Origin of the sequence: Gulosibacter sp. 10, from assembly GCF_900163695.1 — a bacterium.
In the GTDB taxonomy this organism is placed as follows: domain Bacteria; phylum Actinomycetota; class Actinomycetes; order Actinomycetales; family Microbacteriaceae; genus Gulosibacter.
On the sequence record NZ_FUIC01000007.1, the window covers coordinates 56,652 to 114,322 of the forward strand.

The following is a 57,671-nucleotide window of genomic DNA, read 5'->3' on the forward strand; positions in this document are numbered from 1 at the left end:
CCGGCGCCCCGTCGGCGCCGAGCGGGCCGCCCGCCCCGCCGGCGCCGCAGCCCGACGCCGAGCCGACCCGGCCCAGGCGCTCGAGCATCCAGGTGATGCTGCTCGTCACCGGCGTCGCCTTCGTGAGCGTCGCCGCCGCGGTCTTCCTCACGGTCGCCTTCGTCCTGTTCGACCTCACCGTCAAGGCGATCATCACGGCCGGGGTCACCGCCTCCGTGCTCGCCGGCGCGAGTCTGCTCCGTCGACGGGGGCTCGCCGTGACCGCGGAGGGATTCGCCGTGCTCGGCGTGGTCCTCCTGCTGCTGGACGCGTGGGCGATCCGGGCGCTCGACTTCTTCGGCGCCGAGGGCGCGCCGGTCTCCGGGTACTGGGGCGCGGCGCTGATCCTCCTGAGCGCCGTCCTGCTCGGCTGGGGCCGCCTCTCGCGCCTTAGGGCGCCGACGATCGCCGCCGCGTTCTCGGGCGTGCCCGGGGTGCTGCTGCTGGGCGTGTGGCTGCTCGGGCTCGTCGTCGGAGAGGTCTCCGCGCTCCTGCCCGCGGCCTGCGGCGCCATCGCCGCCTCGCTGCTGGCCGTCCGGCTCCACCGCCGGGAAGGAGGGCCGGATCCGCTCGAGACCGGCATCGTGCTCGGGCTCGGCCAGCTCGCGTCGCTGCCCCTGATCCTCGCGCCGGGGCAGCAGCCTCCCTACGGCGCCGCGCACTGGGCCATCGCGACGATCGCCGCGCTCCTCGGCTCCCTCGCGCTGCTGGGCCACGCGGAGTGGTTCCGGCGCGGCGGCGCCCAGCGGATCCGCCCGCTGCGCATCTCGGCCGCGGTCCTCGCCACGCTGTCGTGGGCCGGTGGCATCGGCTCGGCCTGGTGGCTGCTCGAGCGGACCGCCGCGCTCGACCGGCTGCCAGCCGCGTTCCTGCTCGCTCCCCTGCTCGCGCTCCCGGCCCTGCTGTGGGACCTGCGCTTCCTCCGCACCGGCGCCCGGGATCGGCCGCTCCGGCTCGCCGGGCTCATCACCGCGGGGCTCGTGGCCCTCCCCGCCGCCGGCCTCGTCCTCTTCGTCTTCGGATTCAACGCCCTCGCCGGCGGGCTGGACGCGCAGGCGCACCGCCCCGCCTTCCTGGCGCTCGGCGCGAGCGCGCTCCCGCTGCTCGCGCTTTCGGCGCTGCTCTACCGGTCCCTCGCCCCCGCCGTGTTCCCCCGCAGGACGCTGGGGCTCGGCATCGGCGCGCTGATCGCCGTCACGGCCCTCGTGCTCGGCCTGCCCGAGCTCGCCTCCCGCATCGGGCTCGCGCTGCTCGTCGTCCTGTTCACCGCGGCGGCTGTCGTGCTGGGCCGCGGCCGCGATTCGCTGCGCGCGGCCCTGCTCGTCGGCACGATCGTCGCTGCGGCGGTGCTCTGGCTCTCGTGCGTGGACGCGGCGGACCTGGCCACGCCCGCGGCCGGCCTGGGGTTCCTCGCACTGCTCGCGTTCCGGATGCTGCGGGGCGAGCTGCCGGGCGTGGTCGCGACCGCGGCCGCCGGCGCGTTCGGCGGCATCGCCCTCGCCCACGCCCTGTCCGAGGCGGCGCATCCGGTGGTCGCCGTGCTCGGCGCCATCGCCCCGGCGGTGCTGCTGCTCGCCGTCGCACTGCTGCGCCGCGTGCGGATCCGCCCGGCGGAGCGCATCGCGTTCGCGGCGCTGGCGCTCGGCTACGCCGTGATCGCCGCCGCGCTCCGCACGACCCGCCCTGTCGGAGCGCCCTTCGAGCTCGGCGCGGATGCGATCGCGCTCGCGCTCTCCGTGGCCGGGACGGTCGTCCTCGTGCTCGGCGTGCGCAGTGCCGACCCGGACGCCCCCGCGCACGAGACGGCGACGCACCGGATCGCGCTCGTGACGGCCCTCCCCCTCGCGATGCTCGCACTGCACCCCGTGCTCCGGCTGTTCGGCGATTCCTCGGAGTGGCGGCTCGGCGCTCCCCTGGGAGCCTGGCTGCACGTCGGGGCCGCGCTCCTCGCCGCGGGGCTCCTCGCGGGGCTGAGGCTGCGCCGAGGGGCCGGCGCCCGGACGCTGCCGGCGGATGTGCTCGCGGTGCTCCTGGCCGCGCTCGAACTGCCCCGCATCGCGATGCTCCCCTCCTCGCCGGTCGACTGGGTCTCCTTCGCGCCGACGGCCGTCGCCTGCGCCGTCCCGCTGCTCGCCGCCGTCGAGCGGCGCCCGCGAACGGGACTCCGCGCGATCCTGCCCTGGATCGCCCCGCTGCTGTTCGCAGCCACCGGACCGGTGATCGTGACGCGAGCCGTCGCGGACCCCTGGCCCGTCCTCGTCGCGGCTCCCCTCGCAGTCGCGCTGCTCGCCGCCGCCGCGGTCTTCATCCGCTCGGGGCTGCCGGCCCGCATCGACCACGGCGGCTGGTATGCGGCCGGTCTGCTGCTCGGCGGCGGCTTCATCCCCTACGTCGCGCTGCTGGCGACGCGCCCGACGGTCGCCGACTGGTGGTTCTCGGCACTCGCCGCGGTCCTCGGATTCCTCGTACTGACCGCGCTCGGCGGGCTCCGAACGGGCCCGCTGCGCACGCCGGTTCGCGTGCTCTTCGTCACGGCGCTCGCGCCCGCCGCCGTCCTCGCAGCCGTCATCGCGATCGATGCGGCCCTGTACGCCGCCGCCGAGTCCGGCGGGCTCGGCGTCACGACGGCGTCCTCCGCGATCGCCGGGGGCACGGGACTCGCCATCGCGCTCTCGGCGGTCCTGGCGTTCCGCGGCCTCCACGACGGACGACCCGCCGACGACGGGCTCGTCCCCGCCGAGCTCTCGCGCGCCGCGCTGGCCGTGGCATGCGGCGGCATCCTGCTGGTCCTCCTCATGGCCGCGGCCCTGCCCTCTCGGGCGATCGACCTCGCGCTGCTGCTCGCGACAGCCGGTCTGGCCGCGACTGCTCCGCGCTGGCCGGGCCGCACGCCCTCGGCACCGTCCCCGGCTCGGCTCGGGATCCCGTTCTTCGCGCTCGCGGTGTTCCTCGCAGCCGGCGTCGCGGGGCTCGCCGGCGATCCCGTCGCGGCGGCTCCGGTCGCCGCGGGCGCCGTCTTCGCCGCGCTCCTGGGCGGCGGCGCACTCGCGATGATCGCGGTCCGCCCGACGAGCCCTCGCGACCGCGGGCTGCTCTTCGCCGGCATCACGCTCGCGCTCTGGGCGGCGCTGATGAGCGCGCCCGTGCCATGGCTGTACTGGCCGGTGACGGCCTCCTCGACACTCGCCGTGGGCGCGGCGCTGCTGGTCGCGGTCCTCCGCGCACGGCTCACGCGGATCGGCGCGCTGCCCGCGGCGGTGGCCGCACCCCTGCCGTTCGTCGCCGCGCTCTTCGCCGACGACGCCTCGAGCCGCCCGTTCGCGATCGCCGGCCTGGCGATCGGCCTCGCGCTCGTCGCGGTCGCCTTCGCGGTGAGCAGGACCGGTTCCCGCCGGTTCGCCGCGGCGGCCCGCGGCGCCGGTGCGACCCTCGCGCTCGCCTGGTCGGCGAACCTGTTCTGGCCCGACCACGTCGACGAGCGGATCCTGGCGATCGCGCTGCCCGGCACGGTGCTGCTCGCCCTGTTGGCCTGGTTCGTCGCCCTCGACGAGCGGCGGGACGGCTCGCCGACCACGCGCTTCGAGGTCTCCGCCTACGCCGCCTGCGCGCCCGTGTGGCCGGCCGTGATCGCGCTCATCGGCGGCACGGGGCTGCACGCCGATGCCTTCGGCATCCTCGCGCTCGCCCTGGCGGCCGTCGCGACGGTGCTCGCCGTGACGAGCGCCTTCCTCTGCCCGCCCGGCACGCTCGCCCGCTCGGCCGTCGACGCGGCGACCATCGGCAGCGGCGCCGCCGCGCTGCTCGCGGCACTCGCGGCGCTGCTCTTCGGCAGCTCGCTGCCCGCCGATGCGTTCTTCCTCGCCTTCGGCCTCGCGGCGACCGTGATCGGGCTCCTGCAGCTGCGGGCGCGCCCCGCGCTGCGCAGCCTCCCCGCGCTCGGTCCCGGCCTCGGACTCCTGCTGCTGCCCCTGTGGCTGATCGAGCTCGGCGATCCGACGGCGGCGAGGATCGGCGTCTACACGCTCCTGGCCGTGGGCGCGCTGCTGCTCGGCGCGCTGGGAAAGCTGCAGGCGCCGCTGGTGCTCGGCTCGGCCGCGGTGGTGGCGCACATCATCGTCGCGCTCAACTGGATGGTGCCGAACCTGTCGGTGCCGTGGTGGCTCTGGCTCGGCTCGGCCGGTGCGCTGCTCATCTTCGTCGCCGCCACCTACGAGGCCCGGCTGCGCAACGCGAAGTCGCTGGTGCGCTCCTTCCGCGCGCTGCGCTGAGCGCGCCCCGACGCCGAGCGCCCGCGAAGCGGTGAGGCGCTCCGCGGGCGCTCGCCCCGAACGGCGGGGTCAGCCGTTGGTGGCACCGAGCTCCTCGTCGAGCTCGTCCCGGGTGACCGGCCGCGTACCGGCGAACCGGGAGTCGTTCCGCAGCTCCTTGACCAGCGATATCCCCAGCAGCGCCACGATCACCGTGAACGGCACCGCCGAGAGGATCGCCGCCTGCTGCAGTGCCTCCAAGCCTCCGACGATGAGGAGCAGGATCGCGCACAGCCCGGTCAGGACGCCCCAGATGCCGAGCACCGGCTTGGTCGGCAGCATCGTGCCTCGGAGCGACAGCGAGCTCAGCACGAAGGTGTTCGAATCGGCGCCGCTCACGAAATACAGCACGACCATGATGACCGCGAGCGCCGAGGTGAGTTCCGTCAGCGGCAATTGCTCGAGCACGGCGAAGAACCCGACCGTCGTATCCTCGAGCGTCGCGGCGCCGATCGCCGTCCCGCCGAACAGATCCGAGTGGATTCCCGTGCCGCCGAAGATGGTGAACCAAATGGCGAACACCAGCGTCGGAACTCCGAGCACCGCCGCGACGAACTCGCGAATCGTCCGTCCCTTCGAGATCCGGGCGAGGAAGATGCCGACGAACGCACCCCAGCTCAGCCACCAGGCCATCATGAAGTACGTCCACCATTGCATCCACTGGAGGTCATCCGGGGTCCCGGGCGTCATGAGCGCGACGACGGGAAACTCGCCGACGAATTGGCCGAAGGAGCGGAAGAAGAGGTTCACGATGAAGCTGGTCGGACCGAAGATGAGTGCGAAGAGCCCGAGGACAAGCGCGCCGATGATCGTGATCTGACTCGTCCATTTGATGCCCCTTCCCACGCCTGAAAGTGCGGAGAGCGTGAACACCACCGTGACTCCCGCGATGATCACGATCTGCACGAACAGGTCGTTGGGGATCCCCGTCAGCCGGTTCACGCCCTGGGCGATCTGCGAGGCGCCAAGGCCCAGCGATGTCGTGGTGCCGAACAGCGTGGCGAGAATCGTGAAGATGTCGACGGCCTTGCCTGCCCAGCCGTCCATGCTCTTCCCGAGGACGGGGCGGAGCATGGGTGAGACGAGCCCGGAATTATGCCGACGGTGCGTCGAATAGGCGATCGCGAGGCCGAAGATGCCGAACAGTGCCCAGGCATTGGGCCCCCAGTCGAAATAGGAGAACTGCATGGCGCGGACCGCCGCGTCCATCGTTCCCGGCTCGGCGAGGCCATGGGGCGGCGACATGAAATGGCTCAGCGGCTCGGCCGCCCCATAGCTGATGAGGCCGATGCCCATGACCGCGCCCAGCACCATGGCGATCCACGCCCAGGTGGAGAACTCCGGGCGGTCCTTGTCCTGCCCGAGCCGAATCCGCCCGAACCTGCTGAAGCCCAGATAGAGCATGAGCACGATGCAGGCGGTAGTGACCAGAAGATAGGACCAGCCGATATTCTCCGCCGCCCATGTCGAGGCGGTGTTCATCGTCGCCCCGAGATGCTCCGGCGCGATGGCGGCCCAGGCCACGAATCCCGCGATCAGGCCGACGGAAATCCAGAACACCGGCCCCGGTCGCTTCTTGCGCCGCTCGGCCTCGACGACCATGATCGACGAGGTCGCGAAATCGGGGTCGCTGCCCTGGGTGCCGAGCGCGGGGATGGGCTCCTCGCCGGGACTCCGGCGTCGGGGGTTCTTCCTGCCGTTCATAGTGTTCACACGTCCTTGTGTCGAAGAGAGATGGAGGGCGGATCCGCCCTCCTAATCGGTGGGAAGCTCCGTCAGCTCGGCGCCGTCGAAGAAGCGTCCGGCCTTGTAGACCATCGGCTCCGCGTCGGAGACCTCTGCGTGCGTGACCTTGGCGATGAACACCGTGTGCGTCTTCGCCTGGAAGCGCTCCTTGATCTCGGCCTCGATCGACGCCGCGGATCCGTCGATCAGCGGGCTGCCGGCCGGGCCCTCGTGCCAGTCGAGTCCGGCGAACTTGTCCGCGCCCTTCGAGGCGAACACGCCCACCGTTCCGCGCTGCCCGTTGCTCATGATGTTGATCCCCAGATGGGTCGACTTGAACAGCGACGGGTAGGTGCTCGTCGTCTTCTGCACGCAGATCGACACCAGCGGGGGATCCAGTGAGACCGAGGAATAGGAATTCGCAGCCAGCCCGCGGGGTCTGCCGTCCTCGTCGAGGGTGGTTACCACCGTCACGCCGGTGATGAACTGCCGGTTGAACCCCTTGAGCGCGTCGATGCTCGGGACCCCGCTCAGGTCGTCCACAACGGATTCGTCCACCTCGAAGGCGGAGCGGAGCGAGGGCACGCCGAGATCCGCGAGCAATTCGCTCTGGTCCCACGTGACCTCCTCGGAGACGATCCTGCCGTCGCGGATGTGCATGAGGTTCGACCCGCGGGTCTCCACGCGGCGACCGCTCGCCGGCACGCCCTGCAAGTCGTTCGTGAACGTTCCGGTGGTCCGCCAGAAGAGCGCCAGACTCCCGTGCTCCTCGTCCACCAGTACTCGATCGATGATCGTCCGCAGATCCGGGAAGGCCTCGCGGACGTCGAGAATCTCCTGTTTGAGCTCGGCGGCGCCGAATACCCTTCTCGAGCTCCTGCTCTCCCGACGATAGTCATCGTGCAGGATCGCGTCGAATGCGTCGACCTCTCCACTGTCCCAGGCGGCTTCCCATGCGGCAATAACAGCTTCCTTGATGTGTTGCATGCATGAAACCGTAACACCGCTCCCCCGACTGTCAATACCCGAAGTAGAAGATCCGCATGATTCCAATGATTTACTGAGAGGCCTTGCCAAGCGGGCCGCGATAGGGCTAGATTTGATGCATACAAGAGCTCTCGCAGTAGAGTTGTTGTATGCATGATTCACCTACGAGGAAACCGCCGCTCGCCATGTCCAGGACGGTTTTCCAGAACTCGGAGACGACGTTGTTGACCCGGATGCGCCAGCTCATCATCGACGGCACCGTCGAGCCCGGCGCGCCGTTCTCGGAAGTGCAGCTCGCCGAGGAATTCGATGTGAGCCGCACGCCGATCCGCGAGGCCCTCAAGCAGCTCGAGCGCGAAGGGCTGGTGGAGATCCGCCCTCGGGTGGGCACCTTCGTCCGCAAGCCCTCGCTTCGCGAGATCACCGAGCTCTTCCAGCTCAAGGAGGTGCTCGAGGGGCTGGCCGCGAGTCAGCTCGCCGCGAGGGGCGAGGTCTCCGAGCTGCGCCAGCTGGAGGCCAACGTCCGTGCGGAGAAGGAGGCCGTCGCCGATGGCGATCGGCAGGCCTACGCGCAGCTCGTCCACGAGTTCCACACGACGCTCGTGGTCGGCGCCGACAACCAGAAGCTCTGGGATCAGTACACCCTGCTCATGAACCAGCTCGCCTACCAGCGCATCGTGGCGCAGACCCTGCAGCTGCCGGGCCGTCTCGCGCACTCGCTGAGCGAGCACGAGCGCGTCGTCCAGGCGATCAGGACGAAGAACCCGCTCGTCGCCGAGCTGGAGATGCGCCGCCACGTCTCGGCCTCGAGTCAATCCGCCGCGGTCGCCCAGTTCCACGAGCTCGTAGAAGACGCCGACGATACGGATCGCGCGCACACCGCCTGAAGCCCGAAGAACCAGGAGAACCCGATGACCCCGCACCCCGAGCAGCCGACCGCGGCGAGAGCCGGCCTCTACGACCGCTCGACCCTGCACGACTACGCCGATGTGGCGGCGGCAGCCGGCGTCCGCAGCGTCCGCACGCATGTGGAGGAGCTGCGCGATGCGACCGGCCGTCCCATCCGCCGAGCCGCCGCGACGGCCGTCATCCGGAACCCATGGATCGGCACCGGCACGGAGCACGACCTCGCGGATGCGACGGAGCGCGTCGCTCCCCTCCTCGCGAAGCTGCTCACGGACCGCCTGCTGGCCCGTCTTGGGGGCGCCTCCGAGGTCATCGCGTTCGGCAAGGCCGCGATCGTGGGGATCGACGGCGAGATCGAGCACGCGGGGGCGCTCATCCACACCCCCTACTTCGGGAACCTCGTCCGGGAGGCGCTCGGCGGGACCTCGATCCTCTGCTTCGCGGACGGTCGGGCGACGCCCGGAGCGCTGCTCCGCGTCCCCATGTGGCACAAGACCGCAGCCGCCACCCGCGACTACTACCAGACCCTCGAGGTCCCGCTCGGCGATGCGCCGCACGCCGGGGAGATCGCCGTCGTCGCGGCGGCCTCGACCGGGCCTCGACCGTTCGCCCGAATCGGCGACCGGGCCACCGACCGACCCATCACTTCCGAGATTCTCAAGGAGATCGCACTGTGAACTACCGCAAACTCGTCACCATCGTCGAAGAGACCGCCGAGGAAGGAGGCCGTCCGGTCGAACCGGCCGCCCGCGTCGCGGTCGTGGCCGCCGTCGTCGCGAACCCATGGGCGGGGAAGGGATTCGTCGAAGACCTCGGACCCGGCATCGAATCGATCGCCTCGGATCTCGGAGCGCTGCTCGCGCCCCGCGTGATCGAAGCGCTCGGATCGCCGCTCGAGGCGTTCGGCAAGGCCGCGATCGTTGGGCTGAACGGCGAGATCGAACACGGATCCGGGATCATCCACACGCTGAAGTTCGGCAACCACTTCCGCGAGGCCGCGAACGCGACCACGCTCCTGCCCGCGGTCGAGAAGCGCGGCCCTGCGGGCATCGTGTTCGACATCCCCATGAAGCACTACACCGATGCCACCACCCGCTCCCACCACCAGACCGTCGAGGTCCGGGTGCCGGATGCGCCGCACCCGGACGAGATGCTCATCGCCCTCGCCGCGTCGGCGCAGGGCCGCCCCCAGCAGCGCCTCGCGGCGTTCTCGAGCGAGCAGTAGAGGCGCGCCGTGACCGCGCCCCTCGTCCTGCTCCACGGCGTCGGGCTGGACCGCACCATGTGGGAGCCGTTCGTCGAGCAGATCGGCACGAGCTGCATCGCGCTCGATCTGCCCGGCCACGGCTCCCGGCCGCCGCTCCGGCGGCCCCAGACGCTGCGGACCCTCGCGGAGGATGTACTGGCGCGGCTGCCCGAAGGCCGCGTCCGTCTCGTGGGCTTCTCGCTCGGCGCGCTGATCGGACAGCACCTCGCCCGATTCGCGCCGGAGCGCATCGCGTCGCTCGTCTGCGTGAGCTCGGTATGCCGACGGACGCCGGAGGAAGCGGCCCGGGTCGAGGAGCGGCTCCGCCTCGCCGAGGCCGACTTCCCCGGCAGCGCCGAGGCATCCATCGAGCGCTGGTACCCGGCGGGCACCTCCGTACCGCGAGACGTCGTCGACGCCACCCGGGCCACGCTGCTGTCCTGCGATGTCGAGTCGTACCTCCACGCCTACACGGTCTTCGCGCGCGGAGACCGTGAGATCGGCCCCGAGCTCGAGGGCATCCGGATCCCCGTCCTCGCGATCACCGGCGAGCGCGACCCCGGCTCGACGCCCGAGATGTCGCGCCGGCTCGGCGCCGCGATCCCGGACTGCGAGGTGCGGATCGTGCCCGGGGCGCGGCACATGCTGCCGGTCGAGGACACCGCCGCCCTCGTCGCGGCCATCGACGAATTCACCACCCGTACAGCGCAGAAGGGAAACGCGCATGACCGAACGTCTTGACCATTTCATCGGCGGCGAATACGTCGCACCCGCCGAGGGGGCGTACTTCGCGAGCACGAATCCGGCCACCCTCGATACCCTCTACGAGGCCGCGCGAGGCACCGAGCCGGATGTGCGCCGAGCGGTCGCAGCCGCCCGCAGCGCATTCGAGTCGCCGAGCTGGGCGGGTCTGACGGCCACCCGCCGCGGCCATCTGCTCCGCCGCCTCGGCGACGTGATCGGCGAGCACGCGGACGAGCTCGCCATGCTCGAATCGCTCGACAACGGCAAGCTGCTCCGCGAGATGCGCGGCCAGATGCGAGCGCTGCCCGAGTACTACTACTATTACGCGGGCCTCGCCGACAAGGTGCAGGGCTCGCAGATCCCGGCCGCCTCGCTCGATATCCTCAACTACACCCAGCGGGAACCGCTCGGCGTCGTCGGGACGATCACGCCCTGGAACTCGCCACTGACGCTCACCACCTCGAAGATCGCTCCGGCGCTGGCCGCCGGCAACACCGTCGTGATCAAGCCGAGCGAGTACACCTCCCGCACGATCCTGCGGCTGGCCGAGCTGGCGGACGAGGCGGGCTTCCCGGCCGGCGTGGTGAACGTCGTCACCGGCTTCGGCGCCGAGGCCGGAGCCCCGCTCGTCTCGCATCCCGACCTGGCGAAGATCTCGTTCACGGGCTCCACCGCCACGGGATCGCGGATCGCCGCCGAGGCGGCCTCGCGATTCATCGGATGCACGCTCGAGCTCGGCGGGAAGAGCCCGAACATCGTCTTCGAGGACGCGAACGTCGAGAACGCGGCGATGGGCGTGATCGCCGGCATCTACGCCGCCGGCGGTCAGACCTGCATCGCCGGCAGCCGCGTCTTCGCGCATCGTGCCGTCTACGACGAGCTCCTCGAGCGCGTCACCGAGCGCGCCGGATCCATCCGGATCGGCGACCCGCTCGTCGAGACCACGGAGCTCGGCCCCCTCGCGTTCGAGGATCAGCTCGAGAAGGTCGACTCGTACGTCCGGCTCGGCGCCTCCGAGGGCGCCACGGTCCATGCCGGCGGGGCCCGCCCCGAGGGCATCGATCTCCCGGGCTACTATTACGCGCCGACCGTCCTGACGGACGTGCACAACGACATGCGCGTCGTGCGGGAAGAGATCTTCGGCCCGGTCGCGGCCATCATGCCCTTCGAGCACGAGGACGAGCTCGTGGGCCTCGCCAACGACACGGAATACGGTCTGGCGGCCGGCATCTGGACGCAGAACCTCGCCCGCGCGCATCGCCTCGCACGGCGCATCGATGCGGGAACGATCTGGGTGAACACCTACCGGGCCATGTCCCCGATGTCGCCCAGGCAGGGCTTCAAGCACTCGGGCGTCGGCATCGAGCACGGCATCGAGTCGATCTACGAGTACACGCGCCTGAAGAGCGTCTGGATCAACACCGACGAGGGGCCCGTCGCGGACCCCTTCGTGATGCGGGGCTGAGCGCGATGCCGCTCATCGACGTCTCCATCGCACGAGGGCGGAGCCCGGAGCAGCTGAGGGCGTTCATCGACGCCCTGCACCGGGCCGCCGTCGACACCGTGGATGCCGCGCCGGAGAACATCACCGTGATCGTGCGCGAGGTCGAGCACGAGCTCTGGGCGCGCACCAACCGAACCATCGCCGAACGAAGCGTCGACGCAGACGCGCCGAAATCATCCTAAGGAGACCACATGCGATTCTCACTGTTCATCCACATGGAGCGCTACGACGACTCCATCCCCCACGAGCAGCATTGGCGGGACCTCGTCGAACTGGCCCGGCTCGCGGAGTCGGGCGGGTTCAGCACGGTCTGGATCGGCGAGCACCATTCGATGGAGTACACCGTCTCGCCCAACCCCATCCCCCAGCTCGCCTATCTGGCCGCGCACACCTCCACGATCCGCCTCGGAGCCGGAACCATCATCGCCCCGTTCTGGAATCCGATCCGCGCCGCCGGCGAGATCGCGCTCCTCGACGTCATCAGCGGCGGCCGAGCCGAGCTCGGCGTGGCGCGCGGCGCGTACCAGTTCGAATTCGACCGGCTCGCCGACGGGATGCCCGCGACGCAGGGTGGCAAGGCGATGCAGGAGATCGTCGCCACGGTGAACCGGCTGTGGGACGGCGACTACGCCCACGAGGGCGAGGCGTTCCAGTTCCCGACCTCCACCAGCGTGCCCAAGCCGATCCAGAGGAATCCCCCGGTCTGGGTGGCGGCGCGGAGCCCCGAATCCCACGACTTCGCCGTGGCCCACGGCGCGAACGTCATGGTGACGCCGCTGATGAAGGGCGACGAGGAGGTCGAGGACCTCGTGCGCAAGTACGAGACCGCCATCGCGAACCATCCGGAGATCCCGAAGCGCCCCGAGATCATGGTGCTGCGGCACGCCTACGTCCACGCCGCCGACGATCCCGAGGGCTGGCGCGTCGGCGCCGAGGGAGTCAACAAGTTCTACCGCGTCTTCGACGCCTGGGCCGGGAACACGACCACGCCGGAGAACGGATTCCTCGACCCCAGCCCGGAGTCGAAGTTCGCGGACCGCCCGGAGTTCGCGCCCGAGTCCCTCCGCCGCGCCGCGATGATCGGCACCCCCGAGGAAGTCGTCGACCGGCTCCGGGGCTACGAAGAGCTCGGCGTCTCCGAGTTCAGCTTCTGGAGCGACAACACGCTGCCCCACGAGCAGAAGAGGCGCTCGCTGCAGCTGTTCATCGACGAGGTCGTGCCCGCCTTCCGCACGTAGCCGCAGCCGGGCGCCGGCCGGCCGAGTGCTCCGCGAACGGAGGCCTCGGTCGACCGGCGCCTGCGGGGCGGACGGACGCGGCCTCAGCGCCCAGGCGCTACTGCTGGCACCTCGGGCACCAGTAGAGCTTGCGGTTCTGCATCTCGGCGAGGGCGATCGGCGTGCCGCAGGTGCGGCAGGGCTCGCCCGCCCGTCCGTACACCCAGTGCCGGTCCTCGCGGTTGCGGAGGGCGCGGTCGTAGGCCTCGCCCTCGAGCCCGTCGATCGTCATCATCTGACCGACCTCCACGCCGATGCGCAGCAGCCGCCACCAGTCGGCCCACATCTCGCGCAGAGTGTCGCTGGTCACCTGGTCGCCCGGCGTGTACGGATCGAGCCGAGCCCGGTACAGCATCTCGGCCCGGTAGATGTTGCCGATGCCCGCGACCACCGACTGGTCCATCAGCAGCTGGCCGATCGGCACCCGGCGCTTCTGCACCTTCCCGATGAAGGCCCGCTCGCCCTCGTCGTAGTCGACGACCAGCGGATCCGGGCCGAGCCGGTCCAGCACCGCGCCCACCCCGGCCTGGTCGAGCACCTCGCACGCGGTCGGGCCGCGGAGGTCCGCGCAGGAGCTCGCGGTGAGCAGCCGCAGGCGCACGGCGCCGACCGGCTCGGGCGGCCACTCTTCCGAGAGCTCGGAGGTGTTCTCCTGCTCGGCCATGCGCATCCGCGCCATGCGGGGCGCGCCGATGGAGGTGAGCGAGTTCTCGCCGCGCGAGTCCTCGATCGCGGGCCGGGAGTACTCGCCGGTCTGGCCGAGCACGGTGTTCACCTGGCCCGAGAAGTCCCACGCGCCGTAGATGCCGAGGTGCACGCGAAGCCAGGCCGCGCCCTCGAAGCGCGCGAACATCTGCTTGCCGACGGCGAAGCACTCCTCCATGACGCGGCCGGTGAGCACCGCCGCGCCGTCGGAGAAGCGTCCCTGCGGGCTCGACGCCTCGCAGATGTCGCCGACGAAGTTGGTCTCGAACTGCCTCGCGATGCGGTGGACGGAATGCCCCTCGGGCATCCCTAGGCCTCTTCGACCGCGACGCGGACCGGCACGTCGCCCTCGTCCGCGCCGAGCACGTCCTTGCCCCGGATGGCGCCGGAGCGCTCGTACTCCGCGAGCTGCGAGATGCGGCGCAGGTGACGCTCGTCGCCCGGGAAGGGCTCCGCGATGAAGAGGTCGATGAAGCGGATGGCCTCGTCGACCTCGTGCTGACGCGCGCCGATCGAGATGACGTTGGCGTTGTTGTGCTCGCGGGCGAGCCGCGCGGTGGATTCGTTCCACACGAGCGCGGCGCGGATGCCGGTCACCTTGTTCGCCGCGATCTGCTCGCCGTTGCCGGAGCCGCCGAAGACGACGCCGAGGGAGTGCACCCCGCCGGACCAGTCGTTGGCCACGGCCTGCGCGGCGTTGATGCAGAAGGACGGGTAGTCGTCGACCGGGTCGTAGGACTGCGGCCCGTGGTCGACGACCTCGTGCCCCTTCCCGCGCAGGTGCTCCTGCAGCTGCTGCGAGAATTCGAGTCCGGCATGGTCGGTGGCGATGTGAATACGCATAATCAGTCGAATTGCGGACCACGCGTCCGCGAGCGCTTGAGTTCGAAGAATCCGTCGAAGCCGGCGGCCGCGACGACACCGTCGAAGAGCTGAAGAGCCATGTCGCCCTTCGGCGCGGGCGAGATGACCGGTCCGAAGAACGCCACCCCGTCGACGGAGATGATCGGGGTCCCTACATCCTGCCCCACGAGGCCGATGCCGCGCTCGTGCGACGCGCGGAGCCGCTCGTCGAACTCGCCGGCGTCGGCGCGCGCGATGAGCTCGGCATCGATCCCGGCGCGGGAGACGGCCTCCTCGAGCACGCCCTCCTCGTTCGCGCGACCCTCGGGGTGGTTGATGGCGCCGATCTCGTCGTAGAACGCCTTGGTCTGCGCGTTGCCGAGCTCCGAGGCGATGCCCGCGGCGACCTTGCAGGCCCGCAGCGAGCGCTGGTGCGAGGCGCGGTGGGCCTCGTCCATATCGCGGCCTTCGTTGAGGATCGCGAGCGACATGACGTTCCACTGCACGTCCACGCCCTCGCGCAGGCGTTCGACCTCCTCGATCCAGCGCGAGGTCATCCACGCCCAGGGGCACGCGGGATCGAACCAGAACTCAACCTTCGTCGGGGTGCTCTCAGCCATGCCCCAAGGCTACCTCCGTCGACGGACCCGCGGGCCGGGGTTCGCTCAGAGCGACTCGCGCCACGCGCGGTGCAGCTGCGAGAAGCGGCCGCCCTCGGCGATGAGCTCGGCAGGCGCGCCGTCCTCCACGATGCGGCCCTCGTGCACGACGAGGACGCGGTCGGCCACCATGACGGTGGCGAGGCGGTGGGCGATGATCAGCGCGGTGCGGTCGCCCAGCAGCCGTTCGAGCCCCTCCTGCACGGCCCGCTCGCTCGGCAGGTCCAGCGAGCTGGTCGCCTCGTCGAGGATGAGCACGCGCGGATCGGCGAGGAAGGCCCGCGCGAAGGACACGAGCTGCCGTTGCCCGGCCGAGAGCCGCCCGCCGCGGGTGTGCACGTCGGTCTCGTAGCCGTCGGGGAGCCTGCGGATGAACTCGTCCGCGCCGATCGCCCTCGCCGCGGCCTCGATCTCCTCGCGGCTCGCGCCGGGCCGGCCGATCGCGATGTTGTCGGCGATGGTCCCGGAGAAGAGGTACGACTCCTGCGTGACCATCACCACGCTGCCGCGCAGGTCGGTCTCGGAGAGGTCGCGGATGTCCACGCCGTCGAGCTCGATCGCGCCCTCGGAGACGTCGTAGAAGCGCGCCACGAGCTTCGCCACGGTGGACTTGCCCGCGCCGGTCCGGCCCACGAGCGCCACGGTCTGCCCCGCGGGGACCTTCAGGTCGACGGGGTGCAGCACGACGGGCCCGTCCTCCGAGTACCGGAAGGACGCATCGCGGAACTCGAGCGCCCCGCCGACCCCCGCGGCGCCGTCGCGCGCCGGCAGCGGCCGGGGCTCCTCGGGCTCGCGGATCTCGGGCTCCTCGGCGAGCAGCGCGGAGATCTTCTCGAGCGCCGCCACCGCCGACTGCAGCGTGTTGTAGAAGCTCGCGATCATGTCGATGGGCTGGAAGAAGCGGCGGGTGTAGAGCACGAGCGCGAGCAGCATGCCCACGTCGAGGTGGCCCTCGAGCACGCGCCAGCCGCCCACGACGAGCACGAGCGCGACGATGATGTTCCCGAGCAGCTTCAGCGCCGGCTGGTAGATGCCGAAGAGGCGGATGGACCTGAGCGTGGCCTGCCGGTAGTCCTCCGAGAGGCCCGCGAACTCCTCGTCGTTGGCGCGCTCGCGGCGGAACGCCTTCACCGCGCGGATGCCGCCCATGGTCTCGACGAAGTTCACCGTCAGCCGGGCCGAATGCGTGCGGATCTCGCGGAAGGCCTTCGCGGAGCGGTCCTGGAACCAGCGCGTGAGGAGCACGCCGGGGATGAGCATGACGAGCATGACCACGCCGGTGACCCAGTCCATCCAGATGATCGAGACGGCGGTGAAGATCATCAGCAGCGGGGAGCCGATGATGACCTCGAGGCCGAACTCGAGCAGCTCGCGCAGCGACTCGGTGTCGTTGGTCTGCCGGGAGATGACCCGGCCGGAGGTGTAGCGCTCGTGGAAGCCGAGGCCCAGCCGCTGCGTGTGCCGGAAGATGCGGCGGCGCAGGTCGAAGAGCACGGCCTGGCCCGCCGTGGTGGAGAGGCGGAGGTAGCAGTACATCGAGACCGCGCGGATGAGCGCCACCGCGATGTATCCGGCGCCCACGGCGATCGCGAGCGAGGCGTCGCCGTCGATGGTCGTGGGCAGCGCGACGTCGATCGCCCACGCGATCATCGCCGGTCCCGCCACCGTCGCGAGCTGCACCACGATGATGAGGATCGCCGTGATGATGAACTTGACGCGCACGGGCCGGATGAGGTTGCCGAGCAGCCGGAACGACGCCGCGCGGCGCTCCCGGTCGCTGAGGAGGTCGGCCGCGAGGCCGGAGTCCTCGTGCGCTTCCCGCTGCGTGGTCATTCGCCTCGTCCTTCCCTGTCCGCGCCGTTGCGCTGCGAGCCGCCGGCGAGCTGCTCGACGTCGACGCGCTCGGCCTGCAGATCGGCCATCACGAACCGGTAGCGGGGATCGTCCGCCATGAGCTCGGCGTGCGTGCCCACCGCCACGACCCGGCCGTCGTCGAGCAGCACCACGCGGTCGGCGAGCGCGACCGTCGACGTGCGATGCGCGACGACGAGCGTGGTGGTGCCCTCGAGCACCTCGCGGAGCCGGGCGGTCACGCGCTCCTCCGTCGCCGTGTCGAGCGCCGAGAGCGGGTCGTCGAGCAGCAGGATCTTCGGGCGCACCGCGATGGCGCGGGCGAGGGCGATGCGCTGGCGCTGGCCGCCCGAGAGCGACAGCCCCTGCTCCCCGATGCGGGTGTCGAGGCCCTCGGGCAGCGAATGCGCGAATCCCGCGTCGGCGGTCTCGAGCGCGAGCTCGAGCAGCGCCTCTGCCTCCCCCTCGTCCAGCTCGGGGTCGGCCCCGAGCAGCACGTTCTCGCGCACGGATCCGGAGAAGAGCGTCGCGTCCTCGAAGGCCACGGCGGTGGCGGCCCGCAGCTCCTCGAGTCGGAGCTCCCGCACGTCGTGCCCGTCGACGAGCACCTGCCCGGCCGTGGTGTCGTAGAGCCGCGGGACGAGCTGCAGCAGCGTGGACTTGCCCGAGCCGGTCACGCCGACCACCGCGAGCGTCTCGCCCTGGCGCACGCGCAGGTGCACGTCCTGCAGTACCTCGTCGCCCTCCCGCGCATCCTGGTACCGGAATGCCGCGTGGCGGAACTCGAGCTCGCCGCGCGCGCCCCGCGCCGTGAACTCGGCGGGACGCTCGGGGTCGACGATGGAGGGCCGCTCGTCGGCCACGTCGAAGTGGCGGTCGAGGGCGGCGGCGAGCGCGGCGGTCTGCCCGATCATCTGACCGAGCATCATGACCGGCCCGGACATGATCATCGCGGTCGCGAAGAACGCCGAGAACGCGCCGACCGAGACCTGGCCCTCGGCGACCTGGAAGAGCCCCACGAGCAGCACGACGCCGAGGGCGATCTCGGGCAGGGTGCTCACGGTCGCGTCGAAGACCGCGATGAGCCGGCCGCGGCGGGTCTCGGTCTCGCGCACGCGCGACGCGTGCACGGTGTACTGCTCGAGCGCGTGCTCGGAGCGCCCGAAGGCCTTGAGCACGCGGATGCCGTGCACCGACTGCTCGACGTTCGTGGCGAGGTCGCCGGCCTGGTCCTGGCCCAGACGCGAGAGCCGCTGGAAGCGCAGGGAGAACTGCACGACGATCGCGATGAGCGGCAGCGCCCCGCACAGGTAGATGAGGGCGAGCACCGGGTTCGTGCTCCACATGAGGACGACGCCCACGGTGATCGTGACGATGTCGGAGAACAGCATGATGAGGCCGAACCCGAGCCAGCGGCGGATCAGGTTGAGGTCCGGCATCGCGCGCGACAGCAGCTGCCCCGACTCCCACGAGTCGTGGAAGGACAGCGGCAGGCGCTGCAGGTGCCCGAACAGGCGATTGCGGAGGGTGTACTCGACGTGCGTCGAGGGGTTCACCGAGAAGACGCGGCGCAGGAACAGCAGCACGGCCTCGAGCAGGCCGAGCACGGCGACCAGGCCGCCCGCGATCACCACCGCCGCGACAGCGGCGCCGCCGCCGATCACGTCGTTCACGAGGTAGGACAGCACCTGCGGCATGAGCAGCGCCGTCAGCGTCGCCGCGAACGCCGTGAGCATGCCCAGCACGATCCGGACCTTGATCGGCTCGACCAGCCACCAGATACGACGGAGAGCTCTGCGCATCCGTGCCGCTCCTCTCCCCTGCCTCGATGGCGTCATCGACCCTGAAATCACCGACCTGACAGCCTACGCCTTTCCTGGGAACGATGGGGACCGCCATCCGGATTCTTCTCGTTCGGGCCCGTTTCTCCTGCATCCGGGCCGGATGACCACTAGGCTCGCGAGGGTCACCCCACCCGCGGGCCCACACGACGACAGGAGCATGATGCCCGGAGCGAACCTCACCCGAAGCGAAGCGCAGGAGCGCAGCAGCGTCATCCAGGTCGAGCACTACGACATCCGGCTCGACCTCACGACTTCGCCCGAGACCTTCCGCTGCGTGACGACGGTGACCTTCGCAGCGACGCCCGGCTCGAGCACGTTCATCGACGCGATCACCAGCCAGGTGCACTCCGTCACGCTCAACGGCGCCGGCCTCGACCCCGCCGAGGTGTCGGACGGCGTGCGCATCCAGCTCCCCGAGCTCGCCGAGCGCAACGAGCTCGTGATCGACGCGGACATGTTCTACATGAACACGGGCGAGGGCCTGCACCGCTTCGTCGACCCGGCCGACGGCGAGGTCTACCTCTACTCGCAGTTCGAGGTGCCGGACGCCCGCCGCATGTACCCCTGCTTCGAGCAGCCCGACCTCAAGGCCACGTTCGCCTTCACCGTGACCGCTCCGGCGAACTGGAAGGTCACCTCGAACCAGCCGACGCCCGAGCCGCAGCCCCTCGAGGACGACAAGGCCGTGTGGGCCTTCCCCGCGACGCCCCGCATCTCGACCTACATCACCGCGATCGTCGCCGGCCCCTACGTCGAGTTCCGCGACGAGCTCGTCTCGAGCGACGGCCGCACCATCCCCCTCGGCGTGTTCTGCCGCTCCTCGCTGGCCGAGTACATGGACCCGGAGAGCATCTTCGAGACCACCAAGCAGGGCTTCGAGTACTACGAGCGCCACTTCGGCGTGCCGTACCCCTTCGAGAAGTACGACCAGCTCTTCGTGCCCGAGTACAACATGGGGGCGATGGAGAACGCCGGCTGCGTGACCTTCACCGAGAGCTACGTGTTCCGCTCCCGCGTGCCCGACGCGATCCGCGAGCGCCGCGTCGTGACCATCCTCCACGAGCTCGGGCACATGTGGTTCGGCGACCTCGTGACCATGAAGTGGTGGAACGACCTGTGGCTCAACGAGTCCTTCGCCGAGTTCATCTCGACGCTCGCCACCGCCGAGGCCTCGGAGTGGCGCAACGACTGGGTCACCTTCCTCGCGAGCGAGAAGACCTGGGCGTACCGCCAGGACCAGCTGCCCTCGACGCACCCGATCGTCGCCGAGATCCGCGACCTCGACGACGTGCAGGTGAACTTCGACGGCATCACCTACGCCAAGGGCGGCTCGGTGCTCAAGCAGCTCTTCTTCTGGGTGGGGCGCGACGCGTTCTTCAAGGGCGTGCACGAGTACTTCGCCAAGCACGCGTGGGGCAACACCGAGCTGCGCGATCTGCTGGTCGAGCTCGAGGCCGCCTCGGGCCGCGACCTGCAGGAGTGGTCGCAGCAGTGGCTGCAGACCGCCGGCGTCAACACGCTCCGCCCCGAGTTCGCGCTGGACGAGGAGGGCCGCTTCACGTCGTTCTCGATCCTGCAGTCGGCGACCGAGTCCTACCCCACGCTGCGCCCCCACCGCCTCGCGGTCGGCATCTACGCGTTCGACGAGCAGGGGCGCCTCGTGCGCGTGCACCGCGAGGAGCTCGACGTGGACGGCGAGCGCACCGAGGTCGGCGCGCTGGTCGGCCTGCACCGCGGCGACCTCGTGCTCATCAACGACGAGGATCTCGCCTACGCGAAGATCCGCCTCGACGAGGCCTCGCTCGACGTCGCCCGGCGCCACGTGAGCGACATCGCCGACCCGCTCGCCCGCGCGCTCGTGTTCAGCAGCATCTGGGACGCGACGCGCGACGGCGAGCTGCGGGCCCGCGACTTCATCCGCCTCGTGCTCGAGCACGTCGGGCCCGAGACCGAGTCGACCACCCGGCGCCAGCTGCTGAGCCAGCTCTCGCTCGCCGCGCAGCGCTACGTCGCCGACGAGGATCGCGATGAGATCCTCGACGTGGCGGGAGACGAGCTGCTCGCGCTCGCGGCCGACGCGGAGGCCGGCTCGGACGCCCAGTTCGCGTTCGTGCGCGCCTTCGCGCAGTTCGCCCGCACGGACGAGCAGCTGCAGGCCGTCGCGAGCCTCTTCCACGGCGAGCGCTCGCTCGAGGGGCTCGACATCGACACCGATCTCGGCTGGGAGCTGCTCTTCTCCCTCGTGGCCGGCGGCCGCGCGGGCGAACCCGAGATCGCGGCGCGACTCGAGGAGGATCGCACCTCGGACGGCGAGCGCTCCGCCGCGCACGCGCGTGCGGCGATCCCGACCCCGGAGGGCAAGCGCCATGCCTGGGATGCGGTCTGGACGCACGCCGGGGCCGCCAACGAGATCGTGCGCGCCACGTTCGCCGGCTTCTGGCAGGCGCACGACGCCGAGCTCGTGGCCCCGTTCGTCGAGCCCTACTTCGACGGGCTGCTCGAGATCTGGGACAGCCGCAGCTTCCACATCGCCGAGTACCTGGTGGAGGGCTTCTTCCCGCGCACGATCGTGCGGCAGGAGACCGTCGATGCCGCGCAGCGCTGGCTCGACGAGCACGGCAACGCCCCGGACGCGCTGCGACGCCTCATTCTCGAGGGCCTCGACGAGACCGCCCGAGCGCTCTTCGTGAAGCAGCACGACGGGGAGTAGCGCGCCTGCGCGAAGCCGCAGAGGGCGCGGACGAGCAATCGTCCGCGCCCTCTTTGCTACCTGAGAATCCTAATAGTGTCGACACGAATCGCATAATTTCGAGACTACTTGACACTTCACCCCCATTATCGCCTAGTATTGTCGACACTTACTCGCTCGCAACGAAGGGAGCTTTCTATGACGGCGTCGACATGGGTCGACTTGTCCCAGGTGATGTACCCGGGCATTCCGGGGGCCAAAGCCCACGGGGAATTCGAATGGTGGGTCGACCGCCCCGAAGTGCCCGAGCACATCGAACTCCGCATCTCGCACATCAGCACGGCGATCCACATGGGTACCCACATGGATGCGGCAGCGCATTTCATCCCCGGTGGCAAGACGATCGAGGAGTACGAGACCGATCACTTCATCGGTCCGGGAGTCGTCCTCGACCTGCGCCGCGAGGGCGTCATCCCCATCGACGCCGCGGACCTCGAGCAGGCGTCGCCGGGCATCCGGGACGGCGACATCGTCTTCATCTGGACCGGCTACGCGGAAAAGGTCGGCAGTGTCGACATCCACGCCACCGGGCACCCGCATCTCACCGAAGACGCGGCCCGATGGCTCGTCGACCGCGGCGTTCGACTCATCGGCATCGACGTGTTCACCCCGGATCTGCCCGGGAATTTCCGCCCCGAGGGCTTCGATTGGCCCGTGCATCAGATCCTGCTCGGCAACGACACCCTGATCATCGAGAACCTGGGGACGAACCTCGAGCGAGTGGCCGGACATCGCGTCGACATCAGCGCGGTACCGGTTCGCGTGGCGGGAGCGGAAGGGGGGTTTGTCGTACCCTTGGCACGAATCACCGATTAGGAGACGAGGTTGTCGTCGATGGACCAGGCCAGTCCCGAAGTGCTGCTGAGCCGATTGCTCGGCATCGACCCCGAATCGCGGTCGCTCGCCGAGCGTATCGCACACGACATCGCCAGGGCCGTCATCGAGGGCAGACTCCCTCCCGGCAGCGACCTGAACTCCCTCACACTCTCCAGTCATTTCGAGACGAGCCGAACCCCCGTCCGGGAGGCGCTGATCATCCTGGAGAAGGGCGGACTCGTCGAGATCCTCCCCCGACGGCGCCCGCGCGTCGCAGACCTCGACCCGAAGCAGATCCACGACATCTACCGCCTCAGAGCGCTGCTCAACGGAGTGCTCTCCGAACAGCTCTCGCAGGTCATCGACGAGACGCAGCTGGCCGAACTCGAGACCATCCTCGCGCAGATGGACGTCGCCGTCCGCGACGGCGAGGTGGATCGGTACTTCTGGCAGAACGTGCTGTTCCACGAGCTGTCGTCGACGTTCGCCGGCGATGCCGCGGTGAAACGGGCGCTCGACGCGCTCGGTCTGCAGGTACTGCGCCTACGGCACGACTCGATGTCGAAGCCCGGGCGCGTCGACCGATCCTACGAAGACCACAAGCTTCTGCTCCGCGCGTACCGGGAACGGGATTCGACGCTCGCCTCAGCGATCGCGAAATCCAATGTGCTCAACGCCCTCGCCGCGTTGTCCCCGCCCGAGTCCGAGGCGCCGGAGCCGAGACAGGACGAAGACAATGAACACCCCAACCCACCCCGGAGAGCCGACTCCTCAACGGCTTAATACCCCCTCCACCCCTCCGTCGGAGGTCCCGATCCACCCGTCCCGTGCGCTGGACCTCTCCGGCCGCACCGCGGTGGTGACCGGCGCGGGCTCCGTCGGGCACGGCATCGGCATCGGCCGGGCAATCGCCATGCTGCTCGCGGCGGCCGGCGCCCGCGTGGCGCTGCTCGACGTGGACCTCGATGCCGCCCGGGAAACGCAAGCGGCGATCAATGCGATCGGCGGAGACGCGATCAGCGTGCAGGCCGACATGGCGGAAGACGGAAGCGTCGCCGCGGCGGCGACCGCGGTCGCGGATGCATTCGCGCGGGTCGACATCCTCGTGAACAACGTCGGGATCGTCGGTCCGGCCGGCGAGGCCGAAACGCTGGACCTCGACGCCTGGGACCGGGGGCTGCGCATCAACCTCACCTCCATGGTGATCTCGGCGAGGCGCTTCGTCCCGCTGATGAAATCGGGCGGCGACGGCTCGATCGTGAACATCGGCTCCATCGCGGGGATGGGAGGCGGATATCCGAGCCTCTTCTACCCGACGAGCAAGGGCGCCATCGTCAATCTCACCAGGACCATGGCGGGGCAGTACGGCGAGCACGGCATCCGGGTGAACTGCATCGCTCCCGGCCAGGTGCTCACCCCGCGCATCGAGGCGCGCGGGCTCAGCCCCGAGATGAGAGCTGCCCGCAACTCGGTCTCCGCCCTCGGCACCGAGGGGACGGGCTGGGATCCGGCCTACGCCGCGCTCTTCCTCGCCTCGCCCATGTCCTCCTGGATCTCGGGAACCCTCCTCCCCGTCGACGGCGGACTCACCGCACTGCTGCCGCTGAGCTCGCCCCCGACCCGCTGAACAACATGGAGCGGCCCCGGACGATCTCGTCCGGGGCCGCTCCATCTTCCCCATCCTGCCTACCCCGCGCGCTGCCCGTACACGAGTACGCCGCGCTGCTCGAGATCGTCGATCGCCTCCGGCGAGTATCCGATGTCTGCGAGCACTTCCCTCCCGTCGGCGCCCAGAGCGGGAGGATACCGAGGCGGTCGAGGCCCGTGACCCGCCGAATCCTGCTCCGCACCGATCACCTTCACCGGGTTGCCCACCACCTCGACACATCGCCCGTCACCCGCGTCGAGCTCCACGACCATTCCCCGGCCGTGCCGCTTCGCGTCCTCGAGCGCTTCCGGCACGGTCTTGATGAGCGCCGCGGGAACCCTCCGCTCCTCGAGCAGCGCCACCCAATCCGCGGCGCTGCGTTCGAGCATGGCCGGTTCGAGCTCCTTCCAGAGCGCCTCGCGATGCGTCAGCCGATTCGAGGCCGAAGCGAACCTCGCATCCCGGGGCAGATCGGAGCGGCCGACCGCGTCGCACAGCTCGACCCACATGCGCTCCGTATTGGCCGTGACCACGAACTCGCGACCGTCGCCGCCTCGAAAGGACCGGTACGTGGGGATCGAATCGTGCCTGGCTCCCTGCGGGGAGGGCGTCGAACCGCTCAGCATCGCGTACACGGCCTGATAGGAGAGCATCGTCAGCTGACCGTCCAGCATCGATACGTCGATCAGCGCCCCCTCGCCGGTCCGTCCGCGGCGCACCAGCGCGCCGAGCGCGCCGTGAGCGGCGTACATGCCGGCCACCAGATCGCCCGCCGGTATCCCCAGTCGCATCGCAGGCCGGCCGGCCTCACCGGTCAGGCTCATCACTCCCGAGAGCGCCTGCACGATCATGTCGTAGGCGGGCTTCTCCCGCCAAGGGCCGCTCTGCCCGAAGCCGCTGATCGACACCCAGATCAACCCCGGCACCTCCTCGCGCAAACGGTCGGAATGCAGGCCGAGGCGTTGCGCGACGCCGGGACGGAAGTTCTCGATGACGATGTCCGCGGAACGGATGAGCGCGATGACGGCGCGGACGCCTTCCTCCTGCTTCATGTCGATGGCCGCCGACCGCTTGCCACGATTGTTCGTCAGGAAGTACGCGCTGTCCTCGCCGACGAAATGCGGCGGGATGGCGCGGCTCGAATCGCCGCCCGGAGCTTCGACCTTGATCACGTCCGCACCCATATCGGCGAGCATCTGCGTGGCGAACGGCCCCGACAGGAAGGTCGTGAGGTCGATCACTCGGATTCCGTCGAGCAGCGGCCCGCCGAACGACTCCTGCCGACTCATGCGTCCGCCCGCTCGAAGACGTGCACGGCGCAAGCCCCGTGGTCGAGCCCGGCGATGCCCCCGCCGGTGACGTGCGAGAGCGCCACGCGCGCGTCCTCGACCTGGCGCGCCCCCGCCCTTCCCTGAAGCTGCCACAGCACCTCCACCACCTGGGCCACGCCGCTCGCGCCGACCGGGTGCCCCTTGGACAGCAGGCCGCCCGAGGGGTTGACGACGACCTTGCCCCCGAGCGAGGACTCCCCCGAGCGAAGCATCCGAGTCGATTCGCCCTCTGCGCACAGGCCGAGCGCCTCGTAGTAGATGAGCTCGGCGATCGAGAAGGCGTCGTGGAGTTCGACCACATCGAGGTCCTCCGGCGATATCCCGGCCTCTTCGTAGGCGTCGTCCGCCGAATGCGCGGAGATCTCCGGGCTCAGCATGTCGCGATATCCGGAACGGTGCTGGCCCGAGTGGATGACCGTGGCGGCCACCCGCATCCCGCGCAAGCCGAGCCGCGCCCTCGCCGAGTCGCTCATCACCACGACGGCCGCCGCGCCGTCACCGGTCGGGCAGCACTGCATCAGCGTGAGCGGCTCCGCGATAGGACGCGATGCGAGCACTTCCTCGACGGTGACCTCGCTCCGGTACTGCGCATACGGATTGAGCGCTCCATGCCTGCGCGATTTCACGCTGACCATGGCGAGGTCCTCGACTTCCGCCCCGCGCTCATGGAGGAAACGGCGCGCCCGCATCGCGTAGACGGCGGGCATCACGATGCCCTGCCTCACCTCGATGTCCTCGGCCACGAGCGGCAGCGCTCCACCGCCGAACTGCGTGAGCTTGTCGACACCGATGGCGAGCGCGACCTCGGCCTCGCCGTTACGCACGGCCCGAACGGCGAGACTCACCGCCGTCGCGCCGCCCGAGCAGGCGTTGTCCACGTTGACCACGGGGATTCCGCCGATGCCGAGAGCACTGAGAATGCGCTGCCCCGTCAGCATGCCGCCGAAGGCGTGCCCGCAGTAGACGGCGTCGAGCCGGGAGGCCTCGATTCCGGCGTCTTCGAGCGCGCCGAGCACGGCGGGCGCCGCAAGACCCGCATATGACGACTCCCGGTGCTTGCCCATACGGATCATGGCGCCGCCGACGACGAATGCCCCGGTCATGCGATTCCCTCGTTTCGCTCGTCCCCACGCACATCCTCGGCCTCGACGAACGCCCACTCCTCTTCCCCGGCCCCCGTCCGAGCCGCGCGAACGGGGATATCGCAGGCGAGCGACGACTCGGACATCTCGAGGCGGCCGAGCACCCTGACCCCCGATACGAGGTCGACGTATCCGAGGCAATACGGCGCTGCGCACTTCGGCGCGACATGGACTCGGGTATACGAGTAGAGCAACCCGCGTCCGCCGATCCGCGCGGCCTCGACTTCGACCGAACGGCATCGACGGCAGATGTGCGCGCGCGGCACGCTCAGGTCCCCGCAATCGCGACATCGCCCACCGGCGAATGCGTCATCGACGAGGAGCCGTACCCCGGCTTCCGTCCCGAGGTCCTCGATCGGTTCGAGCACTGCTGAGAATTCCATGGTGTTCCTTCCTCGGATGGGAACGGAGACGCTCGACCGTCAGGGCAGCACCGTCCCCCTGTCGAGTTCGGTCGCTCCCAACCCATGAGAACGAATTGTGTCGACACTATTTCTGTTCAATATGATGATTACCGCTTGAGAATGCCGTGTCAAGCACTTAGTGTCGACACAAGCGTCGACTGACGCCTTCTGTCTCAGCGTGGAGATACGAAAGGAACCTTGTAAATGACTTCCCCTACGACGGAGACCGTTCCCCAGGTCTCGGGAGCCGCACGGCGCAACGTGGTGTTCGCCACACTCATCGGCAACTTCATGGAGTGGTTCGATTTCGCGGTGTACGGCTTCGTGGCCTCGATCATCGGCGCGGTGTTCTTCCCCAGCAACGATCCGACCACCGAACTGCTCTCGTCACTCGCCGTATTCGGCATCGCGTTCTTCTTCAGGCCGTTCGGCGGAGCCATCTTCGGCTTCATCGGCGACCGGGTCGGGCGACGGACCGCGCTCGCCATCGCGATCATCGTCATGGGCGTGGCGACCGCGTGCATCGGGCTGCTCCCGGGATACGCGCAGATCGGCATCTGGGCACCCATCCTGCTCGTCGTGATCCGGAGCATCCAGGGCATGTCGGTCGGCGGCGAATGGACCGGCGCATCGACCTTCCTCGTCGAGTACTCCCCTTCGAACAAGCGGGGCCGCTGGTCGAGCCTCATCTCGATCACCGCCGCACTCGGAATGATCGGCGGCTCGGGAACCGTCTACCTGCTCTCGATCAACCTCTCAGAAGCCGACATGATGTCCTGGGGCTGGCGACTCCCATTCCTCGCCGCGGTGCCGCTGACCCTGATCGGGCTCTACATGCGCCTCAAGCTCGAAGACACCCCCGTCTTCAAGGCGATGCAGGAGACCGAGAAAGCCCCGGCCAACCCCTTCAAGCACATCGGCAAGCGCGGGATCAGGAACATCCTCATCGCGTTCGCATTCTCCGCGATCACCGGCACCGGTTTCTACTACTTCGCGACCTACTTCAACAACTACCTCAGCACCACCGTGGGATTCCCCCGACCGCAGGCAGTCCTACTCAGCCTCCTGAGCCTCGCGATCTACGCAGTGCTCTGCTTCTTCGCGGGCTATTTCTCCGACCGGTTCGGACGCAAGGTCACCTACGTCCTCGGCGCCTTCGGCCACGCCGTGCTCGTCCTGCCGGTGTTCTTCATGCTCAATACCGGCGTCTTCGGAATCGCGCTGCTCGGTCTCGCCATCTATGCGGTCTCGCAGGCGATGATCAACACGATGAGCTCCGTGACGATCGTCGAGTTCTTCCCTCCCAAGATCCGTGCGACGGCCGGCGCGATCGGCTACAACCTGGGCGTCGGGCCGGTGGCCGGAACGGGACCGCTCGTCGCCGCGGCCCTGGTCGCGGCGACCGGGAACCCCTTCGCCCCGGCGTATTACCTCATCGCTCTGGCGGTGATCATCGGCATCGTCATGGTCATCTTCCTGCCGGAGACCTCGAAGCGCTCGCTCCACATCGATTACGACACGGAATCGGCACCGGACGAGAAGCCGGCGCCCGCCGAGACGGATGCGAGGTGAGCGCATGCCCTCGCTGGCAGCACGCATAGCCCGACGCGTCCTCGCCGATGAAGACCGGGAGCCGCCTCGCGCACCGATCATCCAGGCGATCGCCGACACGCTGGCGGTGTCCTTCGCTGCCTGCAGAACGCCGATCGCGGCAAGGCTCCGCGACTTCGGCGCACGGAACGCCGAAGGAGCGCATCCGGTGCTCGGCGCGGCCGTGAGCGCTCCGGCTCGCGAAGCCGCCTTCCGCAATGCCGCACTCGCGCACGCTCTCGATTTCGACGACATGACAGAGGCCATCCGAGGGCACCTCAGCAGCGTCATGCTGCCTGTCCTCTTCACGGGGATCGATGATGCCGCTACCGGGCTGCCGCGTCAGTTGGCCTCCGCCTACTCCGCCGGGTTCGAGGCGGCGAGGGCGATCGCCGCCGGAGTCGGCCTGGCGGGGCACTATTCGCGCGGCTGGCATTCGACCGGCACCCTCGGCACCCTCGCCGCCACCGCGGCCCTGGCGAAGCTGCGGGGCGTCGATCCGCCCGTCCTCGTCAATGCGCTCGGCATCGCCGCCTCGAGCGCCTCCGGCCTTCGGGCGAATTTCGGCAGCGATACCAAGGCGCTGCACGCCGGTTTCGCCGCCGCTCGTGCGATCGACGCCGTCGACCTCGCCCAATCCGGGATGACCGCCAATCCAGCAGCGCTCGACGGACCATCCGGCTTTCTCGAGCTGTTCGGCGAGCACGGTTCGGCGGAGGCGGCGAGCGCCGCCCTCCAGGAGCCCGTGCCTGCCGTCGTCTCCCCCGGCATCAACATCAAGCTGTTCCCATGCTGCTACGAGTTGCAGCGAACCGCGCACGCGGCGATGCGACTCCGCGACGAGATCAGGCCGGATTCGATCGATCGCATCGATCTGCTCCTCAACCGACGTGCTCTGGAGCCGCTTCGGCTCTCGCCGCCGACGAGCTCGCAGCAGGCGCAGTTCAGTCCGAGCTTCGTCGTCGCCCTGGCCCTGGTCAGGGGTCGTCTCGACCTGGAGGACTTCACCGAGGGCGCGCTCGACGATCGTCGCGTTCTCGACATCATGGAGCGGACCTCCGTGCACGCCGCATCCGCTGCCGAAGCCGATGGCGTCGGCGCCGAACGCTTCGCCCGGCTCACCGTCGGCGGCGCGGCAGGGACGCGCACGATCACGGTCGTCGATGCGCCCGGCAGCGCGCAGAACCCCGTCAGCGATGCGCAGCTCGACGCGAAGATCCGTTCCTGCCTCGACTTCGCAGGGGCTCCGAGATCGCTCGCCGGCCCCCTACGACGGACCGCGGAGTTCCTCGCCGCCGGTGGCGATGCGTCTCCGCTGCGCCGGCTCAATGACGAGTTCCTACGGCATGCGAGGCAGGACCGCCCCGCTACGACACCACGACGAGAGGAAGAACATGCTTGAAATCGCACACGGCGTGACATTCGACTTCGACGGCAGACGAGCCGTCGTCACGGGCGGCGCCTCGGGGATCGGGCTCGCGGTAGCCCGGATGCTGCTGGACGCAGGGGCATCCGTGACCATCGCGGACGCGAACCGCGCGGAAGTGGAGCGGCAGGTGGATTCCCTCAGCGCCTACGCCGATCGACTCCTCGTCCGCACCGTGGACGTCGCCGACGAGGAAGACGTCCGGGGACTCATGGCGGAGTCGAACGACCGATTCGGCGGCATCGACATCCTCGTCAACTGCGCGGGGATCACCTCCACGAAGATCGTGGAGGAGACGAGCTTCGAGGAGTGGCGGCGCGTCATCGACGTGAACCTCAACGGCATCTTCCTCACCTGTCGCGAAGCGATGCGCTACTTCCTGCCGAATCGTTACGGGCGCATCGTCAACGTGTCCTCCGTCGCCTCCAAACGGCTCAGCTACAACGCGTCGGCGGCATATACGGCGAGCAAGTACGGCCTGTTGGGGCTCACGAAGCATCTCGCCTACGAGGTCGCGCCGGTCGGAGTCCGCGTCAACGCGGTATGCCCCGGCCCCGTGATGACCGAGATGCTGCAGTCGATGTCCGATGCCGAAGTGATCGAAGCCCGCCGGGCGACAGTGCCTTCCGGCCGCATCTCGACTCCGGAGGACCAGGCGAGAATCATCCTCATGTACGCCTCGGACCTCGTGGATATGATCGCGGGCACCGCGCTGGACGTCGACGGCGGAGCGCTGCTGGGCTGGTATCCCGTGGAGACCTACTTCGATCGCCGCAAGGCCTCGCGCAGCTGGGACGGGGTGTGAACCCGACATGGCCCGAGTCCCCCTCGTCGACGCGGAGGACCTCCCGGAGGAGTTCCGCTACTGCCTCTCCCGTCCGATCTCGATTCTCCGCGCGCTCGGCAACGCTCCCGGAGCGCTCCACGCCCACCACGAGTACGCCGAGTGGATCCGCTGGCGATCCCGTCTCGACCCTCGATTGCGACAGCTCGTGATCATCGAGGTCGGGCTGCTCACCGAGAGCGATTACGAGTATTCGCACCACGTGGCGCTCGGCCATCGGTTCGGCGTCGAGGACGCCGATGTCCGCGAGCTCGTCGCAGTGCTCGAAGGCGGTGGGAACGACTACTTCACCCCCGCGGAGCTCGCCGCATTCCGCCTGACCCGAGAACTTGTCGAGGAGCGCGAGGTCCGCGACCCGGCATGGCGCGATGCGGAATCGCTGCTGGGCACGGAGCTCGTCACGGAGGTCGCGGCCATCGCCGGGTTCTACCTCTACGTGGCCACGATGATCCGGGTGCTGCGGGTGGAGGTCGAACCCGAATACCGGGCGTTGCTGCCCCGCCCTGCGCGCCCCGCCGAAGACGACAGGTCGGGGCGGTAGCCGCGAAGCACGACGCGAAACGGCCCGCCGAGCCTCGAGCTCGGCGGGCCGTTCGGCGCGCGCGGCTAGGCGAAGCTGTCGCCGAAGATCCAGCCGAACAGCGCCTGCGCGAAGAGCAGGCCCGCGAGGAGATTGACGATCGTGCCGGCGAAGAACACGAGCACGGGCTTCCACCCCGCCTCCTTGAGCGCGCCGAAGCGGAACTCGAGGCCGATCGAGACGAAGGCGAGCGTGAAGAAGAGCGTCTGCAGCGACTTGGCCGCGTCCACGCCCGCGGCGAGCCAGCCGCCGTCCGCGTTCGCCTCGGGGAACAGCGAGGCGAGCACCGACACGATGATCGAGGCGAGCACGAAGCCGATCACGAACTTGGGGAAGCGCTCCCACACCTGGCCCCAGCCCGAGCGGGCGACCGACTTGACGTCGACGTTCGCGGGCCGGTCCACCTTGAGCGTGAAGTAGATCGAGAGCGCCACCGCGACGAAGCCGATGAGCGCGTTCTGGATCATCTTGACGATCGACGCGTACTCGAGCACCTCCTCGCCCGCGACCGCGCCGGCGGCGGTCACCGCCGCGGTGGTGTCGATGTTGCCGCCGATCCACGCGCCCGTGACCACGGGCGAGAGGCCGAGCACCTGGGCCAGCCAGGGCAGCAGGAAGATGGCCGGCAGCGCGAACACGATCACGAGGCCCGCGACGTACGCGAGCTGTTCCTTCTTGGCATGCACCGCGCCGGCCGCGGCGACCGCGGCCGAGACGCCGCAGATCGAGAGCGCGGAGGCGAGCAGCGCCCGCAGGTGCGGGGCGAGCCCGATGATGCCGGCGAACCACCAGGTGAAGAGGAAGACCGTGGTGATGAGCAGCAGCGCCTGGATGATGGCGGGCAGCCCCATCTCCAGGATCACACTGATGTTCACCGTGGCGCCGAGGAGCACCAGGCCGATCTTGATGAAGAACTCGGTGCGGAATCCTCCCGAGAGGCGGTCGCGCACGCCGAGCGCGGAGAGGATGCCGTTGAAGGCGAACCCGAGCGCGATCGCGTACACGGGGAATTCGACGGACTTGGCGATCGGCCCGAACCAGGTGTCGGCCGTCCAGTCGGGCACGCGGCTCGTCAGCACGCTGACGACGATCGCCAGCAGCACCGTGATCGCGAGCCCCGCGACGGTGCCGAGCGCCGAGCGCGGCGCCTCCGCCGGCGCCTCGACGCCGCCCGCCTCGGCCTGCTTCGTCTGCGCGGGCATCAGAACCACCCCCCGATGTTCGGGATGATGCCGCCGAGGCACAGCAGCACGAGCGCGGTGCCGACGATGGTCGCCCACCAGTCCTCGTTCAGCGAGAACTTGCCGTGGGAATCGGGCGCTTCGACTTCGGTGGGCGGGATATCGACGTAGTCCTGCCGGTCGGTGTTGGCCATGGGGCTCCTCGATGCTGTCGACGCTGGGGGCGGTTGCGCCTCCAGTGTGCCCGCTCGCAAGCCACAGGCAAAACCGGTGACGCAACAATCAGTAATTGTAGCTGGAGAAGGTGAACGGCTGGGAACGGGAATCGACGCGACCAGCCGCCCCCAAACATCCCGTCCTAGACTCTTCCGCCTATGCAGGAATTCTTCGATCAGATCTTTGAGGCGCTCGGCCCCTTCCTCCCTCTCATCCAGATCGCGCTGATCATCATCGGCGCCTGGCTCGCGAACCGGCTCATGCGGTGGGTCATCCGCCGCTTCGTGAACGGCATCGTCGACGGCGTCAAGCGCAAGCGCGGCGTCGACGACACCCAATCGCTGCAGCTCGGCTCGCCCCTGGCGTCGGTGCGCACCGTGCAGCGGGCCCGCACGATCGGCCAGGTGCTCTCGAGCATCCTCGGCGTGGTGATCGTCGTGATCGCCGCCATGTGGTGCATCGGCATCATCAGCCCCACGTTCCTCTCCTCCCTCGCCCTGCTGTCTGCGGCGCTCGGCGCCGGCCTCGGCTTCGGCGCGCAGAAGATCGTCGGCGATGTGCTCAACGGGCTCCTCATGGTGGTCGAGGACCAGATCGGCGTGGGCGACGAGGTCGACCTCGAGTACGCGAGCGGCGTGGTGGAGGCGGTCGGCGTGCGCGTCACCGAGGTCCGCGACGTCTACGGGCAGCTCTGGTACGTCCGCAACGGCGAGATCCAGCGCGTGGGGAACAACTCGCAGGGCTGGAACCGCGCGGTGATCGACCTCGCGGTCCCCTTCGACGAGGATCGCGAACGCGCCGAGCGGACGATGCTCACCGCGGCGCAGGAGCTCACGAAGGATCCCGAGTGGATGCTCAAGCTCCTCGAGGAGCCGCAGGTGTGGGGCCTCGAGACGCTCTCCGCCGAGGCCGTCATCATCCGGCTCGTGGCCAAGACCTCGCCCGGCGACCGCTGGGGCGTGCAGCGCGAGCTCCGCTCGCGCATCCAGGCCGCCCTGAAGCGCGAGGGCATCACGCTGCCGGCCATGAACACGATCATCTTCGACGGCCCGAACGGCAGCGCCGTCCGACCCGGCAAGGGCGTGCAGGACCGCCAGCAGATGCAGCAGCAGTCGGACGAGGGCACCCTCCCGCCCGCCGAGTAGTCCCGCGGCCGCCGGCACGGCTTAGGGTGGAGTGATGAACGATTCGCCCGCGCTCGCCACGGTCTACGACGAAGTCGGCGGGATGGACGCCTTCGAGGAGCTGACCCGCCGCTTCTACGACGACGTCCAGGCCGACGAGGTGCTGTGGCCGATGTACCCCCAGGAGGACCTCGAGGGCGCCATCTGGCGGCTCAGCCGATTCCTGGCGCAGTACTGGGGCGGGCCCCCGATCTACTCCGCCGAGCGCGGGCACCCCCGGCTGCGGATGCGGCACATGCCCTTCCACGTCAATCCGGATGCCCGGCGACGCTGGCTCACCCATATGACCGCGGCGGTGGAGTCCATGGACTTCCCGCCGATAGTCCGCGCCCAGATGCTCGAGTACTTCGACCGCGCGGCGACCGCGATGGTGAACACCTTCGAGCCGACCCCGGAAGCGAAGTAGGCCCCGTGACCCGTCGGCCCACGCGGGTGTTCGTCGCGCTCGGACTGCTCGGCATCACCCTCCTCGCCCTCAACCTACGCACCGCCGTCTCCAGCTTCTCCCCCATCGCCCACATCGTCGGCGAGGAGATCCCCCTGAGCCCCATCGCCCTCGGCGTCATCGGCATGCTGCCGCCGCTCGTCTTCGCCCTCGCCGGAATCATCACCCCCGTGCTGAGCCGCCGGCTCTCGCTCGAGGCGATCGTCGTCGCGAGCCTCGCCGTCATGGTCGCCGGATTCGCCCTGCGCTCGCTCGCGACGAGCGCCTGGACGATCGGCCTCGGCACCGTGATCGCCCTGCTGGGCATGGGCATCGGCAACGTGCTCATGCCCGCCATCGTCAAGGCCCGCTTCCCGAAGCACATCGGCCCGCTCTCCTCCTTCTACGTGATCGTCATCGCGGTGTCGGCGTTCCTGCCCCCGCTGTTCGCGGCGCAGCTCGCCGAGGGCCAGGGCTGGCGCATCTCCCTCGCGTTCTGGGGCGCCGTGGCCGCGTGCTCCGTGATCCCCTGGATCATCCTGTGGGCCACGGACCGGAATTCGAGCGCGATCGGGTCGAGGTCCAAGGCCGCCGCGCCGAGCCCCGCCCGGTCCCGGACGGCCTGGACGATCGTGGCGCTGTTCGGCGTGTGCTCGCTCGGCTCCTACGCGCTCTTCGCGTGGCTGCCGCAGCTGCTCGTCGAGTTCAAGGGGCTCGACCCCATCGCCGCGAACCTCCAGCTCAGCCTCTACGCCATCCTCGGCGTCCCCGCCGCCCTCATCGCCCCGGCGATCGTCACCAACGGGCGCTTCATCCGGCCCGCGGCGATCGCGGGCGTGCTGCTCTGGGCCGGCGGCTTCCTCGTGATCCTGCTCGGCCCGGCCTCCGCAGTGACCTGGGGCGTCGCGATGACCGGGCTCGGCCAGCTGCTCTTCCCGATGTCCCTCACCCTCATCGGCGTCCGCGCCGCGACCGTGGCGGGGGCGGCGCGGCTGAGCAGCTTCGTGCAGGGGTGGGCGTACATGATCGCCGCCACCGGGCCGCTCATCGTCTCGATCCTGCAGAGCCTCACCGGCTCCTGGACGCCCGCCCTCGTCTTCCTCGTCGTCGTGACGCTGGCCGCCCTGCCCGCCGCACTGCTCGTGGACCGGCCGAACGACTACGAGGCCGGCGTCACCGCCCCCGCCGAGCGGAAGGCCTGATGGGATCGCCGCGCAGGCCCGCGTGGTTGCTCGTCGCACTGGGGCTCCTCGGCATCACCCTCCTCGCCCTCAACCTCCGCACCGCCGTCTCCAGCTTCTCCCCCATCGCCCACATCGTGGGCGAGGAGATCCCCCTGAGCCCCATCGCCCTCGGCATCATCGGCATGCTCTCGCCGCTCGTCTTCGCCGCGGCGGGGCTGGTCGCGCCGCTGCTCACCCGGCGATGCTCCCTGGAGGCGACCGTCGTGACGAGCCTCGCGATCATCATCGCCGGCTTCCTGCTGCGCTCGCTGGCGGGCAGCGCGCTGCTCATCGGGTTGGGCACCGCCGTCGCCCTGCTCGGCATGGGCCTCGGCAACGTCGTCATGCCCGCGATCGTGAAGGCCCGCTTCCCGAACCATATCGGCCCGCTCTCCTCCTTCTACGTCATCGTCATCGCGGTCTCGGCCTTCCTGCCGCCGCTCATCGCCGCGCAGCTCGCCGAGGGGCACGGCTGGCGCGTCTCCCTCGCGTTCTGGGGCGGCCTCGCGGTGGCCGCACTCGTCCCGTGGGTCGCGCTCTGGGCATCGGATCGCCGGACCGCGGCCGCGGGCGGCCCGGTCCGCCGCGCCAAGGCGGATCCCATCCGCTCGAAGACCGCGTGGACCATCGTCGTGCTCTTCGGCATCTGCTCGTTCGGCTCCTTCACGGTCTTCGCGTGGCTGCCGCAGCTGCTCGTCGAGTTCAAGGGGCTCGACCCCATCGCCGCCAACCTGCAGCTCAGCTTCTACGCCATCCTCGGCATCCCCGCCGCCCTCATCGCCCCCGCCGTCGTCACCCGCGGACGCCATATCCGCTCCGTCGCGGTGCTCGGCGTGGCGTTCTGGGCGGGCGGATTCACGCTCATCCTGACGCTGCCGGCATCGCTCGTCGGATGGGGTGTGGCCGCCACCGGGCTCGGCCAGCTGCTCTTCCCGATGTCCCTCACCCTCATCGGCGTCCGCGCCGCCACCGTGCCGGGCGCGGCGAAGCTGAGCGGCTTCGCGCAGGGATGGGCCTACGTCATCGCCGCGCTGGGGCCGCTCTCGATCTCGATCGTCCGGAGCCTCACCGGCTCGTGGGACGCTCCGCTCGTGCTGCTCATCGTCGTCTCGCTCATCGCGCTGCCCGCGGCGCTGCTGCTGAACCGGCCGAACGACTACGAGCCCGAGGCGCCCCGCCTGTCCGGCTGACGGGACGGAGCGGGACCGCCATAGTGCCCCTATCGGCAGTCGGCCGGGCCTGCATCTATATACGTGCTCGAACGGGTATCTCAATCACCCTCAACGAATTCGGGGACCACGCTGCTGCTCGCTTGTGAAGCTCACGCTGCGCATCGTCCGACGATGCGAATGCGGAGAGCACATGATCTACTCCTCCTGTTTCGTCCTGCACGAGCAGATGCACCATGGCGTCATCGCACGAATCCGAAGCGGGCTGCACCGGCACCTCGTAGAACGCCCGGTCATGGTCGGGATCTGTATCGCGCCCCTGATCTAGGACCCGATATGCCAACGTCTCATCAGTTCCGGCGTATGCAAGCCGATCACGCCCGTCGCGAGCCAGGTCCTCCACGATGAGGATGCTTCGCAAGGCCCTCATCGCTCAGTCCAACCGACAGCTCGCTTCGCGAACCATTTGCTCACCGGTACTCCTGTCCTCGCCCAGACGACGCTATCAGGCGACAGTATTCGCTACCGTGCAGAAAGCCGCCCCTCGCGGATGACCATCGTCCGGTCCGCGATGCGCTCCGCCTCGGACTCGTCATGGGTCACGTGCACCGCGCTCGTGCCCGTCTCGGCGAGGATGCGCCGCAACTCGTCCGCCAGCCGTTCCCGCAGCGCCCGGTCGAGCGCCGAGAGCGGCTCGTCGAGCAGCAGCAGCTCGGGCTCCCTCGCGAGCGATCGCGCGAGCGCCACCCGCTGCGCCTGGCCGCCCGAGAGCGTCTGCACCGACCGCCCGCCGAAGCCCTCGAGTCCCACGAGCGCGAGCATCGCCTCGACCCGGTCGCGGATCTCCTGCCGGCTCCGCCCCTCCCCCTCGAGCCCGTAGGCGATGTTGCGGCCCACGCTGCGGTGCGGGAAGAGCTGGCCGTCCTGGAACACCATGCCGATGTTGCGCCGGTGCACCGGCACCGCGTCGATCGCGCGCCCCCTCATGCGGATCTCGCCCGCAGTCACGCGTTCGAGCCCGGCGATACCGCGCAGGAGCGTGGACTTGCCGGAGCCGGAGGGGCCGAGCAGCGCGAGGATCTCCCCCGACGCGAGCTCGAGGTCCGCCCCGTCGACCGCGACGAAGCCGTCCGGATACGAGATCTGCACCCCGCGCAGCTCGAGCGCCGGCGCGTCGTTCTCTACCATCCCTGTCCCTCCCTCACGCCGCGCGGCCGGAGCCGTTCGCAGACGATCATGACCGTCGCGGTCACGACGGCGAGGATGACCGCTCCCGCGAGCGCCATCCCGTAGTTGTCGGCCCCCGGGCGTCCCAGCAGCCGGACGATGAGCACGGGCAGCGTCACGTAGTTCGGCGACGCGAGGAAGCTCGTCGCCCCGAATTCCCCGAGCGAGACCGCGAACGCGAATCCCGCCGCGAGCCCGAGCCCGCGCACCAGGAACGGGCCGTCCACCGTGCGCAGCACCCGCCCCGGCGAGGCGCCGAGCGTCATGGCCGCCTCGCGCAGCCGCGGGTCGATCGCGCGCAGCACGGGCACGAGCGACCGGACCACCAGCGGCAGCGCCACGACCGCCTGGGCGAGCGGAACCAGCAGCCCCGAGTGGGCCAGCTGGGGCGACCACGCCTGCAGGGACACGATGAAGCCGAACCCCACGGTGACGGCGGAGACGCCGAGCGGCAGCATCACCGCGCCGTCGATGACGCGCTGCGTGCGCAGCACCCCCGGGCTCCGCGACCGGCGCGAGAGCACGAGCGCGAGAGGGATGCCGATGACGAGCGCGATCACGGCGGCGTCGAGCGCGATGCGCAACGAGTGCTCGAGCGCCTGCAGCACGGTGGCCCCGCCCGCGAAGCCGGATCCGCTCGTCGCCAGCAGCGCGTAGTTGCCGAGGCTCCACTCCCCGCCGCGCTGGAACGAGCGGACCACGAGCGCGGCGAGCGGCGAGAGGATGAGGATCCCGATGGTCGCGAAGGTGATCGCCGCCGGCCACGCGTCGGCGCGGCCGAGCGGCGCGTCCTTCGTCTCGCGCAGGCGCAGCGACGTCTCGGTGCCGAGCCGCACCCGGTTCGACACGATCACGGCGGCGAGGACGATGAGGAACTGCAGGATCGACAGCACCGCCGCGACCGGCAGGTCCAGGTGCACCCTCGTCTGCAGGTAGATCTCGGTCTCGAGCGTGCCGTAGCCGGGGCTGCCGAGCGTGAGGACGATGCCGAAGGCGGTCGAGCAGTAGAGGAACACGAGGCTGCCCGCGGAGGCGATCGCCGGCCCCAGTCGCGGCAGCGTGACGGTGCGGAAGGCACGGAAGGGGGAGGCGCCGAGCGTCCTCGCCGCCTCCGCGGTGCGCGGGTCGAGCGTGGCCCACAGCGTGCCGACCTGGCGTACGACGACGGAGAAGTTGAAGAAGATCATCGCGAGCACGACGGCCGTGGTCGTCCCGTCGAGGCCGAGGAAGCCGAGCGGACCCCGCTCGGAGAGCAGCGCGCGGAACGCCATGCCGACCACCACGGTCGGCAGCACGAACGGCACGGTGGCGAGTCCGCGCAGCACCGCGCGGCCCGGGAAGCGGCAGCGGTACAGGATGTAGGCGCCGGGGATGCCGAGCAGCACGGAGCCGAGCGTGCCCGCGAACGCCATCCACAGCGTCTGCGCGAGGATGCGGTAGGTCCGCCCCGCGCCCAGCACGTCGCCGAAGGCGCCGAGGTCGACCCGCCCGTCGGCCACGATGCCCCGGAGGAGGATCGCGCCGACCGGCCAGGCGAAGAAGACGGCGAGGAAGGCGAGCGGCACGGCGATCGCGACGGTCCACGCGATACGCGCGGGGATCCGCCGCAGCCGGCCGCCCGGCTCGAGTCCCGCCCTGGTCACCGGTGTCAGCCGCCGACGTTCTCGTAGAGCGAGGTCCAGTCCTTGAGCCACGCCTCGCGGTGCTCGGCGACCTCGGCGAGGTCGGGCTCGATCGGGCTCTCGACGAGGCTCGCGTGCTCCGACCACGTCTCGGGCAGCGCGATCGAGTCGTCCACGGGGTACATGTACATGTTCTCCGGCAGGCCGGTCTGGAAGTCCTCCGCGAGGAGGAAGTCGATGAAGGCCTGCGCGCCCTCGGGGTTCGCGGCGCCCTCGACCACGCCCGCGTACTCGACCTGCGGGGTGCAGGACGCCTCGAGCACGCCGGTCGCCCCGCCCGCCTCGGCCGGCGAGGAGGAGTAGCTCAGCACGAGCGGGTAGTCGCCCTCGCCCTCGGCTCCGGAGAAGTCGACGAAGTAGGCGTCCGACCATCCGGAGGCGACCTTGGCGCCGTTCTCGAGCATGCGCTGCCAGAAGTCCTCCCAGTCGCCGCCCTGCTCGGCGATGGTGGCGACGAGGAACGCGAGCCCGGGCGAGGACATCGCCGGGTTCGTGGTCACGAACAGCGGGGCGTACTCGGGACTCGCGAGGTCCTCGAGCGTGGTCGGCTCGGGGACGCCGTTCTCCTCGAACCATGCATGGTCGATGTTCACGCACACCTGGCCCTGATCCACGGGCGTGAGCAGGTCGTCGACCATGAGCGGCTGCGCCGATTCCGGGAGCTGCTCCGAGACGTAGGGCGCGAGCACGCCCGCGTCCACGAGCGTCTGCGTGGAGTAGTTCTCGATGCCGTAGACGCCGTCCACCGTCGGGGCGTCGGCGGCGAGCACGAGCTGGTTCACCACGACACCGGCGTCGCCGGGGGCCGTGGTCTGCAGCGTGTAGCCGCTCTGCTCCTCGAACGCCGCGATCTGCTCGTCCGTGATCACGAACGAGTCGTGCGTGAGGATCGTGACGGTGCCGCCCTCGCCGGTCGACGCCCCGCCCGAGAGCTGGTCGACGGCCGAGCAGCCGGTCATGACGAGCGCCGCCGCGGTGATCGTGGCGGCCATGGTGATTCGACGCATCGCTGTTCCTCCATCCGTACGGATGGGCCCGTGCCGCGCCGTTCGCGTCACGAGGAGAGATCCCGACTTCCTTCGCCGGTGCTAACCGGGCAGGTTCGAGGGTCTGCGCATTCGCACTCTCAGCGCCCGGAGGCGCTCCCCTGTCGTCGGACCCCACTCTACCCACTCGGGGCCCGCGCCGCGAAACCCCGGAAAACGCGGCGCTCCCCGGACCGTGCGCGCACGGTCCGGGGAGCGCTCGGGCGGAGGCCTAGACGACGCCCTGGGCGATCATCGCCTCGACCACCTTGGTGAAGCCGGCGATGTTGGCGCCGAGGACGTAGTCGCCCTCGCTGCCGTAGTCGGCCGCGGTCTTGCGGCACACGTCGTGCACCGAGACCATGATCTCGTCGAGCCGCGTCTCCGTGTACTCGAAGGACCACGAGTCGCGCGAGGCGTTCTGCTGCATCTCGAGGGCGCTGGTGGCGACGCCGCCGGCGTTCACGGCCTTCGCCGGCCCGAAGAGCACCGAATCGCTCTCGCGCAGCAGCGTCGCGGCGTCGGCGGTGCAGGGCATGTTCGCGCCCTCCGCGACCACCTGCACGCCGTTCTCGATGAGCGCGCGGGCCGAGGCCTCGTCGAGCTCGTTCTCGGTGGCGCAGGGCAGCGCGACGTCCACCGGCACGCGCCACAGGTCGCTCAGCGTCTCGTGGAACTCGACGCGGCTGCTGCGGCGGTCGGCGTACTCGCGGATGCGGGCGCGCTCGGTGAGCTTGACCTGCTTGAGCAGTTCGAGGTCGATGCCGTCGGGGTCGTGCACGACGCCGGAGGAGTCGGATGCGGTGACCACCTTCGCGCCGAGCTGCTGGGCCTTCTCGATCGCGTAGATCGCGACGTTGCCCGAGCCGGAGACCGAGACGGTCTTGCCCTCGAAGCTCTCGTTGCGGGTGCGGAACATCTCGCGCGCGAAGAAGATCGTGCCGTAGCCCGTGGCCTCCGGGCGCACGAGCGAACCGCCCCAGGAGAGGCCCTTGCCCGTGAGCACGCCGGCCTCGAACCGGTTCTGGATGCGCTTGTACTGGCCGAAGAGGTAGCCGATCTCGCGGCCGCCGACGCCGATGTCGCCGGCGGGGACGTCGGTGTACTCGCCGATGTGGCGCGAGAGCTCCACCATGAAGGACTGGCAGAACGCCATGATGTCGCGGTCGGAGCGGCCGCGCGGGTCGAAGTCGGAGCCGCCCTTGCCGCCGCCGATCGGCAGCCCGGTGAGGGCGTTCTTGAAGATCTGCTCGAACCCGAGGAACTTGACGATGCTGAGGTTCACCGACGGGTGGAAGCGCAGGCCGCCCTTGTAGGGGCCGAGCGCCGAGTTGTACTCGACGCGGAAGCCGCGGTTGATGTTGATCTTGCCGTTGCTGTCGACCCAGGGCACTCGGAAGATGATCTGGCGCTCGGGCTCGCACAGGCGCTGCACGATGTCCTGCTCCAGATACTCGGGGTGGCGCTCGAGCACCGGTCCCAGCGAATCCAGGACCTCTGCCACGGCCTGGTGGAACTCGGGCTCGCCCGCGTTGCGGGCGAATACTTCGCGCTTGAGGTTCTCAATAGTCGAGTGCATTGACGTCACAGGGCGAATTCCTTTCTCGGCCGTTCGAAACAGCCACGAATTAGGAGTCTAGTCCGCATCATGGGAACTCGTCACCACAAATCTCAATCGCGGCGTCGGATCACGACATTTCCCGCCTCGAAGCCGAGGCGCCACCAGCCCGGGGCCTCGGAGAGCCGCGCCGGCGCGGGCGAGTTGAGGAAGCCGAGCGCGTGCGCCGCGAAGGCCGCCCCGGCGGGCGGGAGCGGCTGGTCGGGGACCGTCTCGGATCCTCGCGGCTCGCCCGTGTCGTCGCGGCGCCGCGCCTTGCGGATGCGCGCGCGCTCGGGCAGCGGCCGCGTCCATGCGGCGGTGCGGACCTGCTCGGCGAGCAGCTGCCCGAGGCCGCCGCTCGTGCGCTCCCCGACCTCGGCGATCCCGTCCTCGGCCACGGCCGCGAGCGCGCTCGAGGAGAGCAGCCCGGTGGAGCGCCAGCCGGCGAGCGGCGGCCGCACCCCCGCCCAGGACTCGTGCGGCCGCTCCGAGGGCAGCAGCAGGCTCAGCGCCTCGGCGTCGTCCGCGGGGGTGCGCGCGAGCCGGTCGAGCATGCCGCGCAGCGGCACGACCATGTCGATCGCGTCGCCGTCGAAGTCGTCGGCCTCGGTGGATTCGACCCGGGCGGCGATGCCGCGCACGCCCATCACGAGGGGCGAGTCGGTGAGGATGCCCGCGGGTCGCAGCACCGGCACCCACAGGGCGACGCCGGCGGGCACCGACTGCAGCCGGAGCCCGCCGTCCTCGATGCGCCCGGCCCGGCCGAGATAGGTCGCGAGGTCCTCGCGCACCTGCCGGTCCTCGAGGTAGAGGATGGCGGGCATCTACCCGGCCCCGGTGCTGCGGCGGCGCGGCCGGTCGACGCGCATGGGCGAGGGCTCGCCGGCGAAGGGCAGCCAGGCCTCGCGCTCGACGGCGTTCACCCTGCGGGGGCGGCCGGTCGCCGTGTCGATGAACACGAGGGTGCTGCGGGCGAGGGCGTGGAGCTGCCGCTCGGGAGCGCCGACGGGGCTCCACACCTCGTAGGAGACCTCGACCGAGGCCGCGGAGAGGTCGCTGAGCCAGATCTGCACGTCCAACGGCTCGTGGCCGTACGGGATGGGAGCCCGGTACTCCACCTCCTGCCGCTGGATGAGGGTGTGGGTGGCCGACTCCGCCTGGGCGTCGACCACCGCGAGCGGCCGCTCAGGGCTCGGGTCGTCGGGGTGCACGCGCCAGAACGCGATCGTGCGGGACTCCTCGAGCAGCGTCAGCAGCGTCGCGTTGTTCACGTGGTTGTAGGCGTCCAGATCGCGCCAGCGCACCTGGACGCCCACGTGGTACCGCCGCTCCCCGTCGCGGCTCCCCGATACCCGGCCCGGCTGCATCAGTCGCGCGTGAGCTTCCGGTAGGTGACGCGCGAGGGCTTCGCGGCCTCGGCGCCCAGGCGCTCGATCTTGTTCGCCTCGTAGCCCTCGAAGTTGCCCTCGTACCAGTACCAGTTCGAGGGGTTCTCCTCGGTGCCCTCGTAGGCGAGGATGTGGGTCGCGACGCGGTCGAGGAACCACCGGTCGTGGGTGATGACCACGGCGCAGCCGGGGAACTCGAGCAGCGCGTTCTCGAGGCTCGAGAGGGTCTCGACGTCGAGGTCGTTGGTGGGCTCGTCGAGCAGCAGCAGGTTGCCGCCCTGCTTGAGCGTCATCGCGAGGTTGAGCCGGTTGCGCTCGCCGCCCGACAGCACGCCCGACTTCTTCTGCTGGTCGGGGCCCTTGAAGCCGAAGGAGGAGACGTAGGCGCGCGAGGGGATCTCGACCTTGCCGACCTGGATGTAGTCGAGCCCGTCGGAGACGACCTCCCAGACGTTCTTCTCGGGGTCGATGCCGGCGCGGTTCTGGTCGACGTACGAGATCTGCACGGTCTCGCCGATCTTGAGGTCGCCGCCGTCGAGGGACTCGAGGCCGACGATGGTCTTGAACAGCGTGGACTTGCCGACGCCGTTTGGGCCGATGATGCCGACGATGCCGTTGCGGGGCAGCGAGAAGCTCAGGTCGCCGAAGAGCACGCGGTCGCCGAAGCCCTTCTTGAGGTCCTCGGCCTCGATCACGACGTTGCCGAGGCGCGGCCCCGGCGGGATCTGGATCTCCTCGAAGTCGAGCTTGCGGGTGCGCTCCGCCTCCGCGGCCATCTCCTCGTAGCGGGCGAGGCGCGCCTTCGACTTGGCCTGTCGGCCCTTCGTGTTCGAGCGGACCCACTCGAGCTCCTCCTTGAGGCGCTTGGCGAGCTTGGCGTCCTTCTTGCCCTGGACCTGCAGGCGCTCCTGCTTCTTCTCGAGGTAGGTCGAGTAGTTGCCCTCGTACGGGTAGAGCCGCCCGCGGTCGACCTCCGCGATCCACTGCGCGACGTGGTCGAGGAAGTACCGGTCGTGGGTGACGGCGATGACCGCGCCGGGGTACTTCTGCAGGTGCTGCTCGAGCCAGAGCACGCTCTCGGCGTCGAGGTGGTTGGTGGGCTCATCGAGCAGCAGCAGGTCGGGCTTCTCGAGCAGGAGCTTGCACAGCGCCACGCGGCGCCGCTCGCCGCCCGAGAGGTTGGTGACGGGCTCGTCGGCGGGCGGGCAGCGGAGCGCGTCCATCGCCTGCTCGAGCTGGGAGTCGAGGTCCCACGCATCGGCCGCGTCGATCGCGGTCTGCAGCGTGCCCATCTCCTCCATGAGCGCGTCGAAGTCGGCGTCGGGGTCGGCCATCTCGGCCGAGATCTCGTTGAAGCGGTCGATCTTGCCCTTGATCTCGGCGACGCCCTCCTCGACGTTCTCGCGGACCGTCTTCTCCTCGTTCAGCGGCGGCTCCTGCAGCAGGATGCCGACCGTGAAGCCCGGGGTCAGGGTCGCGTCGCCGTTCGAGGGCTCGTCCAGGCCCGCCATGATCTTGAGGATGGTCGACTTGCCGGCGCCGTTCGGGCCGACCATGCCGATCTTGGCGCCCGGGTAGAACGACATCGTGACGTCGTCGAGGATGAGCTTGTCGCCCACCTTCTTGCGGGCGCGGACCATCTGATAAATGTACTCAGCCATAGTTTCCAGTCTTCGAGAGCCCAGTCCGGGCGAGCGGATGAAAGCGGTTCGGCCCGCGAAGGGCCCGCCCGAACCTTATCAGCCGTGGCCTGCCGGACGGCCCGAACGGCGGAAGCCGTCCGCTCCTGGCGAAGGGGCGGACGGCTTCCGGATCGTGCGCGGGGCGGCTAGCCCTTCTTCACGACGAGCATCGAGCCGGTCTCGCTGAACTCGTCCTCGATCTCCTGGTTGTGCTTGTAGGTGAGGAGGCTGACCACGACCGCCGCGAGGAGCGCGAGCGCGAACGCGGGCAGGAGCTCGTAGAGGCCGATGCCGAGCGCGCCGTCGACCGCCTTCCAGATGAACACCACGGCGGTGCCCACCACCATGCCCGCGAGGGCGCCCCAGTTGGTGAGCTTGCGCCAGTAGAGGCTGAGCAGCACGATCGGGCCGAATGCGGCGCCGAAGCCCGCCCACGCGAAGCTCACGAGGCCGAGCACGGTGTCGTTCGGGTTGATGGCCAGCAGCGCCGCGATGATGGCGATGAGCAGCACGCCGACACGGCCGAGGACGACGAGCGTCTTCTTGGAGGGCTGCTCCTTGCGGATCGCGCGGTAGATGTCCTCCACGAGCGCCGAGGAGCAGACGATGAGCTGGCTCGAGAGCGTGCTCATGATGGCCGCGAGCACCGCGGCGAGCACGAGGCCGGCGACGAGCGGGTGCAGCAGCACTTGCGCCAGCAGCAGCACGACGGTCTCCGGATCCTGCGGGGCGCCGCCGAACTTGTCGAAGTACGCGATCGCGATGAGGCCCGCCCCGACCGCTCCGAGGAGCGATACGAACTGCCACGAGGTGCCGATGCGGCGAGCGGTGGCCGCCTCCTGCGGCGAGCGGAGCGCCATGAAGCGCACGATGATGTGCGGCTGGCCGAAGTAGCCGAGCCCCCACGCGAGGCCCGAGACGATGGCGAGCACGACCGCCGTGGTCGCGAGCTCTCCCCCGCCGAAGAACGAGAGCGCCTCGGGCTTGACATCGCCGATGATCGTCGCGGTCTCGCCGATCCCGCCGATGGTGAAGATGGCGATGACGGGGACCACGACGAGGGCGGTGACCATCATCAGCCCCTGGACCACGTCGGTGAGCGAGGCGCCGAGGAAGCCGCCGAAGAGGGTGTAGGCGAGCGTCACGAGCGTCACGATGATCATGCCCACGAGGTACTCGCCGCCGAAGGCGCTCTCGAAGAACTTGCCGCCCGCCACCATGCCGGACGAGGCGTAGAGCGTGAAGAAGACGAGGATGATCACGCTCGAGAGCGTGCGGAGGATGCGGCTGCGGTCGCGCGTGCGGTTCTCGAAGAAGCTGGGGATCGTGATCGAGTTCTTCGACACCTGCGTGTACGCGCGCAGTCGCGGCGCGACGAGGCGCCAGTTGAGGTACGAGCCGATGAGCAGGCCGATGGCGATCCAGGATTCGACGAGGCCGCTGACGAGGATCGCGCCAGGGAGGCCCATGATGAGCCAGCCGGACATGTCCGAGGCGCCGGCGCTGAGCGCCGCGACCCAGGGCGGCAGCCCTCGCCCGCCGATCATGTAGTCCTCGTGGTCGCTCGTCTTCCGGAACGCCAGATAACCGATCAGCAGCATCGCCGCCATGTAGATTCCGAGGGCTATGTAGAGGTAGACCTGGTCGGACATCTCGATGTCACCTTTCTGAGTGTTCGTCCCGCCGTCGGCGGGCGGCCTCATTAGGACCAAACGACTCAGCTTAGAGTAAGCCGGGATTTCGTCCAAAGCGAACAGGCGGCCGGCCGGCGTCGGGGCGGGGAGCATCGGCGGCGGTGCCGCCCGCTCGCCCGCGGGACTACCAGTCGATCTCCTGCGTCTTGCCGACCAGGCAGTTGCCGGTGCTCATGGGGGCGACGACATCGGAGGCGTAGCCGTGGGTGCCGGTCTGGCCGATGAGGCACTGCTCGTCCGGCATCTTGACCGAGACGATCACGAAGTCGGCGTCCAGATCGACCGTGGTGCGGTCGAAGGTCACCTCCATCCGGCCCTTGTCGAACCCGGCGTCCACGAGGGCGTTCACCATCTCGTGCGACTTCGCCTCGGGATTCGCCTCGAGGAGCTGCTCGAGCGTCGCGTCGAAGTAGGCCTTGTTCTCCTCGGCTCCGCCGCCCTCCACGAAGGTGGGCGCCGGGGCGTCCGTCGCCGCCGCGGTATCGGTGGGACCGGGTTCGGGGGCGTCGGAGGCGCAGCCGGCGAGGGCCAGTCCGCCGACGAGCAGCGAGGCGACGGCGGCGAGGGTACGGGACGATGGCACAGGGGTCCTTCCGAGGGGCCGAGCGAACCACTCGACTCTAGACAATTCCGCTGACGCGATGGTGGACCCGCGGGCGACGGCCCGGCCAGCCCTGACCGACTCTGCGTTTCCGGCCGGGCCGTCGCCGCCGGGCGCCGTCAGAACGGCGCCTCGGCATACTCGTCATGACTCGATACCAGACCTCCCTCCGACTGCTGCGCCTCGGATCCGTCGGCCTCGGCGCCGGCGGACCGCCCCTCGACGTTCCCGGTGCCCTCCGGTTCCGGGCCGCCCGAGGGCACGAGCGGCTCGGCTCCGGCCAGCACGCCCGCCAGCGCGTCCGGGCTCGCGGTCGCGCCGGCCGCGAGCCCGCCCGCGCCCGGCGAAGCCCACCGCCCGGCCTCGCGATCGGCCTGCCCCGGCCGCTTCGTCGCGGTCGCCGTCTGGAAGGAGAGATCGTGCCCCGCCGAATTGGCGATGATCTCGACCTGCGTGCCCTGCGAGTTGTCGTCGCGCGTATAGCTGCTGATGCGCAGCTTGCCCGCGACGATCACGCGCTGCCCCTTCTCCAGCGACGCCTTCGTGTTGGTCGCGAGGCGGCCCCAGCAGGTCACCGAGTACCAGTTGGTGTGGTGGTCCTCCCACTCGTTCGAGCCGGCCACGCGGCGGCGCTCGCTGCTCGCGATGCGGAACGTCGTGCGGTTGAGCCCGTCGCCCACGACCCGGTGCTCCGGATCGGTGCCGAGCGTGCCGGTCACCGTGATGAAATCGGTCATCTCTGTTCTTTCCCTTCTTCCGCACCGCGCGCCGATCGCGCCGTGCCGGTCGTCCACGAGGCGGCCCGGCGAGCCGTACCGTGCGGGTCTACTGCTCGCCGGGCTCGGGAACAGTGTGCCGGGGTACCTCGGCGCCTGCCGGGGCGGTCGGCGCCGCTGTGGGCTCGCCGATTTCCACAGCCGCTCCGGAAGGCGCGAGGCGCATCCGGGCGTGTGGATCCGTCGACACGGCCGGGGAGACGACCGCGGGGCCGCCGTCCCGTCATCGTGTCGATGACGGGACGGCGGCCCCGCGGGGATGCCGGGCCCGCGGCCGGCTAGACGAGCCCCTCCGAGATGCGGCTCGGCGTGCCGAAGCGGTGGGCGGTGATGGACACGGCCTGCTCGTGCAGGTGCGGCAGCATCTCGACGCGGCCGGCGCGGACGACCTCGCCACCGTAGACCGCGATGTCGGGCTTGCCGTCGGCCGCCTCGTAGACGGCCGCGACCTCGGCCTCGCGGCTCGGCCCGGCGACCACGCGGATGCGGGCGCTCGCGTTCGGGCCGTCCTGCTCGGCGAGCCGCGCGACGTGGGCGCGCCACGCGTCGTCGTCCTCGAACCGCACGGCCACGCCGGCGGCCTCCAGCGCCTCGAGGACCGGCTCGGGCAGCGCCACCGGGGTGCTGACCTCGGGCTTCGCGCCGGCCGCGAGTCCGGCCGCGATGGCGCGCACCGAGTGGTGCACGGGCGCATCCGCGGCGAGGCGGATCGTCGCGTCCACGGGGCGGTAGCGCAGCAGGTTGCGCTCGATGCCGAGCTGCGAGGCGTCGCGCGCGATGCCGAACTCGTCCTCCCAGGCGTGCGCGTCCGAGCTCGCGGCGGCGCCCAGCCATTCGAGCTCCTCGCCGGAGACGCCCGCTCGCTCGGCCGCGCCGAGGAGCGAGGCGGCCGCGGGCCGGGGCGCACCGGCAGGCGCGGAGACCGGCGCGTCCGTCCAGTCCCCGAGGCCGTGGAGGTAGTTCGGCCCGCCCGCCTTGGTGCCCGCGCCGATGGCCGACTTCTTCCAGCCGCCGAAGGACTGCCGGCGCACGATCGCACCGGTGATGCCGCGGTTGACATAGAGGTTGCCCGCCTGGACGCGCTCGAGCCAGCGGTCGATCTCGTCCCGGTCGAGCGAGTGGAGGCCGCTCGTGAGCCCGTACTCGATCTCGTTGACCATGTCGATGGCCTCGTCGAGCGTGTCGGCCGTCATGACGCCGAGGATCGGGCCGAAGTACTCGGTGAGGTGGTATTCGGAGCCGCGTCGCACGCCCGCGCGCACGCCCGGGGTCCAGAGCTTGACCCCGCCCTCGCCGTCCTTCGACAGCGGTCCGGCGTTCTCGACCGGCCGCGGCTTGACGATCCACTGCTCGCCCTCGCCGAGCGTGGTGAGGCCGCGCAGCAGCTTGCCCTCGGGCTTCCCGATGATGGGGCCCATCTGCGTGCGGAGGTCGTCCGGCGTGCCGACCTTGAGCGACTTCACCGCGTCGATGAGCTGGCGGTTGAACCGCTTGGACTTCGCCACCGAGCCGACGAGGATCACGAGCGAGGCGGCCGAGCACTTCTGCCCGGCGTGGCCGAACGCGGAGTTGACCACGTCCTTCGCCGCGAGGTCGAGGTCGGCGTTGGGCGTCACGATGATCGCGTTCTTGCCGCTCGTCTCGGCGAGGATCGGCAGGTCCTTGCGGAGCTCGCGGAACTTCACCGCGGTCTCGTACGCGCCGGTCAGGATGAGGCGGTCGACGCGCTCGTCGGCGACGAGCGCGGAGCCGAGCGAACGGTCGCCGAACTGCACGTACTGCAGCACGTCGCGGGGCACGCCGGCCTCCCAGAGCGCCTCGATCATGACCGCGCCGGTGCGAGCCGCCGCCGAGGCGGGCTTGAAGACGACCGCGCTGCCCGCCGCGAGCGCCGCGAGCGCGCCGCCCGCGGGGATCGCCGTCGGGAAGTTCCAGGGCGGGATGACCGCGGTGAGCTTCTTCGGGTGGTACTTTGCGCCGTCGACCCGCTCGACCTCCTGGCCGAGCGCGGCGTAGTAGTGCGCGAAGTCGATCGCCTCGCTCACCTCGGGGTCGCCCTGGTCGAGCGTCTTGCCGCACTCGGAGCCCATGACCTCGAGCAGCTCGGCGCGGCGCGCCTCGAGCCGCTCGCCGGCGCGGTGGAGGATGCGGGTGCGCTCCTCGACGCCGAGCGCCTGCCATTCCTCCGCCGCCGCGAGGCCGCGCGAGACGACCTCCTCGAGCCCCTTCGCATCGCGGATGCGCGAGGACTCGACGAGCTCGGAGCCGAGCTCGGACTCCGCCATGCGCTCGGCGATGGCGCGCCCCCACGCACGGTTGCCGGGCAGGTCCGGGTCCGTGTCGGGCGTGTTCTCGAAGCCCTCGTAGCCGGCCCGCACGAGCGCCTCGACCCGGGCCTGGGCGCCGGCCTCGTCGTACTCGTTGCGGTTCTGGAGCCGGTTGGGCTCCGGCACGCGGTAGTTCGCGGCGTCGCCGTCGGCCGTGATCGCCTCGAGGTCCTCGAGCGAGGCGAGGAAGCGCTGCTTCTCGCGCTCGAACAGGGCGCTGTTCTCGTTGAGCTCGAAGACGGCCGACATGAAGTTCTCCTGGCTCGCGCCCTCCTCGAGACGGCGGATGAGGTACGCGATCGCGACGTCGAACTCCTCGGGGTGCACGATCGGGGTGTAGAGCAGCAGCGAGCCGACCTCGCGCTTGACCGCCTCGGCCTGACCGGTCGCCATGCCGAGCAGCATCTCGACGTCCATGCCCGCCGTCGCGCCCCGCGCCTTGGCGAGCAGCCACGCGAGCGCGACGTCGAACAGGTTGTGGCCCGCGACGCCGATGCGGACGTGCTTCGTGCGCTCGGGGGTGAGGGCGTAGTCGAGCACGGCCTTGTAGCTCGTGTCGGTGGCCTGCTTCGAGTGCCAGACGGCGCAGGGCCACCCGTGGATCGCGGCCTCCACCTGCTCCATCGGCAGGTTGGCGCCCTTCACGACGCGCACCTTGATGTTCGCGCCGCCGGCGGCCATGCGCTCGGCGGCCCACTCCTGCAGGTGCATCATCGCGCCGAGCGCGTCGGGCAGGTAGGCCTGCAGCACGATGCCCGCGTGGAGGTGCTTGAACTCCTCGCGGTCGAGCAGGCGCGTGAAGACCTCGATGGTGAGGTCGAGGTCCTTGTACTCCTCCATGTCGAGGTTGATGAACTTGTTCGGGCTCGCGGCGGCGGCCTTGCGGAACAGCGGGATGAGCTGCTCCTGGATGTTCTCGACGGCCTCGTCGAAGGACCAGTGGTTGTGCGGTGCGACCGTGGAGGAGACCTTGATCGAGACGTAGTCGATGTCGTCGCGCTCGAGGAGGCGGTGGGTGCCCGCGAGGCGCCGCTCGGCCTCGGCCTCGCCGAGGATCGCCTCGCCGAGGAGATTGATGTTGAGCTGGACGTCGTCCTTCTTGATCTTCGCGATCGCCTTGCCGAGCTTCGCGTCGGAGGCGTCGATGATGAGGTGGCTCACCATCTGGCGCAGCACCTTGCGGGCGATGGGCACCACGATGCCGGGCAGCGGCCTCGAGAAGGCCCCGCCGAGGCCGATGGCGCCGCGCAGCGGCGCGGCGAGGAACTTCGGCGTGAGCGGGGTGAGCTCCTTCAGCGCCTTGCCCGCGGCGCCGAGATCCTCGGGGCGGACGACGCCGTCGACGAAGCCCACGGTGAAGGCGAGGCCGTTCGGGTCCTTGAGCACGCCGGCGAGGCGCGTGGCCGAGGCGTCGGCGGGGATCTCCGCCGCTTCGCCGAGCCAGCGGCGGACAAGCTGAATCGCGTCGTCCGCGAGGTCCTGCGGGCGAATCTGGGATGACACATTCTGCGTAGTCACGAGCAGCCTTTCAGAGGTCGGGTGCGTACACCGATGAGGCCTCCGCGCACGTGCCGGATCGACGGCGTCCCGGGCATGCGCGGAGTGGATATTGCACCAGTGTGACCCGAAAAACCCCTGACGTATAGTTACGCCTATTGCCGATTATCATTCAGTTCTTCTACTGATTCCACGGCGTCAGACCTTTCCCCTCAGAGGAGCCCGATGCTCGAGATGAAACGCCTGCGCCTGCTGTGGGAGTTCCGCACCCGCGGAACGATCGCGGCGGTCGCCGAAGCCCTCAGCTATACCCCGTCCGCGGTCTCGCAGCAGCTGAACCTGCTCGAGCGGGAGACGGGGTTCGCGCTGCTGCGCAAGACCGGCCGGAACCTCGAGCTGACCGCGGCCGGCAACCGCCTCGCGGACGAGACGGAGCGACTCCTCGCGGGCCTCGAGCGCGCCGAGGCAGCGCTCCGCCGCACCGTCCCCGAGATCTCCGGCAGGCTGCGGATCGCCGTCTTCCAGACCGCGGTGCTCGCGATCATCCCCGCGGCGCTCAAGCGGCTGCGCCGCGAGCACCCCGGCCTGCGCATCGAGGTGGTGCAATTCGAGCCCGAGACGGCGCTGCGCGAGACCTGGGCCCGCGGGTTCGACCTCGTCGTCGCGGAGCAGTACCCGGAGCACGCGCCGCGGCACTTCGACGGACTCGACCGGATCCCGCTGACGACCGACTCCATCCACCTCGCCCTGCCGCTCGAGGGCACCGCCGACCCCGCCTTCGACCGGGTGACGGGCATCGAGGAGGCGGCCTCGCTGCCGTGGGTGGTCGAACCGCGGGGAGCCGCCTCCCGGCACTGGGCGGAGCAGCGCTGCCGCCGCGCGGGCTTCGACCCGGACATCCGCTTCGAGACCGCGGACATGCAGGCGCACGTGCGCCTCGTGGAGTCGGGCAATGCCGTGGCCCTCCTCCCCAACCTCGTGCACATGGGCGAGCCGAGGGTGCGGCTGCTCGAGCTCGAGGGCGCCCCGCATCGGGACCTCTTCACGGCCGCCCGCCGCTCGAGCGAGGAGAACCCCGCGATCGAGACGGTGCGCACGGTGCTCGCGGACGTCGCGGTGGACCTCATGCACTGGTAAACCGGGAGTCGGCCGGGTAAATACCGTGTAGCGGACATGAGTTCGTCAATATGGGTTCCACTGTGAGAGGATCGGGTCTACTCTGATTTGCCTAGCAGTGGGTGAAGCCTGCTGCCCGACCCGAGAGGAGCCTGATGGCCGCATCCGCCTACCAGTCCACGGGCTTGCCCGCAGCCCACGGACTCTACGACCCCGAGAACGAGCGCGACTCCTGCGGAATCGCCTCGGTCGCCACCATGCGCGGCACCGCGGGGCACGACGTCGTGGACATCGCGCTCGAGGCGCTGCGGCACATGGAGCACCGCGGTGCGGTCGGCTCGGATGCGGGAACCGGCGACGGCGCCGGAATCATGGTGCAGGTCCCCGACGAGTTCTTCCGCGCGGTCGCCGGCATCGAGCTGCCCCCGGCCGGACGGTACGCCGTCGGCAACGCCTACCTGCCCGCCGACCCGGAGGAGCGCGCGGCGGTCAAGCAGCGCATCCACGAGCTGTGCGCCGAGGAGGAGCTGCGCGTGCTCGGCTGGCGCGAGGTGCCGGTCGACGCCGCGCACCTCGGCGACCTCGCGCGCGACGCGATGCCCGTGATCGAGCAGCTCTTCATCCGCTCCGAGCGGCAGAACTACCGCGGCAACCCGCGCAAGGGCATCGCCCTCGACCGCCAGGCCTACCGTATGCGCAAGCGGCTCGAGCACGAGACGGGCACCTACTTCTGCTCGCTGAGCAGCCGGACCATCACCTACAAGGGCATGGTCACCACGCTCCAGCTCGAGCCCTTCTACCCCGACCTCTCGGACCGCCGGTTCGCGTCGAGGCTCGCCATCGTGCACTCGCGCTACTCGACCAACACGTTCCCCTCCTGGTCGCTCGCGCAGCCGCTGCGCATGATGGCGCACAACGGCGAGATCAACACCATCCGGGGCAACCGCAACTGGATGCGCGCCCGCGAATCCCAGCTCGACAACCCGGTGCTCGGCGACATCCACGACCTGCTGCCGATCATCTCGGAGGGCGGCAGCGACTCCGCGAGCTTCGACGAGGTGCTCGAGCTGCTCACGCTCTCGGGCCGCTCCCTCGTGCACGCGGTGCACATGATGGTGCCGGCCGCGTGGGAGCGCAGCGAGGACATGCCGCCCGAGGTGCGCGACTTCTTCGAGTACCACTCGCTGCTCATGGAGCCGTGGGACGGCCCGGCCTCGATGGCCTTCACCGACGGGCGCAGGCTCGTCGCGACCCTCGACCGCAACGGGCTGCGGCCCGGCCGGTTCCTCGTGACCGACGACGACCTCGTCGTGATCGGCTCGGAGGCGGGCATCTTCGAGACCGAGCCGGGCCGCGTCGTCCGCAAGGGCCGGCTGCGCCCCGGCCGCGTGCTCGTGATCGACACCGAGGTGGGACGCATCATCGAGGACGACGAGGTCAAGCACGACCTCGCCGACCTCGAGCCCTGGGGCGAATGGCTCGACGAGGGCAGGATCAGCCTCGACGAGCTCCCCGAGCGCGAGCACGTGAGCCACACCCGGTCCTCCGTCGTGCGCCGCCAGCGGTCCTTCGGCTACACCGAGGAGGAGCTGCGCATCCTGCTGGAGCCCATGGCCCGCACCGGCGCCGAGCCGCTCGGCGCGATGGGCAGCGACACCCCCATCGCCGTGCTCGCCAACCGGCCGCGGCTGCTGTTCGACTACTTCACGCAGAACTTCGCCCAGGTCACCAACCCGCCGCTCGACGCGATCCGCGAGGAGCTCGTGACGAGCCTCGTCTCGTCGATCGGCCCGCAGGAGAACCTCCTCGCGCACGGGCCCGAGCACGCGCGGCAGATCATCGTCGACTTCCCCGTGCTCGACAACGACGAGCTCGCCAAGCTGCAGCACCTGGAGTCCCGCCCCGGCATCGACGAGACCGTCACGCTGAACTGCCTCTACCCCGTGGGCCGCGGCGTGGAGGGGCTCCGCGAGCGCATCGCGCGCCTCTGCGCGGAGGCCGACGCGGCGATCGAGAACGGCGCGAAGTTCCTCGTGCTCTCCGACCGCGACTCCAACCGCGACTGGGCGCCCATCCCCTCGCTGCTCGCGACCGGCGCGGTGCACCACCACCTCATCCGCGCCCAGCACCGGCTCCGCGTCGGCCTCGTGGTCGAGACCGGCGACGTGCGCGAGGTGCACCACGTCGCCGCGCTGCTCGGCTACGGCGCGACCGCCGTGAACCCGTATCTCGCGATGGAGTCGGTCGAGGACATGGTCCGCTCGGGCCGCATCGAGCACCTCACCCCCGAGCAGGCCACGCGGAACCTCATCAAGGCGCTCGGCAAGGGCGTGCTCAAGATCATGTCGAAGATGGGGATCTCGGTGATCGCCAGCTACTCGGGGGCGCAGACCTTCGAGGCCGTCGGACTGTCGCAGGAGGTCGTGGACGAGTTCTTCACCGGCACCTCCTCGCGGCTCGGCGGCGTCGGCATCGAGGTGATCGAGGCGGAGGCCCGGGCTCGCCATGAGGCGGCCTACCCGATCGACGGCGACGAGCAGCCGCACCGGCCGCTCGAGATCGGCGGCGAGTACCAGTGGCGCCGGGAGGGCCCCACGCACCTCTTCAACCCCGACACGGTGTTCCGGCTGCAGCACGCCACGCGCGAGCGCCGGTACGACATCTTCAAGGACTACACCCGCAGCATCGACGAGCAGGCCCGGGAGACCTCCACCCTGCGCGGGCTGTTCCGGTTCGACAGCGACCGGGAGCCCATCCCGGTGGAGGAGGTCGAGCCGATCTCGGCGATCGTGCAGCGCTTCTCGACCGGCGCGATGAGCTACGGGTCGATCTCGCGCGAGGCGCACGAGACCCTCGCGATCGCGATGAACCGGCTCGGCGCGAAGTCGAACACCGGCGAGGGCGGCGAGGACGTCGAGCGGCTCCTCGACCCCGAGCGCCGCAGCGCCATCAAGCAGGTGGCCTCCGCCCGCTTCGGGGTGACGAGCATGTACCTCACGCACGCGGACGACATCCAGATCAAGCTCGCCCAGGGCGCGAAGCCTGGCGAGGGCGGCCAGCTGCCGCCGCAGAAGGTCTACCCCTGGGTGGCGAAGACCCGCCATGCCACCGCCGGCGTGGGCCTCATCTCCCCGCCGCCGCACCACGACATCTATTCGATCGAGGACCTCAAACAGCTCATCTTCGACCTCAAGCGCGCGAACCCCGGCGCCCGCATCCACGTGAAGCTGGTGTCGGAGAACGGCATCGGCGCGGTGGCGGCCGGGGTCACGAAGGCGCTCGCCGACGTGATCCTCGTCTCGGGGCACGACGGCGGCACCGGCGCCTCGCCGATGAACTCGCTCAAGCACGCGGGCACCCCGTGGGAGCTCGGCCTCGCCGAGACCCAGCAGACGCTGCGCGTCAACGGGCTCCGCGATCGCGTCACGGTGCAGGTGGACGGCCAGCTCAAGACCGGCCGCGACGTGGTCATCGGCGCCCTGCTCGGCGCCGAGGAGTACGGGTTTGCGACCACCGCGCTGATCGTCGAGGGCTGCGTCATGATGCGCGTGTGCCACCTCGACACCTGCCCCGTCGGCGTCGCCACGCAGAACCCGGAGCTGCGCTCGCGCTTCACCGGCAAGGTCGAGCACGTCGTGAACTTCTTCGAGTTCATCGCCCAGGAGGTGCGCGAATGGCTCGCCGAGCTGGGCTACCGCTCGCTCGACGAGATCATCGGGCGCGAGGACCTGCTCGACACCGACGACGCCAGGCGGCACTGGAAGGCCGAGGGCCTCGACCTCTCCCCCGTGCTCGACGTCCCGCCCCTCGCCGAGCACTCGGCGCGGCGCAGGCTGCGCGATCAGGATCACGAGCTCGACGAGCACTTCGACCAGCAGCTCATCGCGCGCTCGCAGGCGGCGATCCTCGAGGGCGATCCCGTGGAGATCAAGCTGCCGGTGCACAACACGGCCCGCGCGGTCGGCACCATGCTCGGCCACGAGGTGACCCGTCGCCACGGCGAGCACGGCCTGCCGCACGGCACCATCGACATCGCCCTCACCGGCACCGCCGGCCAGTCGCTCGGCGCCTTCCTGCCTGCGGGCATCACGATCCGACTCGAGGGCGACTCCAACGACTACGTCGGCAAGGGGCTCTCGGGCGGGCAGGTCGTGCTGCGGCCGGACCCCTCCTCGCCGTTCGCGGCGGAGGAGAACGTCATCGCGGGCAACGTCATCGGCTACGGCGCCACGTCGGGCCAGATGTACATCGGCGGCGTGGTCGGCGAGCGCTTCCTCGTCCGCAACTCGGGCGCCACGGCCGTCGTCGAGGCGGTCGGCGACCACGCGCTCGAGTACATGACCGGCGGGGTCGCCGTGATCCTCGGCTCGACCGGGCGGAACCTCGGCGCGGGCATGTCCGGCGGCGTGGCCTACGTGCGCGGCCTCCAGCGGGATCTCGTGAACCACGACGCGCTCGCGAGCGGCGAGCTCCGGCTCGAGCCGCTCTCGGA

General features: G+C 70.1%; 45 protein-coding genes and 1 riboswitch (2 of these 46 cut by a window edge). Of the genes, 22 read left to right on the forward strand and 23 right to left on the reverse strand.

Annotated elements, in window-relative coordinates; all coding sequences use genetic code 11:
* Positions 1 to 4,307: the 3' portion of an SCO7613 C-terminal domain-containing membrane protein gene (locus tag FM112_RS01690; protein ID WP_087002602.1), read on the forward strand. Its footprint begins 541 nt before the window's first position; 4,307 of the gene's 4,848 nt are visible here — the last part of the coding sequence; its start codon lies beyond the left edge, outside the window; it ends in the stop codon at positions 4,305 to 4,307.
* 69 nt (positions 4,308 to 4,376) lie between these two features.
* Here the strand turns inward: FM112_RS01690 and FM112_RS01695 are convergent, their stop codons facing one another.
* Positions 4,377 to 6,050, reverse strand: coding sequence for a BCCT family transporter (locus tag FM112_RS01695; RefSeq protein ID WP_087002605.1), 1,674 nt, complete (start codon positions 6,048 to 6,050; stop codon positions 4,377 to 4,379).
* 51 nt (positions 6,051 to 6,101) lie between these two features.
* Positions 6,102 to 7,058 (reverse strand): flavin reductase, encoded by a 957-nt coding sequence (locus FM112_RS01700; protein ID WP_087002607.1) that lies wholly within the window; start codon positions 7,056 to 7,058, stop codon positions 6,102 to 6,104.
* A gap of 185 nt (positions 7,059 to 7,243) precedes the next feature.
* Between FM112_RS01700 and FM112_RS01705 the strand changes: the two genes are divergently transcribed.
* Genes FM112_RS01705 through FM112_RS01735 form a run of 7 tightly spaced genes read left to right on the forward strand, consistent with a single transcriptional unit; the run spans position 7,244 to position 12,696 of the window.
* Complete coding sequence (locus FM112_RS01705) at positions 7,244 to 7,945, forward strand: GntR family transcriptional regulator (protein WP_087002609.1); 702 nt, start codon at positions 7,244 to 7,246, stop codon at positions 7,943 to 7,945.
* A 24-nt stretch (positions 7,946 to 7,969) separates the two neighbouring features.
* Positions 7,970 to 8,641 carry an amino acid synthesis family protein gene (locus FM112_RS01710; RefSeq protein WP_087002611.1) on the forward strand — a complete coding sequence of 224 codons (672 nt, stop codon included), beginning with the start codon at positions 7,970 to 7,972 and terminating at the stop codon, positions 8,639 to 8,641.
* Positions 8,638 to 9,189, forward strand: coding sequence for an amino acid synthesis family protein (locus FM112_RS01715; RefSeq protein WP_087002614.1), 552 nt, complete (start codon positions 8,638 to 8,640; stop codon positions 9,187 to 9,189). Before FM112_RS01710 ends, FM112_RS01715 begins: the two co-directional genes overlap by 4 nt.
* 9 nt (positions 9,190 to 9,198) lie before the next feature.
* A complete protein-coding gene (locus FM112_RS01720; protein WP_087002616.1) occupies positions 9,199 to 9,951 on the forward strand; it encodes an alpha/beta fold hydrolase in 753 nt (250 codons plus the stop codon).
* Positions 9,935 to 11,419 (forward strand): aldehyde dehydrogenase, encoded by a 1,485-nt coding sequence (locus FM112_RS01725; protein ID WP_087002618.1) that lies wholly within the window; start codon positions 9,935 to 9,937, stop codon positions 11,417 to 11,419. The genes FM112_RS01720 and FM112_RS01725 overlap by 17 nt, the downstream gene beginning before the upstream one ends.
* Positions 11,420 to 11,424: 5 nt before the next feature.
* Positions 11,425 to 11,640, forward strand: a complete 216-nt coding sequence (locus FM112_RS01730) for a tautomerase family protein (RefSeq protein WP_087002620.1) — start codon at positions 11,425 to 11,427, stop codon at positions 11,638 to 11,640.
* Between the two features lie 9 nt (positions 11,641 to 11,649).
* Positions 11,650 to 12,696, forward strand: a complete 1,047-nt coding sequence (locus FM112_RS01735) for an LLM class flavin-dependent oxidoreductase (protein WP_087002622.1) — start codon at positions 11,650 to 11,652, stop codon at positions 12,694 to 12,696.
* A 97-nt stretch (positions 12,697 to 12,793) separates the two neighbouring features.
* Here the strand turns inward: FM112_RS01735 and FM112_RS01740 are convergent, their stop codons facing one another.
* Genes FM112_RS01740 through FM112_RS01760 form a run of 5 tightly spaced genes read right to left on the reverse strand, consistent with a single transcriptional unit; the run spans position 12,794 to position 18,595 of the window.
* Complete coding sequence (locus FM112_RS01740; RefSeq protein WP_087002624.1) at positions 12,794 to 13,747, reverse strand: Fpg/Nei family DNA glycosylase; 954 nt, start codon at positions 13,745 to 13,747, stop codon at positions 12,794 to 12,796.
* A 2-nt stretch (positions 13,748 to 13,749) separates the two neighbouring features.
* Positions 13,750 to 14,283: a ribose-5-phosphate isomerase gene (locus FM112_RS01745; protein WP_087002626.1), complete on the reverse strand. Its 534-nt coding sequence runs from the start codon at positions 14,281 to 14,283 to the stop codon at positions 13,750 to 13,752.
* Positions 14,284 to 14,285: 2 nt separating this feature from the next.
* Entirely contained in the window at positions 14,286 to 14,903 is a 618-nt protein-coding gene (locus tag FM112_RS01750; protein ID WP_087002629.1) for a DsbA family protein, read from the reverse strand.
* A gap of 45 nt (positions 14,904 to 14,948) precedes the next feature.
* On the reverse strand, positions 14,949 to 16,775 hold the full coding sequence (locus tag FM112_RS01755; protein WP_087002631.1) for an ABC transporter ATP-binding protein: 1,827 nt from the start codon (positions 16,773 to 16,775) through the stop codon (positions 14,949 to 14,951).
* Positions 16,772 to 18,595, reverse strand: a complete 1,824-nt coding sequence (locus FM112_RS01760; RefSeq protein WP_176386622.1) for an ABC transporter ATP-binding protein — start codon at positions 18,593 to 18,595, stop codon at positions 16,772 to 16,774. Before FM112_RS01760 ends, FM112_RS01755 begins: the two co-directional genes overlap by 4 nt.
* Positions 18,596 to 18,797: 202 nt before the next feature.
* Here FM112_RS01760 and pepN point away from each other — a divergent pair, with 202 nt between their 5' ends.
* From pepN to FM112_RS01780, 4 genes are all read left to right on the forward strand, one after another.
* Positions 18,798 to 21,347, forward strand: a complete 2,550-nt coding sequence (gene pepN / locus FM112_RS01765) for an aminopeptidase N (protein ID WP_087002926.1) — start codon at positions 18,798 to 18,800, stop codon at positions 21,345 to 21,347.
* A 108-nt stretch (positions 21,348 to 21,455) separates the two neighbouring features.
* On the forward strand, positions 21,456 to 22,202 hold the full coding sequence (locus FM112_RS01770) for a cyclase family protein (RefSeq protein ID WP_140400535.1): 747 nt from the start codon (positions 21,456 to 21,458) through the stop codon (positions 22,200 to 22,202).
* Between the two features lie 54 nt (positions 22,203 to 22,256).
* The gene (locus FM112_RS01775; protein ID WP_176386623.1) at positions 22,257 to 22,985 is read left to right on the forward strand and encodes a GntR family transcriptional regulator; all 729 of its coding nucleotides are present in this window, start codon (positions 22,257 to 22,259) and stop codon (positions 22,983 to 22,985) included.
* The gene (locus FM112_RS01780) at positions 22,939 to 23,829 is read left to right on the forward strand and encodes an SDR family NAD(P)-dependent oxidoreductase (protein ID WP_087002637.1); all 891 of its coding nucleotides are present in this window, start codon (positions 22,939 to 22,941) and stop codon (positions 23,827 to 23,829) included. Before FM112_RS01775 ends, FM112_RS01780 begins: the two co-directional genes overlap by 47 nt.
* 59 nt (positions 23,830 to 23,888) lie before the next feature.
* Here FM112_RS01780 and FM112_RS01785 read toward each other — a convergent pair whose 3' ends face one another.
* The 3 genes from FM112_RS01785 to FM112_RS01795 are packed head-to-tail and all read right to left on the reverse strand — an operon-like array spanning position 23,889 to position 26,706.
* Entirely contained in the window at positions 23,889 to 25,139 is a 1,251-nt protein-coding gene (locus tag FM112_RS01785) for a CaiB/BaiF CoA-transferase family protein (protein WP_087002639.1), read from the reverse strand.
* Positions 25,136 to 26,284, reverse strand: a complete 1,149-nt coding sequence (locus FM112_RS01790) for a thiolase family protein (RefSeq protein ID WP_087002641.1) — start codon at positions 26,282 to 26,284, stop codon at positions 25,136 to 25,138. The genes FM112_RS01785 and FM112_RS01790 overlap by 4 nt, the downstream gene beginning before the upstream one ends.
* Complete coding sequence (locus tag FM112_RS01795) at positions 26,281 to 26,706, reverse strand: Zn-ribbon domain-containing OB-fold protein (protein WP_217874388.1); 426 nt, start codon at positions 26,704 to 26,706, stop codon at positions 26,281 to 26,283. The genes FM112_RS01790 and FM112_RS01795 overlap by 4 nt, the downstream gene beginning before the upstream one ends.
* 225 nt (positions 26,707 to 26,931) lie before the next feature.
* On the opposite strand from FM112_RS01795, the gene FM112_RS01800 reads away from it, so the two are divergent.
* The 4 genes from FM112_RS01800 to FM112_RS01815 are packed head-to-tail and all read left to right on the forward strand — an operon-like array spanning position 26,932 to position 31,128.
* On the forward strand, positions 26,932 to 28,299 hold the full coding sequence (locus FM112_RS01800) for an MFS transporter (RefSeq protein ID WP_087002643.1): 1,368 nt from the start codon (positions 26,932 to 26,934) through the stop codon (positions 28,297 to 28,299).
* 4 nt (positions 28,300 to 28,303) lie between these two features.
* Positions 28,304 to 29,719, forward strand: coding sequence for an MmgE/PrpD family protein (locus tag FM112_RS01805; RefSeq protein ID WP_176386624.1), 1,416 nt, complete (start codon positions 28,304 to 28,306; stop codon positions 29,717 to 29,719).
* Positions 29,712 to 30,548, forward strand: a complete 837-nt coding sequence (locus FM112_RS01810) for an SDR family NAD(P)-dependent oxidoreductase (protein ID WP_176386625.1) — start codon at positions 29,712 to 29,714, stop codon at positions 30,546 to 30,548. Before FM112_RS01805 ends, FM112_RS01810 begins: the two co-directional genes overlap by 8 nt.
* 7 nt (positions 30,549 to 30,555) lie before the next feature.
* Entirely contained in the window at positions 30,556 to 31,128 is a 573-nt protein-coding gene (locus FM112_RS01815) for a carboxymuconolactone decarboxylase family protein (protein WP_087002647.1), read from the forward strand.
* Positions 31,129 to 31,193: 65 nt separating this feature from the next.
* On the opposite strand, the gene FM112_RS01820 is transcribed toward FM112_RS01815, so the two are convergent.
* Together FM112_RS01820 and FM112_RS17050 are read right to left on the reverse strand one after the other, a co-directional pair.
* Positions 31,194 to 32,369 (reverse strand): YeiH family protein, encoded by a 1,176-nt coding sequence (locus tag FM112_RS01820; protein ID WP_087002650.1) that lies wholly within the window; start codon positions 32,367 to 32,369, stop codon positions 31,194 to 31,196.
* Positions 32,369 to 32,542 carry a hypothetical protein gene (locus FM112_RS17050; RefSeq protein WP_176386626.1) on the reverse strand — a complete coding sequence of 58 codons (174 nt, stop codon included), beginning with the start codon at positions 32,540 to 32,542 and terminating at the stop codon, positions 32,369 to 32,371. Before FM112_RS17050 ends, FM112_RS01820 begins: the two co-directional genes overlap by 1 nt.
* 180 nt (positions 32,543 to 32,722) lie before the next feature.
* On the opposite strand from FM112_RS17050, the gene FM112_RS01825 reads away from it, so the two are divergent.
* Genes FM112_RS01825 through FM112_RS01840 form a run of 4 tightly spaced genes read left to right on the forward strand, consistent with a single transcriptional unit; the run spans position 32,723 to position 36,585 of the window.
* Positions 32,723 to 33,709, forward strand: a complete 987-nt coding sequence (locus FM112_RS01825) for a mechanosensitive ion channel family protein (protein ID WP_087002652.1) — start codon at positions 32,723 to 32,725, stop codon at positions 33,707 to 33,709.
* A 34-nt stretch (positions 33,710 to 33,743) separates the two neighbouring features.
* Positions 33,744 to 34,154 (forward strand): globin, encoded by a 411-nt coding sequence (locus FM112_RS01830; RefSeq protein WP_087002654.1) that lies wholly within the window; start codon positions 33,744 to 33,746, stop codon positions 34,152 to 34,154.
* A 5-nt stretch (positions 34,155 to 34,159) separates the two neighbouring features.
* Positions 34,160 to 35,374, forward strand: a complete 1,215-nt coding sequence (locus FM112_RS01835; protein WP_087002656.1) for a CynX/NimT family MFS transporter — start codon at positions 34,160 to 34,162, stop codon at positions 35,372 to 35,374.
* Positions 35,374 to 36,585 carry a CynX/NimT family MFS transporter gene (locus FM112_RS01840; protein WP_087002658.1) on the forward strand — a complete coding sequence of 404 codons (1,212 nt, stop codon included), beginning with the start codon at positions 35,374 to 35,376 and terminating at the stop codon, positions 36,583 to 36,585. The genes FM112_RS01835 and FM112_RS01840 overlap by 1 nt, the downstream gene beginning before the upstream one ends.
* A 501-nt stretch (positions 36,586 to 37,086) precedes the next feature.
* Here the strand turns inward: FM112_RS01840 and FM112_RS01845 are convergent.
* The 11 genes from FM112_RS01845 to FM112_RS01895 all read right to left on the reverse strand — a co-directional run bounded on the left by FM112_RS01845 (position 37,087) and on the right by FM112_RS01895 (position 52,084).
* Complete coding sequence (locus FM112_RS01845; RefSeq protein ID WP_087002660.1) at positions 37,087 to 37,752, reverse strand: ABC transporter ATP-binding protein; 666 nt, start codon at positions 37,750 to 37,752, stop codon at positions 37,087 to 37,089.
* Positions 37,746 to 39,434, reverse strand: a complete 1,689-nt coding sequence (locus tag FM112_RS01850) for an iron ABC transporter permease (protein WP_254910320.1) — start codon at positions 39,432 to 39,434, stop codon at positions 37,746 to 37,748. Before FM112_RS01850 ends, FM112_RS01845 begins: the two co-directional genes overlap by 7 nt.
* 5 nt (positions 39,435 to 39,439) lie before the next feature.
* Positions 39,440 to 40,480: a thiamine ABC transporter substrate binding subunit gene (locus FM112_RS01855; protein ID WP_087002661.1), complete on the reverse strand. Its 1,041-nt coding sequence runs from the start codon at positions 40,478 to 40,480 to the stop codon at positions 39,440 to 39,442.
* Positions 40,481 to 40,530: 50 nt separating this feature from the next.
* Positions 40,531 to 40,632: riboswitch (TPP riboswitch) on the reverse strand.
* A gap of 98 nt (positions 40,633 to 40,730) precedes the next feature.
* Positions 40,731 to 42,077 carry an NADP-specific glutamate dehydrogenase gene (gene gdhA / locus FM112_RS01860; protein ID WP_087002663.1) on the reverse strand — a complete coding sequence of 449 codons (1,347 nt, stop codon included), beginning with the start codon at positions 42,075 to 42,077 and terminating at the stop codon, positions 40,731 to 40,733.
* 92 nt (positions 42,078 to 42,169) lie between these two features.
* Positions 42,170 to 42,922, reverse strand: coding sequence for a hypothetical protein (locus FM112_RS01865; protein ID WP_087002665.1), 753 nt, complete (start codon positions 42,920 to 42,922; stop codon positions 42,170 to 42,172).
* Positions 42,923 to 43,465 (reverse strand): thioesterase family protein, encoded by a 543-nt coding sequence (locus FM112_RS01870; RefSeq protein WP_087002667.1) that lies wholly within the window; start codon positions 43,463 to 43,465, stop codon positions 42,923 to 42,925. It abuts the gene before it with no gap.
* On the reverse strand, positions 43,465 to 45,147 hold the full coding sequence (gene ettA, locus FM112_RS01875) for an energy-dependent translational throttle protein EttA (RefSeq protein ID WP_087002669.1): 1,683 nt from the start codon (positions 45,145 to 45,147) through the stop codon (positions 43,465 to 43,467). Before ettA ends, FM112_RS01870 begins: the two co-directional genes overlap by 1 nt.
* Before the next feature lie 167 nt (positions 45,148 to 45,314).
* The gene (gene putP, locus FM112_RS01880; RefSeq protein ID WP_087002672.1) at positions 45,315 to 46,820 is read right to left on the reverse strand and encodes a sodium/proline symporter PutP; all 1,506 of its coding nucleotides are present in this window, start codon (positions 46,818 to 46,820) and stop codon (positions 45,315 to 45,317) included.
* Between the two features lie 166 nt (positions 46,821 to 46,986).
* A complete protein-coding gene (locus FM112_RS01885) occupies positions 46,987 to 47,445 on the reverse strand; it encodes a hypothetical protein (protein WP_087002674.1) in 459 nt (152 codons plus the stop codon).
* 137 nt (positions 47,446 to 47,582) lie between these two features.
* Positions 47,583 to 48,200: a single-stranded DNA-binding protein gene (locus FM112_RS01890; protein ID WP_087002676.1), complete on the reverse strand. Its 618-nt coding sequence runs from the start codon at positions 48,198 to 48,200 to the stop codon at positions 47,583 to 47,585.
* A 317-nt stretch (positions 48,201 to 48,517) separates the two neighbouring features.
* Positions 48,518 to 52,084, reverse strand: coding sequence for a bifunctional proline dehydrogenase/L-glutamate gamma-semialdehyde dehydrogenase (locus FM112_RS01895; RefSeq protein WP_087002679.1), 3,567 nt, complete (start codon positions 52,082 to 52,084; stop codon positions 48,518 to 48,520).
* A gap of 204 nt (positions 52,085 to 52,288) precedes the next feature.
* On the opposite strand from FM112_RS01895, the gene FM112_RS01900 reads away from it, so the two are divergent.
* Together FM112_RS01900 and gltB are read left to right on the forward strand one after the other, a co-directional pair.
* The gene (locus FM112_RS01900; protein ID WP_087002681.1) at positions 52,289 to 53,200 is read left to right on the forward strand and encodes a LysR substrate-binding domain-containing protein; all 912 of its coding nucleotides are present in this window, start codon (positions 52,289 to 52,291) and stop codon (positions 53,198 to 53,200) included.
* A gap of 134 nt (positions 53,201 to 53,334) precedes the next feature.
* Positions 53,335 to 57,671, forward strand: partial view of a glutamate synthase large subunit gene (gene gltB, locus FM112_RS01905; RefSeq protein ID WP_087002683.1) — the 5' portion only. 232 nt of this gene lie beyond the right edge of the window; the window shows 4,337 of its 4,569 coding nt (coding positions 1–4,337); its start codon is at positions 53,335 to 53,337; the stop codon falls past the right edge of the window.

Bases quoted from the DNA above. Each gene is read 5' to 3' on its own strand.
- FM112_RS01695 (WP_087002605.1), bottom strand. From the start codon at position 6,050: ATGAACGGCAGGAAGAACCCCCGACGCCGGAGTCCCGGCGAGGAGCCC.
- FM112_RS01700 (WP_087002607.1), bottom strand. From the start codon at position 7,058: ATGCAACACATCAAGGAAGCTGTTATTGCCGCATGGGAAGCCGCCTGG.
- FM112_RS01705 (WP_087002609.1), top strand. From the start codon at position 7,244: ATGTCCAGGACGGTTTTCCAGAACTCGGAGACGACGTTGTTGACCCGG.
- FM112_RS01710 (WP_087002611.1), top strand. From the start codon at position 7,970: ATGACCCCGCACCCCGAGCAGCCGACCGCGGCGAGAGCCGGCCTCTAC.
- FM112_RS01725 (WP_087002618.1), top strand. From the start codon at position 9,935: ATGACCGAACGTCTTGACCATTTCATCGGCGGCGAATACGTCGCACCC.
- FM112_RS01730 (WP_087002620.1), top strand. From the start codon at position 11,425: ATGCCGCTCATCGACGTCTCCATCGCACGAGGGCGGAGCCCGGAGCAG.
- FM112_RS01735 (WP_087002622.1), top strand. From the start codon at position 11,650: ATGCGATTCTCACTGTTCATCCACATGGAGCGCTACGACGACTCCATC.
- FM112_RS01740 (WP_087002624.1), bottom strand. From the start codon at position 13,747: ATGCCCGAGGGGCATTCCGTCCACCGCATCGCGAGGCAGTTCGAGACC.
- FM112_RS01745 (WP_087002626.1), bottom strand. From the start codon at position 14,283: ATGCGTATTCACATCGCCACCGACCATGCCGGACTCGAATTCTCGCAG.
- FM112_RS01750 (WP_087002629.1), bottom strand. From the start codon at position 14,903: ATGGCTGAGAGCACCCCGACGAAGGTTGAGTTCTGGTTCGATCCCGCG.
- FM112_RS01755 (WP_087002631.1), bottom strand. From the start codon at position 16,775: ATGACCACGCAGCGGGAAGCGCACGAGGACTCCGGCCTCGCGGCCGAC.
- FM112_RS01760 (WP_176386622.1), bottom strand. From the start codon at position 18,595: ATGCGCAGAGCTCTCCGTCGTATCTGGTGGCTGGTCGAGCCGATCAAG.
- pepN (WP_087002926.1), top strand. From the start codon at position 18,798: ATGCCCGGAGCGAACCTCACCCGAAGCGAAGCGCAGGAGCGCAGCAGC.
- FM112_RS01780 (WP_087002637.1), top strand. From the start codon at position 22,939: ATGAACACCCCAACCCACCCCGGAGAGCCGACTCCTCAACGGCTTAAT.
- FM112_RS01785 (WP_087002639.1), bottom strand. From the start codon at position 25,139: ATGAGTCGGCAGGAGTCGTTCGGCGGGCCGCTGCTCGACGGAATCCGA.
- FM112_RS01790 (WP_087002641.1), bottom strand. From the start codon at position 26,284: ATGACCGGGGCATTCGTCGTCGGCGGCGCCATGATCCGTATGGGCAAG.
- FM112_RS01795 (WP_217874388.1), bottom strand. From the start codon at position 26,706: ATGGAATTCTCAGCAGTGCTCGAACCGATCGAGGACCTCGGGACGGAA.
- FM112_RS01800 (WP_087002643.1), top strand. From the start codon at position 26,932: ATGACTTCCCCTACGACGGAGACCGTTCCCCAGGTCTCGGGAGCCGCA.
- FM112_RS01805 (WP_176386624.1), top strand. From the start codon at position 28,304: ATGCCCTCGCTGGCAGCACGCATAGCCCGACGCGTCCTCGCCGATGAA.
- FM112_RS01810 (WP_176386625.1), top strand. From the start codon at position 29,712: ATGCTTGAAATCGCACACGGCGTGACATTCGACTTCGACGGCAGACGA.
- FM112_RS01815 (WP_087002647.1), top strand. From the start codon at position 30,556: ATGGCCCGAGTCCCCCTCGTCGACGCGGAGGACCTCCCGGAGGAGTTC.
- FM112_RS01820 (WP_087002650.1), bottom strand. From the start codon at position 32,369: ATGCCCGCGCAGACGAAGCAGGCCGAGGCGGGCGGCGTCGAGGCGCCG.
- FM112_RS17050 (WP_176386626.1), bottom strand. From the start codon at position 32,542: ATGGCCAACACCGACCGGCAGGACTACGTCGATATCCCGCCCACCGAA.
- FM112_RS01825 (WP_087002652.1), top strand. From the start codon at position 32,723: ATGCAGGAATTCTTCGATCAGATCTTTGAGGCGCTCGGCCCCTTCCTC.
- FM112_RS01830 (WP_087002654.1), top strand. From the start codon at position 33,744: ATGAACGATTCGCCCGCGCTCGCCACGGTCTACGACGAAGTCGGCGGG.
- FM112_RS01840 (WP_087002658.1), top strand. From the start codon at position 35,374: ATGGGATCGCCGCGCAGGCCCGCGTGGTTGCTCGTCGCACTGGGGCTC.
- FM112_RS01845 (WP_087002660.1), bottom strand. From the start codon at position 37,752: ATGGTAGAGAACGACGCGCCGGCGCTCGAGCTGCGCGGGGTGCAGATC.
- FM112_RS01855 (WP_087002661.1), bottom strand. From the start codon at position 40,480: ATGCGTCGAATCACCATGGCCGCCACGATCACCGCGGCGGCGCTCGTC.
- gdhA (WP_087002663.1), bottom strand. From the start codon at position 42,077: ATGCACTCGACTATTGAGAACCTCAAGCGCGAAGTATTCGCCCGCAAC.
- FM112_RS01865 (WP_087002665.1), bottom strand. From the start codon at position 42,922: ATGCCCGCCATCCTCTACCTCGAGGACCGGCAGGTGCGCGAGGACCTC.
- FM112_RS01870 (WP_087002667.1), bottom strand. From the start codon at position 43,465: ATGCAGCCGGGCCGGGTATCGGGGAGCCGCGACGGGGAGCGGCGGTAC.
- ettA (WP_087002669.1), bottom strand. From the start codon at position 45,147: ATGGCTGAGTACATTTATCAGATGGTCCGCGCCCGCAAGAAGGTGGGC.
- putP (WP_087002672.1), bottom strand. From the start codon at position 46,820: ATGTCCGACCAGGTCTACCTCTACATAGCCCTCGGAATCTACATGGCG.
- FM112_RS01890 (WP_087002676.1), bottom strand. From the start codon at position 48,200: ATGACCGATTTCATCACGGTGACCGGCACGCTCGGCACCGATCCGGAG.
- FM112_RS01900 (WP_087002681.1), top strand. From the start codon at position 52,289: ATGCTCGAGATGAAACGCCTGCGCCTGCTGTGGGAGTTCCGCACCCGC.